At 71.3% G+C, this 56,116-nt stretch carries 52 protein-coding genes and 2 tRNA genes (1 of these 54 only partly in view); 25 read left to right on the top strand and 29 right to left on the bottom strand.

Annotated elements, in window-relative coordinates; all coding sequences use genetic code 11:
- Positions 1-18 precede the first annotated feature (18 nt).
- On the top strand, positions 19-426 hold the full coding sequence (locus tag ACNYS0_RS24330; RefSeq protein WP_422476602.1) for a DUF485 domain-containing protein: 408 nt from the start codon (positions 19-21) through the stop codon (positions 424-426).
- Positions 423-2,063, top strand: coding sequence for a sodium/solute symporter (locus ACNYS0_RS24325; protein WP_422476601.1), 1,641 nt, complete (start codon positions 423-425; stop codon positions 2,061-2,063). Before ACNYS0_RS24330 ends, ACNYS0_RS24325 begins: the two co-directional genes overlap by 4 nt.
- 7 nt (positions 2,064-2,070) lie before the next feature.
- On the opposite strand, the gene def is transcribed toward ACNYS0_RS24325, so the two are convergent.
- The 5 genes from def to ACNYS0_RS24300 all read right to left on the bottom strand — a co-directional run bounded on the left by def (position 2,071) and on the right by ACNYS0_RS24300 (position 8,657).
- On the bottom strand, positions 2,071-2,673 hold the full coding sequence (gene def / locus ACNYS0_RS24320) for a peptide deformylase (protein ID WP_422476600.1): 603 nt from the start codon (positions 2,671-2,673) through the stop codon (positions 2,071-2,073).
- Positions 2,674-2,893: 220 nt separating this feature from the next.
- Positions 2,894-3,796, bottom strand: a complete 903-nt coding sequence (locus ACNYS0_RS24315) for a coiled-coil domain-containing protein (RefSeq protein WP_422476599.1) — start codon at positions 3,794-3,796, stop codon at positions 2,894-2,896.
- A gap of 152 nt (positions 3,797-3,948) precedes the next feature.
- Complete coding sequence (locus ACNYS0_RS24310; RefSeq protein ID WP_422476598.1) at positions 3,949-4,947, bottom strand: LCP family protein; 999 nt, start codon at positions 4,945-4,947, stop codon at positions 3,949-3,951.
- Positions 4,948-5,014: 67 nt separating this feature from the next.
- Positions 5,015-7,657, bottom strand: a complete 2,643-nt coding sequence (locus tag ACNYS0_RS24305) for an SUKH-4 family immunity protein (protein ID WP_422476597.1) — start codon at positions 7,655-7,657, stop codon at positions 5,015-5,017.
- A 7-nt stretch (positions 7,658-7,664) separates the two neighbouring features.
- On the bottom strand, positions 7,665-8,657 hold the full coding sequence (locus tag ACNYS0_RS24300) for an SMI1/KNR4 family protein (protein ID WP_422476596.1): 993 nt from the start codon (positions 8,655-8,657) through the stop codon (positions 7,665-7,667).
- A gap of 299 nt (positions 8,658-8,956) precedes the next feature.
- On the opposite strand from ACNYS0_RS24300, the gene ACNYS0_RS24295 reads away from it, so the two are divergent.
- Both ACNYS0_RS24295 and ACNYS0_RS24290 read left to right on the top strand, forming a co-directional pair.
- The gene (locus ACNYS0_RS24295; RefSeq protein ID WP_422407855.1) at positions 8,957-9,517 is read left to right on the top strand and encodes a YwqJ-related putative deaminase; all 561 of its coding nucleotides are present in this window, start codon (positions 8,957-8,959) and stop codon (positions 9,515-9,517) included.
- Positions 9,517-10,014 (top strand): SUKH-3 domain-containing protein, encoded by a 498-nt coding sequence (locus ACNYS0_RS24290; protein WP_327662976.1) that lies wholly within the window; start codon positions 9,517-9,519, stop codon positions 10,012-10,014. The genes ACNYS0_RS24295 and ACNYS0_RS24290 overlap by 1 nt, the downstream gene beginning before the upstream one ends.
- 914 nt (positions 10,015-10,928) lie before the next feature.
- On the opposite strand, the gene ACNYS0_RS24285 is transcribed toward ACNYS0_RS24290, so the two are convergent.
- Positions 10,929-12,245 (bottom strand): sensor histidine kinase, encoded by a 1,317-nt coding sequence (locus tag ACNYS0_RS24285; protein WP_422476595.1) that lies wholly within the window; start codon positions 12,243-12,245, stop codon positions 10,929-10,931.
- A gap of 158 nt (positions 12,246-12,403) precedes the next feature.
- Here ACNYS0_RS24285 and ACNYS0_RS24280 point away from each other — a divergent pair, with 158 nt between their 5' ends.
- The 7 genes from ACNYS0_RS24280 (at position 12,404) to ACNYS0_RS24250 (ending at position 18,028) form a co-directional block, all read left to right on the top strand.
- Entirely contained in the window at positions 12,404-13,276 is an 873-nt protein-coding gene (locus ACNYS0_RS24280; RefSeq protein WP_422476594.1) for a hypothetical protein, read from the top strand.
- 11 nt (positions 13,277-13,287) lie between these two features.
- A tRNA-Gln gene (locus tag ACNYS0_RS24275) sits at positions 13,288-13,358 on the top strand.
- A 115-nt stretch (positions 13,359-13,473) separates the two neighbouring features.
- Entirely contained in the window at positions 13,474-14,931 is a 1,458-nt protein-coding gene (gene glmU / locus ACNYS0_RS24270; RefSeq protein ID WP_422476593.1) for a bifunctional UDP-N-acetylglucosamine diphosphorylase/glucosamine-1-phosphate N-acetyltransferase GlmU, read from the top strand.
- A 130-nt stretch (positions 14,932-15,061) separates the two neighbouring features.
- Positions 15,062-16,039, top strand: coding sequence for a ribose-phosphate diphosphokinase (locus ACNYS0_RS24265; protein ID WP_327662973.1), 978 nt, complete (start codon positions 15,062-15,064; stop codon positions 16,037-16,039).
- A 175-nt stretch (positions 16,040-16,214) separates the two neighbouring features.
- Complete coding sequence (locus tag ACNYS0_RS24260; protein ID WP_422476592.1) at positions 16,215-16,808, top strand: 50S ribosomal protein L25/general stress protein Ctc; 594 nt, start codon at positions 16,215-16,217, stop codon at positions 16,806-16,808.
- A gap of 95 nt (positions 16,809-16,903) precedes the next feature.
- Positions 16,904-17,497: an aminoacyl-tRNA hydrolase gene (gene pth, locus ACNYS0_RS24255; RefSeq protein WP_422476591.1), complete on the top strand. Its 594-nt coding sequence runs from the start codon at positions 16,904-16,906 to the stop codon at positions 17,495-17,497.
- A gap of 75 nt (positions 17,498-17,572) precedes the next feature.
- On the top strand, positions 17,573-18,028 hold the full coding sequence (locus ACNYS0_RS24250; RefSeq protein ID WP_422476590.1) for a hypothetical protein: 456 nt from the start codon (positions 17,573-17,575) through the stop codon (positions 18,026-18,028).
- Between the two features lies 1 nt (position 18,029).
- Here the strand turns inward: ACNYS0_RS24250 and ppc are convergent, their stop codons facing one another.
- Positions 18,030-20,762 carry a phosphoenolpyruvate carboxylase gene (gene ppc / locus ACNYS0_RS24245; RefSeq protein WP_422476589.1) on the bottom strand — a complete coding sequence of 911 codons (2,733 nt, stop codon included), beginning with the start codon at positions 20,760-20,762 and terminating at the stop codon, positions 18,030-18,032.
- 302 nt (positions 20,763-21,064) lie between these two features.
- Here ppc and ACNYS0_RS24240 point away from each other — a divergent pair, with 302 nt between their 5' ends.
- A complete protein-coding gene (locus ACNYS0_RS24240; protein ID WP_422476588.1) occupies positions 21,065-22,054 on the top strand; it encodes an acyl-CoA desaturase in 990 nt (329 codons plus the stop codon).
- A gap of 12 nt (positions 22,055-22,066) precedes the next feature.
- Complete coding sequence (locus ACNYS0_RS24235; RefSeq protein ID WP_422476587.1) at positions 22,067-22,768, top strand: TetR family transcriptional regulator; 702 nt, start codon at positions 22,067-22,069, stop codon at positions 22,766-22,768.
- A 20-nt stretch (positions 22,769-22,788) separates the two neighbouring features.
- Here ACNYS0_RS24235 and ACNYS0_RS24230 read toward each other — a convergent pair whose 3' ends face one another.
- Together ACNYS0_RS24230 and ACNYS0_RS24225 are read right to left on the bottom strand one after the other, a co-directional pair.
- Complete coding sequence (locus tag ACNYS0_RS24230; protein WP_422476586.1) at positions 22,789-23,178, bottom strand: VOC family protein; 390 nt, start codon at positions 23,176-23,178, stop codon at positions 22,789-22,791.
- A complete protein-coding gene (locus ACNYS0_RS24225) occupies positions 23,175-23,969 on the bottom strand; it encodes a trans-aconitate 2-methyltransferase (protein WP_422476585.1) in 795 nt (264 codons plus the stop codon). Before ACNYS0_RS24225 ends, ACNYS0_RS24230 begins: the two co-directional genes overlap by 4 nt.
- A gap of 88 nt (positions 23,970-24,057) precedes the next feature.
- Between ACNYS0_RS24225 and tamR the strand changes: the two genes are divergently transcribed.
- Positions 24,058-24,555 carry a MarR family transcriptional regulator TamR gene (gene tamR / locus ACNYS0_RS24220; RefSeq protein WP_399237694.1) on the top strand — a complete coding sequence of 166 codons (498 nt, stop codon included), beginning with the start codon at positions 24,058-24,060 and terminating at the stop codon, positions 24,553-24,555.
- Positions 24,556-24,634: 79 nt separating this feature from the next.
- Here the strand turns inward: tamR and ACNYS0_RS24215 are convergent, their stop codons facing one another.
- Entirely contained in the window at positions 24,635-25,384 is a 750-nt protein-coding gene (locus tag ACNYS0_RS24215; protein WP_422407866.1) for a LuxR C-terminal-related transcriptional regulator, read from the bottom strand.
- 289 nt (positions 25,385-25,673) lie between these two features.
- Here ACNYS0_RS24215 and ACNYS0_RS24210 point away from each other — a divergent pair, with 289 nt between their 5' ends.
- Positions 25,674-26,129 carry a GNAT family N-acetyltransferase gene (locus tag ACNYS0_RS24210; RefSeq protein WP_422476584.1) on the top strand — a complete coding sequence of 152 codons (456 nt, stop codon included), beginning with the start codon at positions 25,674-25,676 and terminating at the stop codon, positions 26,127-26,129.
- 3 nt (positions 26,130-26,132) lie between these two features.
- On the opposite strand, the gene galK is transcribed toward ACNYS0_RS24210, so the two are convergent.
- The 3 genes from galK to galT are packed head-to-tail and all read right to left on the bottom strand — an operon-like array spanning position 26,133 to position 29,350.
- Positions 26,133-27,296 (bottom strand): galactokinase, encoded by a 1,164-nt coding sequence (gene galK, locus ACNYS0_RS24205; protein ID WP_422476583.1) that lies wholly within the window; start codon positions 27,294-27,296, stop codon positions 26,133-26,135.
- 27 nt (positions 27,297-27,323) lie between these two features.
- A complete protein-coding gene (gene galE, locus ACNYS0_RS24200) occupies positions 27,324-28,286 on the bottom strand; it encodes a UDP-glucose 4-epimerase GalE (protein WP_422476582.1) in 963 nt (320 codons plus the stop codon).
- Complete coding sequence (gene galT, locus ACNYS0_RS24195) at positions 28,286-29,350, bottom strand: galactose-1-phosphate uridylyltransferase (RefSeq protein WP_422476581.1); 1,065 nt, start codon at positions 29,348-29,350, stop codon at positions 28,286-28,288. The genes galE and galT overlap by 1 nt, the downstream gene beginning before the upstream one ends.
- Before the next feature lie 236 nt (positions 29,351-29,586).
- Here galT and ACNYS0_RS24190 point away from each other — a divergent pair, with 236 nt between their 5' ends.
- The 3 genes from ACNYS0_RS24190 to ACNYS0_RS24180 all read left to right on the top strand — a co-directional run bounded on the left by ACNYS0_RS24190 (position 29,587) and on the right by ACNYS0_RS24180 (position 32,028).
- On the top strand, positions 29,587-31,269 hold the full coding sequence (locus ACNYS0_RS24190; protein ID WP_422476580.1) for a sodium:solute symporter family protein: 1,683 nt from the start codon (positions 29,587-29,589) through the stop codon (positions 31,267-31,269).
- An 18-nt stretch (positions 31,270-31,287) separates the two neighbouring features.
- Positions 31,288-31,590, top strand: a complete 303-nt coding sequence (locus tag ACNYS0_RS24185) for a hypothetical protein (protein ID WP_422430990.1) — start codon at positions 31,288-31,290, stop codon at positions 31,588-31,590.
- Positions 31,591-31,671: 81 nt separating this feature from the next.
- Positions 31,672-32,028 carry a hypothetical protein gene (locus tag ACNYS0_RS24180; RefSeq protein ID WP_422476579.1) on the top strand — a complete coding sequence of 119 codons (357 nt, stop codon included), beginning with the start codon at positions 31,672-31,674 and terminating at the stop codon, positions 32,026-32,028.
- A gap of 57 nt (positions 32,029-32,085) precedes the next feature.
- On the opposite strand, the gene ACNYS0_RS24175 is transcribed toward ACNYS0_RS24180, so the two are convergent.
- The 5 genes from ACNYS0_RS24175 to ACNYS0_RS24155 form a co-directional block, all read right to left on the bottom strand.
- Positions 32,086-32,158, bottom strand: a tRNA-Arg gene (locus ACNYS0_RS24175).
- A gap of 47 nt (positions 32,159-32,205) precedes the next feature.
- Positions 32,206-32,895 (bottom strand): helix-turn-helix transcriptional regulator, encoded by a 690-nt coding sequence (locus ACNYS0_RS24170; protein ID WP_422476578.1) that lies wholly within the window; start codon positions 32,893-32,895, stop codon positions 32,206-32,208.
- 249 nt (positions 32,896-33,144) lie between these two features.
- Positions 33,145-34,767, bottom strand: a complete 1,623-nt coding sequence (locus tag ACNYS0_RS24165) for an outer membrane protein assembly factor BamB family protein (protein WP_422476577.1) — start codon at positions 34,765-34,767, stop codon at positions 33,145-33,147.
- A gap of 174 nt (positions 34,768-34,941) precedes the next feature.
- Positions 34,942-36,750: an ABC-F family ATP-binding cassette domain-containing protein gene (locus ACNYS0_RS24160; protein ID WP_422476576.1), complete on the bottom strand. Its 1,809-nt coding sequence runs from the start codon at positions 36,748-36,750 to the stop codon at positions 34,942-34,944.
- A gap of 455 nt (positions 36,751-37,205) precedes the next feature.
- On the bottom strand, positions 37,206-37,796 hold the full coding sequence (locus ACNYS0_RS24155; protein WP_422476575.1) for a TetR/AcrR family transcriptional regulator: 591 nt from the start codon (positions 37,794-37,796) through the stop codon (positions 37,206-37,208).
- Positions 37,797-37,893: 97 nt separating this feature from the next.
- On the opposite strand from ACNYS0_RS24155, the gene ACNYS0_RS24150 reads away from it, so the two are divergent.
- Positions 37,894-39,033, top strand: coding sequence for an agmatine deiminase family protein (locus ACNYS0_RS24150; RefSeq protein WP_422476574.1), 1,140 nt, complete (start codon positions 37,894-37,896; stop codon positions 39,031-39,033).
- A gap of 12 nt (positions 39,034-39,045) precedes the next feature.
- Here the strand turns inward: ACNYS0_RS24150 and ACNYS0_RS24145 are convergent, their stop codons facing one another.
- The 6 genes from ACNYS0_RS24145 to rsmI form a co-directional block, all read right to left on the bottom strand.
- Positions 39,046-39,933, bottom strand: coding sequence for a 4-(cytidine 5'-diphospho)-2-C-methyl-D-erythritol kinase (locus ACNYS0_RS24145; protein WP_422476573.1), 888 nt, complete (start codon positions 39,931-39,933; stop codon positions 39,046-39,048).
- A complete protein-coding gene (gene rsmA, locus ACNYS0_RS24140) occupies positions 39,930-40,796 on the bottom strand; it encodes a 16S rRNA (adenine(1518)-N(6)/adenine(1519)-N(6))-dimethyltransferase RsmA (protein WP_422476572.1) in 867 nt (288 codons plus the stop codon). Before rsmA ends, ACNYS0_RS24145 begins: the two co-directional genes overlap by 4 nt.
- Before the next feature lie 205 nt (positions 40,797-41,001).
- Complete coding sequence (locus ACNYS0_RS24135) at positions 41,002-42,255, bottom strand: ubiquitin-like domain-containing protein (protein WP_461858912.1); 1,254 nt, start codon at positions 42,253-42,255, stop codon at positions 41,002-41,004.
- A gap of 140 nt (positions 42,256-42,395) precedes the next feature.
- Positions 42,396-43,274: a TatD family hydrolase gene (locus ACNYS0_RS24130; RefSeq protein ID WP_422476571.1), complete on the bottom strand. Its 879-nt coding sequence runs from the start codon at positions 43,272-43,274 to the stop codon at positions 42,396-42,398.
- Between the two features lie 23 nt (positions 43,275-43,297).
- A complete protein-coding gene (locus ACNYS0_RS24125; protein ID WP_422476570.1) occupies positions 43,298-43,732 on the bottom strand; it encodes a hypothetical protein in 435 nt (144 codons plus the stop codon).
- A gap of 198 nt (positions 43,733-43,930) precedes the next feature.
- Complete coding sequence (gene rsmI / locus ACNYS0_RS24120) at positions 43,931-44,815, bottom strand: 16S rRNA (cytidine(1402)-2'-O)-methyltransferase (RefSeq protein WP_422476569.1); 885 nt, start codon at positions 44,813-44,815, stop codon at positions 43,931-43,933.
- Between the two features lie 63 nt (positions 44,816-44,878).
- On the opposite strand from rsmI, the gene ACNYS0_RS24115 reads away from it, so the two are divergent.
- From ACNYS0_RS24115 to ACNYS0_RS24095, 5 genes are all read left to right on the top strand, one after another.
- Positions 44,879-46,642 carry a dolichyl-phosphate-mannose--protein mannosyltransferase gene (locus tag ACNYS0_RS24115; RefSeq protein ID WP_422476568.1) on the top strand — a complete coding sequence of 588 codons (1,764 nt, stop codon included), beginning with the start codon at positions 44,879-44,881 and terminating at the stop codon, positions 46,640-46,642.
- A gap of 126 nt (positions 46,643-46,768) precedes the next feature.
- Positions 46,769-48,400 (top strand): penicillin-binding transpeptidase domain-containing protein, encoded by a 1,632-nt coding sequence (locus ACNYS0_RS24110; protein WP_422476567.1) that lies wholly within the window; start codon positions 46,769-46,771, stop codon positions 48,398-48,400.
- A 167-nt stretch (positions 48,401-48,567) separates the two neighbouring features.
- On the top strand, positions 48,568-50,277 hold the full coding sequence (locus ACNYS0_RS24105) for a penicillin-binding transpeptidase domain-containing protein (RefSeq protein WP_422476566.1): 1,710 nt from the start codon (positions 48,568-48,570) through the stop codon (positions 50,275-50,277).
- A gap of 79 nt (positions 50,278-50,356) precedes the next feature.
- Positions 50,357-50,860, top strand: coding sequence for a YbaK/EbsC family protein (locus ACNYS0_RS24100; RefSeq protein ID WP_422476565.1), 504 nt, complete (start codon positions 50,357-50,359; stop codon positions 50,858-50,860).
- Positions 50,857-51,705 (top strand): EamA family transporter, encoded by an 849-nt coding sequence (locus tag ACNYS0_RS24095; protein ID WP_422476564.1) that lies wholly within the window; start codon positions 50,857-50,859, stop codon positions 51,703-51,705. Before ACNYS0_RS24100 ends, ACNYS0_RS24095 begins: the two co-directional genes overlap by 4 nt.
- Before the next feature lie 49 nt (positions 51,706-51,754).
- Here the strand turns inward: ACNYS0_RS24095 and ACNYS0_RS24090 are convergent, their stop codons facing one another.
- Entirely contained in the window at positions 51,755-52,528 is a 774-nt protein-coding gene (locus ACNYS0_RS24090; RefSeq protein WP_422476563.1) for an SDR family NAD(P)-dependent oxidoreductase, read from the bottom strand.
- A 112-nt stretch (positions 52,529-52,640) separates the two neighbouring features.
- Here ACNYS0_RS24090 and ACNYS0_RS24085 point away from each other — a divergent pair, with 112 nt between their 5' ends.
- Entirely contained in the window at positions 52,641-53,246 is a 606-nt protein-coding gene (locus ACNYS0_RS24085) for a hypothetical protein (protein ID WP_422476562.1), read from the top strand.
- Here ACNYS0_RS24085 and ACNYS0_RS24080 read toward each other — a convergent pair.
- The 4 genes in view from ACNYS0_RS24080 to ACNYS0_RS24065 are tightly spaced (at most 51 nt apart) and all read right to left on the bottom strand, a layout consistent with a single transcriptional unit that may run on beyond the window.
- Complete coding sequence (locus tag ACNYS0_RS24080; RefSeq protein ID WP_422482764.1) at positions 53,186-54,364, bottom strand: serine hydrolase domain-containing protein; 1,179 nt, start codon at positions 54,362-54,364, stop codon at positions 53,186-53,188. The genes ACNYS0_RS24085 and ACNYS0_RS24080 overlap by 61 nt on opposite strands.
- Before the next feature lie 51 nt (positions 54,365-54,415).
- Complete coding sequence (locus tag ACNYS0_RS24075; RefSeq protein WP_422476561.1) at positions 54,416-55,210, bottom strand: energy-coupling factor ABC transporter ATP-binding protein; 795 nt, start codon at positions 55,208-55,210, stop codon at positions 54,416-54,418.
- Positions 55,198-55,959: a cobalt ECF transporter T component CbiQ gene (cbiQ, locus tag ACNYS0_RS24070; protein WP_422476560.1), complete on the bottom strand. Its 762-nt coding sequence runs from the start codon at positions 55,957-55,959 to the stop codon at positions 55,198-55,200. The genes ACNYS0_RS24075 and cbiQ overlap by 13 nt, the downstream gene beginning before the upstream one ends.
- Before the next feature lies 1 nt (position 55,960).
- Positions 55,961-56,116 carry the final stretch of an energy-coupling factor ABC transporter permease gene (locus ACNYS0_RS24065; protein WP_422476559.1) on the bottom strand. The gene runs 906 nt beyond the window's last position, so the window shows 156 of its 1,062 coding nt (coding positions 907-1,062); its start codon lies beyond the right edge, outside the window; it ends in the stop codon at positions 55,961-55,963.

Raw genomic sequence — 56,116 nt, 5'->3', positions numbered from 1 at the left:
CATGCAAGGAGAACAGGGATGTCGTACCAGCCGCACCCATCGCAGCCCTATCCGTTCCAGCCGTACTCCCACCCCCGCACACCACCCCTCTCCCAGCCCCACTCGCACCGCCTCCCCCGCCATCCCGACGCCCCGAGCAGCGAACTGCGCCTGCTGCGCACCGCCTATCGCTGGCAGCGCCGCGTCGCCACCCTCACGGCGCTCGGCTACTTCACGCTCTTCCTGCTGCTCTCCGCGTTCGCGCCGGGCCTCATGAACCGCTCGGCCACCGGCGGCCTCTCCACAGGACTCCTCATCGGACTGTGCCAACTCCCGGTCACCTGCCTGGCGTTGCTCCTGTACGAGTACACGGCGCGGCGCCGCGTGGACCCGCTCGTCCACCGCATCCGCCGACAGCACCGCACGGGCGGGGGCTACGCGCGATGACCCCAGGTCAAACCGTTGCCGCCGCGTCCACCGACGCCATGTCCCTGGTCGCTTTCACGGCGGTGGCCACGATCACGCTCCTGCTGTGCATCATGACCGGCCCCGACCGCGACAGCCTGGAGGAGTTCTACACGGGCTTCGGCCACCTCGGCCCGATCCGCAACGGCCTGGCCATCGCGGGCGACTACATCTCCGCGGCCACCGTCCTCGGCACCGGCGGCGTCATCGCGCTGCTCGGCTACGACGGCGTGGCGCTCGCCCTGAGCACGGCACTCTCCCTGATGCTGCTGATGTTCCTGCTGGCCGAACCGCTGCGCAACGCGGGCCGGTTCACGATGGGCGACACCCTGGCACGCAGGATGCCGGGCCGCTCCGTACGGATGGCGGCCTGCGTCGCGACGATCGCCGCCCTGATGCCCATCATGCTGGTCCAACTGGCGGGCGCGGGCGACCTGTTGGCGTTCCTGCTCGGCTTCACCAACGAGACCTTCAAGACGGCCTGCGTAATCGCGCTCGGCGGACTCATGATCAGCTACGCGGCGATCGGCGGCATGAAGGGCACCGCCGTCATCCAGATCTTCAAGATCGTGATGCTGCTCGGCTCGGGCGCGGTGATCGCCGTCCTCGTCCTGCGCCGCTTCGACTGGGATCCCGGAACCCTGCTCACGGCCGCCGCGCACGGCAGCGGTGCGGGCAACGCCTACCTGTCCTCGGGCCTCCAGTTCGCGCACAGCCCCGCCCCCCGCCTCGACATGATCACTTCGGAGCTGACGGTGGTCGTCGGCGGGGCCGCGCTGCCGCACGTCACGATGCGCATGTACACGGCCCGGCACGCGCGCGAGGTGCGCCGCTCGATGACCTGGGCGGTGTCCGCGGTCGGCCTCTTCGTCCTGGTCATCTCCGTGGTCGCCTTCGGCGCGACGGCGATGCTGGGCGCCCCGGCGATCGCGGCGGCCGACCGGCAGGGCAACACGGCGTATCTGCTCGGGGCGCGGGCGGTCTTCGGCGCGACGACGAGCACGGGCGAGTCCCTGCTGTTCACCGCCGTCACCACGGCGCTGTTCCTGACACTGCTGGCTTCCGTCGCGGGCATGATCCTGGCCTGCGCGAACTCCCTCGCACACGATGTGCTGGCGTACCGAAAACGGGACCTGACGGGCCGTAAGGAACTGTCGATCGCCCGGATGTCGGCCCTCGGCGTCGGCGCCTTCGCGATCACCCTCGCCTGCGCGTTCCAGCACCGCAACCTGCAACCGCTGGTCATGCTCTCGATCGGCCTGGGCGCCTCCGCCATCGCCCCGGCCCTCGTCTACAGCCTCTTCTGGCGCCGCTACACGCGGACGGGCCTGCTGTGGACGCTGCTCGGCGGCACGGTCGCCTGCGCCGTCCTGATGACCGGGACCAACCTGGTGTCGGGCTCGCCCACTTCGGCGTTCCCCGGCATGGACTTCAACTGGTTCCCGTTCACGACGACGGGCATCGTGTCCATTCCGCTGGGCTTCCTGTTCGGCTGGCTCGGCACGGTCCTCACGGACCGGCGCAGGGCCGACGCGCAACGGCAGCAGTACGAGGCCGTGGAGGCGTGGATCCTGGCGGGCTCGCCGACGGCGCCGGCCGGCGACACCACGCGGAGCTGAGGGTGCGCTACTTGCCGAGCCGCTCCGCCAGTTCGGCGCGGCGCGCGAGGACGCCGTCCTTCAGCTCCTCCATCTCCCGCAGCGCGTCCCGGCGTTCGCGCTTGGCGAGGCGGTCGATGTAGAGGCGGCCGTACAGATGGTCCGTCTCGTGCTGGAGGCAGCGGGCGAAGTAGCCGCGGCCCTCGACGACGATCGGACTGCCGTCCTTGTCCTGGCCGCGCACGACGGCGTGGTCGGCGCGCGCCACGGACTTGTAGGGGCCCGGCACGGAGAGGCAGCCCTCCATCTCGTCGACGAGCCTGCGCTCCGCCGGGGGCTGCTCGTCGAGCACGGGGTTGCAGATGTGGCCGGTGTGGCGCACGCCCCAGTCGTCCTCCATGTCGTAGACGAAGAGCTGGAGGTCGACGTCGACCTGGTTGGCGGCGATGGCGGCGCCGTGCGCGACGTGGTTCGTGGCGAACATGTCGTCGATCAGGCGGTCGAGCTCCGGCGTGCCGAAGAGGGTGTCGGTGACCGGGGCGCAGCGGCGGCGCAGGATGTCCTCGCCCACGATGGTGATGCGGCGGACCGTTCCCCGCTCGACCTCCGGTGTCAGCTGGCCATCACCCATGCCGATTCAACCTCTCGCATCCGCCCACCACTTGACGACCGCCCACCTTAACGGTGCGCTCGTCCGCCCCCACGCCACGGGGCTCCGCCCCGGACCCCGCTGCTCAATCGCCGCAGGGGCTTGAAATACCAACTCCCGCGGGGCTTGATCCATCAAGCCCCGCCGGCGATTGAGGCGCGGGGTCCGGGGCGGAGCCCCGTGGGCGGAGGACGGGTGGCCGTCACTCCGTGTCGGCCGAGGCCTTGCCCGTGAGCGCGGACAGCGACTCCCGGACGTGCTCCATATGGGCGCGGAGCTCCTCCCGCTCCTCCTCGTGCCCCTCGAGGATCGACTCCGTCTCCCGCTCGATCCGCTCCGCACGCGCGCGTGCCTGCGCGAGCAGTTCCGCGGCGGCGGCCTCCGCGTCCTCCTGGCCGTGCCGCGCCTCCTCCTCGGTCTCGCCGAGCGCCCGCTTCGCAGCGGACAGCCGCTCCTCGGCCTCGGCGACGGCGCCCGCCTCCCACGCCTCGGACGCGGCCACCTGCTCGGCCGCCTCCCGGTCCGCCTCCTCGGTCCGCTCGGCGTGCTCCTTCGCCTGGGCGGCGAGGTCCGCGTCCGTGCGCTCACGCATCGCGCGCAGTTCCTCCAGGGCCTCGCCCCGGGTCTGCTTCGCGTCGCGCCGGGCGGCCACCCTGATGTCGTCGGCCTCCGCCTGGCCGGCGGCGATGCGCCGCTGCGCGTACTCCTCGGCCTTGGCGCGCACCTCGTCGGAGTGGGCCTGCGCGTCGTCCCGCGCCTCGTCGGCCGCCGCCCGCGCGGCGTCGGCCTCGGCCTGCGCGTCGTCCCGCGCGGCGCCGCGCACGGCGGCGTCCTCCTCCTCGGCCAGCTCCAGGAGGTACTGGGCCCGCTTGCCGAGCGACTCGTACGTCTGCGGAGCGAGGTTCGCGACAGCCTCGCGCAGCCGCTCCGCCTCCTCCTCCATCTCCTTGGCGAGGACGGTCAGGCGCGCGGCCCGCTCCCAGGCCTCGTCCCGTTCCCCGGAGAGCGTCGCGGCGGCGGCCTCCACCTGCTGGGGCCGGTAGCCCCGGCCCCGTACGACGACGAAGCCGTACTGCGACGACTCCGCTCCACCCGCACCGCTCATCTGGATCCCCTCTCCGGCAAGGCACCGACCGGCATCGGCAGGCCCGATCTACGACATTTTGCGCGATTGGCGCACATCTTGATGGAACAACCGGAGGCGGCCACAATCCGACACACGTGGCACCCAGGTCGACCCACTCGGTCCAGGATGCGTCAATTGCCGTCGAAAGTCGGAATCGCCTTGTCCTCGCGCAGTGCCGTGAAGAGCTGATCGGCCTCGCTCTCGTTCCACATCACCACGTCCCCGGCCCCCGAAACATTGGGCTCACTGCCCACGGGAACCGTCGTCGTCGCGGCCGGGTCCGACATTTTGACACCCATGTTCGCCAGCGCGGCGACCCCGGTGTCCCGGTCGACGGTCAGCGCGTCGAGCGAGGCGCTCATGAACGGGATCAGGTTCCACGGCGGCACCAGCACCCCCGGGCTGAGCGCCTTGGCGGCGATCGCGTCCACCAGCTGCTGCTGCCGCTTGACCCGGCCGAGGTCGCCGGTCGGATCGGAGTAGCGGGCCCGCGCGTACTGGAGGGCCTGCGTGCCGTTCATCGTCTGGCAGCCCCCGTCGAAGTCGGCGCCCGACTTCTCGTCGTGGAGGCCGCCGTCGGCCACACAGATCTCGACCCCGCCGAGCGAGTCCACGACATCGACGAGGCCCAGGAAGCTGACCTCCGCGTAGTGGTCCATGCGCAGCCCCGTCGACTGCTCCACGGTCTGCGTGAGCAGCTTCGCGCCGCCCACCGAGTACGCGTAGTTGATCTTGTTCTGGCCGTGTCCCGGGATCGAGACGTACGAGTCGCGCGGGATCGAGACGAGATACGGGCCGTTGTCCCCGTAGTGCAGCACCATGATCGTGTCGGTGCGATTGCCCTCGTCGTTGCCGACGTGCAGGTCCTTGCGCTGTTCGGGCGTCAGGTTCTCCCGCGAGTCCGAACCGACCAGCAGCCAGTTCGTGCCCGCACCCGCCGCCGGACGGCCCTCGTAGTCGCTGAACGCGTCCGTCGTCTGCAACCGCGACCCCGCCCAGAAATACAGGCCGACGCCGTACGCGGCGAGCACCACGAGGACGACGAGCAGGGTCAGCGCGAGCCGCCGGGGCCAGCGCCGCCGCGGCCGCGTCGTCCGCACCGTCGTCGGCTCACTCCACTCACCTGCCATGTGCGCATGATCGGGGCGCCCGACCGATCCCGCAGGTCGAGCGCCCCTCACATCCGTACGTACGCGCCTACAGCAGGCCGTCCCACATCTGCTCCAGCAGCACCGACCACCAGGTCTCGGGCGAACCGAGCGCCGCCGAGTCGATCGCGTTCAGCTCCGCCTGGAAGTCGACGGTCCAGCGGCCCGCCTGCTCCTGGTTGAGCCCGAAGCGCAGCCGCCACATCCGGCCGAGCAGCGCGAGCGAGCGGGCGAACTCCGGCAGCCCGCTGTTCACGAACTGCGGCGGGGCCGGGGCACCGTCGGGCCCCGCCTCCACCGGCACGGCCACGATGTTCGCCGTCCCGTACTGCACGCACAGCGCCTTGCCGAAGTCGCTGCCCATCACGAGGTACGAACCCGCGTCCGACGCCGCCTGGACGCCACGCTCCTGCGCCAGCTCGGCGAGCGTCGGCACGGGGCGGCCCGGCTGGGCCTGCGCCCAGAAGAACGGCCCGAAGTCGGACGGAAGACCCGCGACGACGAGCGTGTGCGCCACGGTGTCCGGAACGCCCTGCCGCGACACGGCCCGCTGGTCGAACCGGAACACACCGGGGCCGAACGCCGCCGCCAGCTCCTGCGCGATCGCCTCCGGCGCGGCCGGGGGCGCGGGCTGCGCGGGCTGGAGCGGGGCGCGCACCGGGGCCGGACGCGCCGGACCGTCGGCGACCTGGTGCAGCTCGCCCTGGTGCGCGAGAAGCTGCTGCATGCCCTGCTGACGGCTCGCGTGATCCGTGCCGTACGGCGCGATCGACGTGATCCGCGCCTGCGGCCACTGCTCCTTGATCATGCGCGAGCAGTACGCACCGGGCAGCGAGCAGGACTCCAGCTCCGTGTGGAGTTCGAGGACCTGGTCCGGCGGGATGCTCATGCCGCGCAGCTCGTGGAAGATCTGCCACTCCGGGTGCGGCGTCCCCGGCGCGGACCGCCGGATGAGCTGCTGCTCGGACCCGTCGGGCGCGCGGTAGCGCAGCACGGCCTGGTACCCGGGACCCACCGTCGGCTGCCCCACCGGCTGGGCGGGCTGCTGGGGCTGTTGCGGCTGCGGATACCCGTACGCCGCCGGGGGCGGGCCGGGGACCTGCTGACCGGGAGCGGGCGGGGGCATGGGCCCGGGCGGCGGGGGCTGGTGGCCACCCGGGGCGCCGGGCGGCGGGGGCGGGCCAGGGGGCATCGGACCGGGGCCCTGGGGGGCGGGGCCGGAGAGCATCGTCGCCGCATGGTGCACGCCCTCGCCAGGAGCACCGGGAGCGCCGGGAGGCGGCGGGCCCGGGACTCCCGGGGCGCCAGGAGGCGGCGGGGTCTGGCCCGCGGGGCCGCCGGGCGGCGGGCCCGACAGCATCGTCGCGGCGTGATGCACGCCCTCACCGGGAGCGCCGGGAGCACCAGGAGGCGGCGGCGGGCCGGGCGTACCGGGCGTCTCCGGCGGCCCGTCCGGACCGGGCGCGGACACCATCTGCGTCGGCACATAGCCGCCCGCCGGGGCGCCGGGCGGTCCCGGCGGCGGCGGAGTCTGCGCGCCACCGCCCCGCGGGGGCTCCGCCTTGCTGGTCGCGGCGTTCGCGATGTCACCGGCGCCGGGCGCGAGCGGCCGGCCCGCGGCGTCGCGCCCCTCGGGCCCTTCCTGCGGATAGCCGTACGAAGCACCCGGAGGCGGCGGCCCGGGAATCGCGGTCCCCGGAGCGGGCGGCGGGAACGAGGCCGGCGGCTGGGAACCCGCGTCGGGCGCGGCCTGCGGAAAACCGTACGAAGGAGCGGGCGGAGCCGCCGGCGGCCGGGCCGCCGCGTCGGGCGGGCCCTGCGGACGGGCGTACGAGACAGGGCCCTCCGACGGAGGCGGCGGCGGGGGCGGCGGGATCGCGCCCTGCGGGTAGCCGTACGAGGGCGGAGCCGCCGGCGGCCGGGCCGCCGCGTCGGGGGAACCCTGCGGGTAGCCGTACGGCGCCCCCTCCGGCTCCTTGTCCAGCGCAGGGGACACCGCCGTCGGCGGCAACTGGCTGCCGCCCACGAAGCGGGCCGTGTGCGTGTCCGGCACGGCACCGGGCGGCGGCGCGTCCTCGGCGAGCGGCGGCGAGAACACCGTGTCGGGCAGCGGGACCGAACGGTCCTCCTCGTCGCCCACCCCGTTCGTGTCCGTACCGGCCCACGGCGTCGCGTCGACCGGCAGCGGAGGCACCGCGTCCTGCGGCTCGGCATCCCGCGGCTCGGCACGCGCCGCGGCCGGAATCGCGTCCGCGGGCGTCCCGCCGGCCGAAGCGGGCGGGGCCGAAGCGGCCGGAGCCACCGGCCCCGGCGCGTCCGCCTTCTTGTCCGCCGCCTCCTGCAACCACTCCGGAGGAGTCAGCAGGAACGACGTCTGGTTCAGGTCCACCCGCTCCGGCGGCTGCGGCGCCGCCGGACCGGCCGGCGCGTCCGGCAGCCCGTACTCCTCCTCGTACCGCCGGATCACCTCGCCCACCGGCAGCGAGGGCCACAGCGAGGCGTCCCCGCTGTCCCGCGCGATCACCAGGCGCTGCCGCCCGCCGTCGGACACCGGACCGGCCTCCCGGTCCTCCGCCCACACGACGAAGCCCAGCTCGAACTCCCGCACCCGCACCTCACGGTGCTGGTACGCGGGCACGTCCCCGTTGATCCATTCCTCGGCGCGCTCCTGCGCCTGCGCGAACGTCACCATCGCAAGCTCACTCCCCACCGGCGACCGGGACGGCACGCGCGAAGCCGCCGTCCACCATCAGATTCGCCACCGTCTCCAACTCCGGCGGACTGCCCGCGAGCCGGGACAGAAAATCGTCGAAGTCCGCACCACAGGGCAGCAGCAGCCGCTCCACCCGCTCGGCCACCGGCAGCTCCGCCGTCTCTCCGCTGTCCCGCGCGTCGTCGTACGCGCAGAACCACACCGAACCGGCCGCCTCGCCCCGCACCTTCACGGCGAGCAGCCCGCCCTGCACGAACGCGACACCCAGATAGTCCTTCGTCAGGTGATCACGCAGACACTTGTTGACATACACGAGGTCGTTCACGGCCGCCTCGTCGCGCACCGTGAAGAACGGCTGATCGACCAGCAGACCCAACTCGGCGTCCAGGCCCGTGCCGACAGGCGCGCAACCACCACCCGCCTTCAGGAACGAGCGGTACGCCCCCGGCAGCCGGTAACCCAAGTCCTCCTCCGCGGACAGCACTTGGCTCTCCGTCACCGCGACCCCGGACTTCGGGAGACCGAAGTGCACGGGCCGCGTGTCCTGCAACGGCCGCGTACCGCGCTTGTGCTGGTCCACCGCCGCCGTCGCCAGACCGCCGTGGTGCCGCAGCAGCGCCTTCACCTCGACCGGGACCAGTTCGAGCCGCCGCGAGCCGCGCGCGTGGTGCCACGTCCAGCCGTGCGGAGTCGCCACCTGCGGGACCGTGTCCCACAGTTCGTGCCCGGACGCGGCGAGCGCCGCGTTCGCCGACACGTAGTCCGTCAGCCGCAACTCGTCGACACCGAAGCCCTGCGGCGGATCTGCGATCTCCGCGACGGCACGGGCATACGGGGCGAAATCCGGGAAACCGTCACCGTCCACACGCACCCCGCGCGGATGACGGGCGGCGCGGACCGGGTCCGGGAAGTGCACGACCTGCCCGGCATAAGCCGCGTTCGGCGGCGCGGCCTGCTGCCCGAGCCGACCTGTCGTCATGGCTGTTGCCCCCTGCGGCGCTGGTGACGGATGCGGATCTGTCCCGGGGCTGTTCCGGGTCTGTTCCGGACCTGCTCCTGATCCGTACGAATCAAACGACAGCCTATGCGGTTGTGCGACACCGGTCACCGGGCCTCCGGTTCCATGACCAGCAGTCACCCGAGCATCACCACGACGTGACGATCGGGCGTGACAGCGCCGAGATCGGGGTCCGGCTTCCAAACCTCCGGGCCCGTTTGGCAGTCTGTGCAGGCAACCAGGGGGATTGCAGTGGGGAACTGCAGGAGGGGAAACAACAGATGCGCAGCGGTACCGCAGAGGAAACTGCACCCGCGGACGAGCAGCCCGGCGACGACCCGCGCGTCGGCTGGAGCGCCACCGACGACGGCGCCGTCCCCACCCTTCGCGTGCGCCGGGACGGCATACTCCCCACCGTCGCCGCCGCCCTCTCCGTCCGCGGCACCACCCTCACCGCGACCGCGGCCCGCGGCGAAAAGGCCCCGGACCTGCACCCGTTGGTCCAGGACTTCCTGGACACGCTGACCAGCGCGCAGCGCGACCGCTTCACCGGGCGCTGCGCCGAGGCCATCCTCGTCTCCCGGCATCTCACGGCGAGCGACACCGAGCGCACGGAGAAGTCGAAGCGGGCCCGCCGCAGACCCATGACCATCGGAGAGGCCCGCAAGGCCCTCAAGCAGTCCAAGCTCACCACCCGGCGCATCCGCGAGGACGGGGACCCGCTGCACGGCGGATTCGCCCGCCCCTGCCGCGCCTGCACCGCGCTGACGGCCCACTTCGGCGTCCACGTCGTGGCCCCCGACACCGACACCCCGCACGACGACAACGAGGCCGCGCACTGATGCCCCACCCCACCTCCCAGGACGCCCGCTTCTCCGACCTGGTCGACGCCACGTTGCGCGTCGCCGGGTGGCAGCCGGGCCGCTGGGACATCAAGCAGGCGGAGTTCTGGGCGGACGCGCTGCGCACCCACGTCTCCCCCGCCGGGCACCGCCACTCGGTGTTCCCGGCGGCGGTCGAGGCCTGGGCGGAGTTCGGCGGCCTCCACCTGACGCCCACGGGGCCCGGCCGGCACATCGCACCCGCCCAGCCGCACCTGGACCCGCTGCACGGCCTCCACGCGGCCCGCACCCTCGGCGACCTCGGCCGCGCCCTCGACACGGAACTCGCTCCGCTGGGGGCCGAGTCGGGCACGGAGGCGCTCCTGGCGATCGACACGGAGGGCCGCATCTACGCCCTCGACCACAGCGGCGACTGGTACCTGGGCCCCGACATAGACGAGGCCCTCTCCACCCTGATCACCGGCCTCCAGCCGCCCCGCCTGTCCCCTCCGGGATAGCGGGGGCGGTCCCTACGGGGGCCGGACCGTCCGCGTACGGTGCGACGCCCTTGGGCGACACCACCGCCCATGGCCGACGACGTGCCCGCGGCACCGCACCCCCGGACCGCGACGTGCCCGCGGCACCGCATCCCCGGACGTGCCCGCGGACGCCAACGGTCCCTCGGACAACGCGCCGCCTCACGCCCACGGACGTGCCTCTTTTCCCCCCCGCTCATCTCCCACCCACCCGCCCCCTCCGGGGGCTTCGGCCTCACGGGGGGCCGGTGCGGGTGCCGGGTGCCGGTGCCGGGTGCCTGTGCCGGGTGCCGGTGCCGGGTGCCTGTGCCGGGTGCCGGTGCCGGGTGCCTGTGCCGGTGCCGGGTGCCTGTGCCGGTGCCGGGTGTCGGTGCCGGGTGCCCGTGCCGGTGTGCCGGGTGTCGGTGTGCCGGGTGCCGGCGTCGGGTGCCGTCACCGGCCTGGGTCGTCCGCCGCCCACCACGGCTCCCCACCCGTGACGGCCGGCCGCCACCGCCTTGGGCAATCTGCCGCCTTGGGCGGCAGGGTGGGCAAGGCGGCCCCCGGTGCCGCGCACCCGATACGACGGCCCCAGCCACGGGCAGGTGCCGCGAAGCACGAGCGCGGGCCGAGCCCCGGACAAGCACAGCCACGGGCACCGCACCGATCACGGCAGACGCCGGGCTCGATACGCCGAATCCCGGGCGCGGCACGGCGAGACGCCGACCTCCGCGGGCCGGAGCCCCCGGAGGGGGCGGGGGGTGGGAGGTGAGCGGGCATCGGACACAGCCACCCGGGCACCGCCGCCGCGCAACCATCACGCCAGGCACCAACCCGACACCGGCCACAAACCCTGGCGCCGCGCCACCATCACGCCGCCCGGCAGCACCACCCCGCCCCCACCCGGAGGGCCCCGCCTACGACGCCGCCGGAAGCACCGCCGACACCCGGAAGCCACCCGCGTCCGTCGGGCCCGAGACGAAGACGCCGCCGAGGCCGGCCACGCGTTCCTTCATGCCCACCAAACCGTTTCCCCCGGACGGCAGCCCGGCCGACGCGGCAGCACCCGGCTCCGGCGGCGGCTCGTTCTCCACCTGCATCGCCACCTCCGCGCCCCGATGCGCGAGCCGGACGTACGTCTTCGCACCCGCCGCATGCTTGTGCACGTTCGTCAGCGCCTCCTGAACCACCCGGTAGGCCGTCTGCTCCACCGCGGCCGCATACGCCCGGACCTCACCCTCCACGGACACCTGGACCACCATCCCGGCCGCCCGCGACTGCTCCACCAACTCCTCCACCTCGGACAGCAGCGGCCCACCGTCCACCTCTGCCTCGGCCCGCGAGGCCGCCGCCGCCGCGGCCACCCCGACCGCCTCCAACGGCATCCTGTCCGCACGCCGCGGCACCGGATCCCCGGCCCGCAGCACCCCCAACATCTCCCGCAGCTCGGTCAGCGCCTGCCGCCCCATGTCCCCCACCAGCGCCGCGTTCTTCACGGCCTTCTCCGGGTCCTTGCGCGCCACCGCCTGCAACGCCGCCGCGTGCACCACCATCAACGACACCCGGTGCGCCACCACGTCGTGCATCTCCCGCGCGATCCGCGTCCGCTCCTCGCCCCGCGCCCACTCGGCCCGCTCCTCGGCCCGCTCCGCGAGCAGCCCCAGCTCCCGCTCCAGCGACTCGTTCCGCTCCTGCAACGAATCCATAAGCCGGCGCCGCGCCCCCACGTACAGGCCCAGCAGCAACGGCGGAGCCGTCACCCCGAGCGCCGTGGTGATCGCCAGGAACGGCACGACCCAGTTCGCCACCTGGAACGTGTCCGCGTGCGCCGCCGAGTCCTGCTGCACCCGCACCACCGACACGATCAACGTGCCCAGGAACGACATCCCCGCGAGCGCCCCGATGATCCGCCTCGGCACCTCGGACGCCGCCAGCGAATACAGCCCGACGACCGTGAGCAGCACGCCCATCTGCGCCGGCGTCACCGCCACCGAGATCAGCACCACCGCGATCGGCCACTGCCGCCGCAGCACGAGCGTCGAACCGGTCAGCGCCCCGAAAAGGACCCCCACCCAGACCGGAAGACCGGCCTTGTGCGCGAACGGCACCCCCTCCACGGCACACTCCACCGCGGACGCCACCGCAAGCACCACATCCAGCGCGACGGCCCTGCGCCGCGCCCACCACCACGGCCCCCCGGCCGCGACTCGGTGAACTTCCCCCGCTGTGGTCATGCCTTCCAGACTACGGGCGTCCGGTGCCCGTTTTCCGGTGAGTTTCGACGCCCTGGACCTGTGGACAACCCCCACGTTGTGGATAACTCGACCACACATCCCAGCGAACCCCCACGGAACACCCGCGCGGCGCCCCGGCTCCCCCGGAATCTGTGCCCATGACGCACGCCACAGGCAAGTACGCCGATTTCGAGTCTCTCCGCGAGCAGGCGGTACAGCTCCGCCGCGAGGGCCTGAGCCGCCGCCAGATCCGCGACCGGATCCACGTCGACAACAACGACCTCCTCAACCGCCTCCTGGAGGGCGAGCCCGCCCCGGACTGGACCCGCCGCCCCAACGCCAAGGACGACCTGCGCGACCGCGCCCGCGAGCTGCGCCTCCAGGGGTGGACCTACGACCGGATCCAGGTCGAGCTCGGCTGCTCGAAGAGCTCGATCTCGCTGTGGGTGCGAGATCTGCCGAAGCCGGAGCGGACCGCCGCGTCGGAGCAGGCCGGACTGGCGGCGCGGAAGAGGTGGGAGCACGAGCACGCGGTGCGAGAGACGGAGCGGTCACGCACCAAGGAGGCCGCCCGCCTGGAGGTCGGGCAGCTGTCGGAACGCGAGTTGTTCCTCGTCGGCACGGCTCTGTACTGGGCCGAGGGAACGAAGGACAAACCGCACGCGCGACGCGAGACCGTCACATTCGTCAACAGCGACCCGGGCATGATCCGGGTCTTCCTCGCTTGGCTCGACCTGCTCGAGGTCGATCGCCGCCGCTTGCGCTTCTGCGTGATGATCCACGAATCCGCGGACGTGCCGGCGGCCGAGCAGTATTGGGCGGATCTCGTCGACTCCGACCGCGACGCCTTCTACAAGACGACGCTCAAGAAGCACAACCCGAAGACCGTGCGCAAGAACGTCGGAGAGGCCTACCGAGGCTGCCTCGCGATCAAGGTTCTCCAGAGCGCCGAGCTGTACCGTCGCATCGAAGGCGCTTGGTACGGCATAGTAGGGGCTGCCTCCGCGAGTGATCCAAGAAATCGGACATAGCGGACGAACCATCCCGGGTCGTCTAATGGCAGGACAAATGGTTTTGGTCCATTGAATGAGGGTTCGATTCCTTCCCCGGGAGCACCGTGCGGGGCCCGATCGAAACGGTCGGGCCCCGCCCCCCTGCCCGCCCCAAAACGCCCCGGTATCCTGCGGATGTCCACCCCACAACGCATCCGACGCCGAAGGGCCCACCCGTGAGCAGCGCCAACACCCCGGCAGCCGTCGTCGTACTCGCAGCGGGTGAGGGCACCCGTATGAAGTCGGCCACTCCGAAAGTCCTGCACGAACTCTGTGGCCGTTCGCTCGTCGGTCATGTACTCGCCGCCTCCCGCGAGTTGGAGCCCCAGGAGCTCGTCGTGGTCGTCGGCCACGAGCGGGAGAAGGTCGCCGCGCATGTGAACACCATCGACGCCGGGGCCCGCACCGCCGTGCAGGCGGAGCAGAACGGCACGGGGCACGCCGTGCGGATGGGGCTCGAGGACCTCAACCCCGACAACGGCCTGGACGGCACCGTCGTCGTGGTCTGCGGCGACACCCCGCTGCTCACCGGCGGGACCCTCAAGGCGCTGTCCGCGACGCACGCCGCCGACGGCAACGCGGTGACCGTGCTGACCGCCGAGGTCCCGGACGCGACGGGCTACGGGCGGATCGTCCGGGACAACGTCTCGGGGGCCGTCACCGCGATCGTGGAGCACAAGGACGCGACCGAGGCGCAGCGCGCGATCAATGAGATCAATTCGGGTGTGTTCGCGTTCGACGGGCGGCTGCTGACCGAGGCGCTGAAGCAGGTGCGGACGGACAACTCGCAGGGTGAGGAGTACCTCACGGACGTGCTCGGGATTCTGCGTGAGGCGGGGCACCGGGTCGGTGCGTCCGTGGCGGGCGACCATCGTGAGATCGCCGGTATCAACAACCGTGTGCAGCTCGCGGAGGCCCGCCGCACGCTCAACGACCGTCTCCTCGAGCAGGCGATGCTCGCCGGTGTCACGGTCATCGACCCCGCCAGTACGTTTGTCGACGCCACGGTGACCTTCGAGCGGGACGCCACCGTCCTGCCCGGCACGCAGTTGCACGGTGCCACGCACCTCTCCGAGGGTTCCGTGGTGGGCCCCAACTCCCGGCTCACGGACACCCGGGTGGGCGCTGGGGCGCACGTGGACAACACGGTCGCGTACAGCTCGGAGATCGGTCCGGAGGCGTCCGTCGGGCCCTTCGCCTACCTTCGCCCCGGTACTCGGCTGGGTCTGAAGTCGAAGATCGGGACGTTCGTGGAGGCGAAGAACTCGTCGATCGGTGAGGGCACGAAGGTGCCGCACCTGTCGTACGTGGGTGACGCGACGATCGGTGACTTCACCAACATCGGTGCCGCGAGTGTCTTCGTGAACTACGACGGGGAGAGCAAGCACCACTCGGTCGTCGGGTCCCACTGCAAGACCGGTTCGGACAACATGTTTGTGGCTCCTGTCACTATCGGGGACGGTGCGTACACCGCCGCCGGGTCCGTGATCACGAAGGATGTGCCGGCGGGTTCGTTGGCCGTGGCGCGGGGCCAGCAAAGGAATATCGAGGGTTGGGTGGCCCGAAAGCGTCCGGGGAGCGCGGCCGCCAGGGCGGCGGAGGCGGCGTCCCGGAACCCGGAAACCGCTGACTGAGGCGGTCTGACCGGAAACAGGTGCGCCCGACACGGCGTACCGTGATAGGTGCTCACGATTCGCCTGGCTCGCTGCTAAAGGGACGCGCGGGCAGCTGCGGCGGACGAACTCGTCTGAGGAGACTAGTGCTGTGACCGGGATCAAGACGCAGGGCGAGAAGAAGTTGATGCTCTTCTCTGGCCGCGCCCACCCCGAGCTTGCCGAGGAGGTCGCGCACCAGCTCGGTGTCGGGATCGTCCCGACCAAGGCGTTCGACTTCGCCAATGGCGAGATCTACGTCCGCTACCAGGAGTCCGCTCGCGGCGCCGACTGCTTCCTGATCCAGAGCCACACGGCTCCGATCAATAAGTGGATCATGGAGCAGTTGATCATGATCGACGCGCTGAAGCGCGCGTCGGCCCGCTCCATCACCGTCATCGTGCCGTTCTACGGTTACGCGCGGCAGGACAAGAAGCACCGTGGGCGTGAACCCATCTCGGCGCGTCTGGTCGCGGACCTGATGAAGACCGCGGGTGCGGACCGCATCCTGACGGTGGACCTGCACACGGACCAGATCCAGGGCTTCTTCGACGGCCCGGTGGATCATCTGTTCGCGCTGCCGATCCTGGCGGACTACGTGGGCGCGAAGGTCGACCGGAACAAGCTGACGGTGGTCTCCCCCGACGCCGGGCGTGTGCGCGTGGCCGACCGCTGGTGCGACCGGCTCGGCGCCCCGCTGGCGATCGTGCACAAGCGCCGTGACAAGGACGTCGCCAACCAGGTGACCGTCCACGAGGTCGTCGGTGACGTGAAGGGCCGCGTCTGCGTCCTGGTCGACGACATGATCGACACCGGTGGCACGATCTGCGCCGCCGCCGACGCCCTGTTCGCGCACGGCGCGGAGGACGTCATCGTGACGGCGACGCACGGTGTGCTCTCGGGTCCGGCCGCGGACCGTCTGAAGAACTCCAAGGTGAGCGAGTTCGTGTTCACGGACACGCTGCCGACGCCGGGCGAGCTGGAGCTGGACAAGATCACGGTCCTGTCGATCGCTCCGACGATCGCCTCCGCGGTGCGCGAGGTCTTCGAGGACGGCTCGGTGACCAGCCTCTTCGAGGGCGAGGCGTAAAGATCGATTTGGGTACGGCTTTCCTCGCCGAGTAGACTGACGAAGTTGCTCGGCGAGGGAGGCCGTACTTTTTTGTACGGCGATCCGTTATCGACGCGCTCTTCGTAGCAGGCCGTTCGTGGCCGGGTGACCGCCTTTTCTCAAGGCCCCCTATTTCTACGAGGAGTTGAAGAGCATGTCCGAGGTCAAGCTTTCCGTCGAGACCCGCACCGAGTTCGGCAAGGGTGCCTCCCGCCGTCTGCGCATGGTCGAGAAGGTCCCCGGTGTCGTCTACGGCCACGGCAACGACCCGCAGCACATCGTGCTCGACTCGCACGCCCTGATGCTGGCCCTGCGTACGCCGAACGTCCTGATCAACCTGGACATCGACGGCAAGAGCAACGAGCTGGTCATCCCGAAGTCCGTGCAGCGTGACCCGATCACGAGCTTCCTGGTCCACGTCGACCTGCTCCAGGTCAAGCGCGGCGAGAAGGTCACCGTCGAGCTCCCGATCCACACCGAGGGCGAGCTGGCCCCGGGTGGCAACCTGCTCGAGCACGTGCTGAACACGCTGTCGGTCGAGACCGAGGCCACGCACATCCCCGAGTCGGTCACCGTCTCCGTCGAGGGCCTCGAGGCCGGTGCCTCGATCCACGCCAAGGACATCGCGCTGCCCAAGGGCACCACGCTGGCCACCGACGAGGACGCGGTCGTCCTCCAGGTCCTGGCCGCGCAGGCCGAGGAGGCCCCGGCCGAGGCCGAGGGCGACGAGGCCGCCGCGGAGGCCTGAGCCTTCAGGGTCTGACCTGTACGGGGTGGTGGGCGCGGCCCACCACCCCGTATCTCTGTTTCGACGCACCGACGACGTAGCCGTAAGGAATGTGCATGTCCGACGAGAACGCTCCCTGGCTGATCGCCGGGCTCGGCAACCCTGGTCCGGAGTACGCGATGAACCGGCACAACGTCGGTTTCATGGTGGCCGATCTGCTGGCGCGGCGGATGGGCGCCAAGTTCAAGCGGGCGACGAAGGGGCAGGCGCAGGTCGTCGAGGGGCGGATCGGTCCTCCCGGGCCGCTGAACCGCCGGGTGATCCTCGCGAAGCCGATGTCGTACATGAATGTCTCGGGTGGTCCGGTGACGGCGCTGTGCGACTTCTACAAGGTGCCGACGGAGCACATCGTGGCGGTCCATGACGAGCTGGACATCGACTACGGGGTGCTGCGGCTGAAGCTGGGCGGCGGCGACAACGGGCACAACGGTCTGAAGTCGATCACGAAGTCGCTGGGCAGCGACTACCACCGGGTGCGGTTCGGGATCGGTCGGCCGCCGGGGCGGATGCAGGTCGCGGACTTCGTGCTGAAGGATTTCTCGTCGACGGAGCGCAAGGAGCTCGACTACTTCGTGGACCGCGCGGCGGATGCCGCGGAGGCGCTGGTGATCGAGGGCCTTGAGCGGGCGCAGTCGACGTACAACTCCTGACCTGTACGGACTTGTCGGGGGCGGGATCCGGCCGGGAGTTGACCGTGCGCGGGGTGATGGCCAAGGATCCCGGCCATGTTGCCTGTTGCCCGCCAAGTCGCGGCGGCCGTGGTCGCCGCGTTGCTGCTGATCGCCGGCGTGTGGGCGTCGTGGGGTGCGGCGCAGCACGTGATGTTCCCGACGGGCCGTGAGCGCGGCACGATGACGGTGAGCCGGTGCGTGGAAGAGAGCTGCGCCGGTTCGTTCTCTCCGGCCTCCCCCACCGCCGTGCGGCATGCGAGCGTGACGATCGACCGCTCGATCGGGGAGAAGAAGGGCGCGCGCTTCCCCGTGGTCCTCAAGCCGAGTTCGACCGATGCGGTGCGCGCGGGCACGGCCGGATTTCTGCATGCCTGGGTGCCGCTCGGCGGTGCGCTGCTGCTGGCGTCGGTGGTGCTCGCGGGCGGGATACGCGACCGGCGCCTCACGTGGATCACGGGAGGCGCCGGTTTCGCGCTGCTTACGGCGGCCTTCGCCGCCCTGAGCTTCTAGGTCAGCCGGTGTTGCGCAGGCCCGCGGCCACACCGTTCACGGTGAGCAGCAGGGCGCGGCCGAGCGTCGGGTCCGGGGTCTCGTCGGCGGCCGCCGCGTCGCGCTGCCGCTTGAGCAGGGCGACCTGGAGGTACGAGATCGGGTCGAGGTAGGCGTCGCGGATCGCGAACGTCTGCTTCAACACGGGCTGTGCGTCGAGGAGTTCGGTGCCGCCGGTGATGCGGAGGACCTCGGCGACGGTCAGCTCGTGCTCGGCCACGATGGCGTCGAAGACGTGCTTGAGGTTGTCGGGCACGAGCGTGTCGACGTAGTGCTTGGCGATCCGCAGGTCCGTCTTGGCGAGCGTCATCTCGACGTTGGAGATGAAGTTGCGGAAGAAGTGCCACTGCTCGTGCATCTCGTCGAGCACGGTGTCGAGGCCGGCCTCGCGCAGCGCCTTGAGGCCGCTTCCGACGCCGTACCAGCCGGGGACGATCTGCCGGGACTGGGTCCAGCCGAACACCCACGGGATGGCGCGCAGGCCGTCGAGGGAGACGCCGGAGCCGGGACGCCGTGAGGGCCGCGAGCCGAGGTGCAGGTCGGCGAGCTGGTCGACCGGCGTCGAGGCGAGGAAGTAGTGCGGCAGGTCGGGGTCCTCGACGAGCTCGCGGTACGCGGCGTGGGCCGCGTCGCTCACCACGTCCATGGCGGCGTCCCAGCGGGCGAGGGCCTCGTCGGACTGGCGCGGCGCCGTGTGCAGGGCGGAGGCCTGCAATGTCGCCGCGACGGTCAGTTCCAGGTTCTCGCGGGCCAGGGACGGCACCAGGTACTTGTCGGAGATGACCTCGCCCTGCTCGGTCACCTTGATCTCGCCCTCCAGGGTTCCCCAGGGCTGGGCGAGGATCGCGTCGTGCGAGGGGCCGCCGCCGCGGCCGACGGTGCCGCCGCGGCCGTGGAAGAGGCGAAGGCGCACGCCGTAGCGGTGCGCGACGTCGCGCAGGCGGCGCTGGGCGCGGTGGATCTCCCACTGCGAGGTGGTGATGCCGCCGAACTTGGAGGAGTCGGAGTAGCCGAGCATGACCTCCTGGACGTCCCCGTTGAGCGCGACGAGGCGCCGGTACGAGGGGTCGGAGAGCATGTCCTCGAGGATCGTGTCGGCGGCCTTCAGCTCGTCCGTCGTCTCCAGGAGCGGCACGATGCCGATCTTCGCCCAGCCGGCGTGCAGGTCGATGAGGCCCGCCTCGCGCGCGAGGACGGTCGCGGCGAACACGTCGTCGGCGCCCTGGCACATCGAGATGATGTACGACTCGATGACCTCGGGCCCGAAGACTTCGAGGGCCTTGCGGATGGTGTGGAAGACGCCGAGCGTCTTCTCGCCGTCGGCGTCGAGCGGCGCGGGGGTCGGGCCCAGCGGGCGCCGCGAGCGCAGTTCCTTGGCGAGCAGCTTGCCGCGGTAGTCGCGCGGCATGTCGGCGTAGCGCCAGGACTCCTCGCCGAGCCGGTCGAAGAGCTGGCCGAGCGCGTGGTGGTGGGCGTCGGCGTGCTCGCGGACGTCCATCGTGGCGAGCTGGAGGCCGAAGGCGGAGAGCGTACGGATCGTACGGTTCATGCGGCCTTCGGCGAACAGGCCGCCGCGGTGCTCGCGCAGCGAGGTCTGGATGATCGTCAGGTCGTGCAGGAGTTCGGCGGTGCCGAGGTAGTCGCGGCCGTCCTGGTGCGGGGTGTTGTTGGCGAGCCGCGTCTTGGTGTTCTCGAGCTTCTGTCGGATCGCGGTGGCCTTGAGCCGGTAGGGCTCCTCGGCGTTGAGCCGCTTGTAGCGGGGGCTGATCTCGGGGAGGCGCTCCAGGTCGCACTGGAGCGAGGTGAGGAGCTCCTCGGTGGCGCCGGTGTAGCGGATCGAGTTCGACAGGAAGCCGCGCAGCTCGTCGATCATGTCGAGCGCGTCGTTGATGCCGTGCTCGTGCTGGAGGATCAGGACGTCCCAGGTGACGGCGGGCGTCACGTTCGGGTTGCCGTCGCGGTCGCCGCCGATCCAGGTGCCGAAGGTGAGCGGCCGGCTGTCCTCGGGGAGCTTGAAGCCGACGCGCTCCAGCTCGGCGGTGAGGTCCTCCAGGACGTCGCCGACGGCGCCGGCGTGCAGCTCGTCCAGGTAGTAGATCGCGTTGCGGGACTCGTCGGTGACCTCGGGGCGCACGACGCGCAGCTCGTCGGTCTGCCACACGAGGTCGATGTTCTCGGCCAGCCGGGTGTCGTAGCGGCGGCGGTCGGTCTCCAGGACCGGGGTCTCCAGGAGCTCGGCGACGCGGCGCAGCTTGTTGAGGACGCTTCGCCGGGCGGCCTCGGTGGGGTGCGCGGTGAAGACGGGCCGCACGTTGAGGTGCTTGACCGTGTTGCGCAGGTGGTCCGGGTCGGCGTCCTTGAGCCGGTCCGCGGTGCGGGCGAGGAGTCCGCCCTCGGCGGCCCGCATGGCGCGCAGCTCGCGGCCACGGTGCACCTGCTCCGTGACGTTGGCCAGGTGGAAGTAGGTGGAGAAGGCGCGGACCAGCTTGGCCGCGGTGTCCAGCTCGGTGCCGCGCAACAGCTCGGCGGCGGCCTCGCCGTCCTCGCGGGTCAGGCGGCGGACCTTTTCGACCAGCTCGAGCAGCTCCGGGCCCTCCTGGCGGACCAGGGTCTCGCCCAGCAGGTCACCGAGCCGACGGATGTCGGCGCGCAGCTCGGCGCTCGTCGCAGCGGTCTGTTCGTCGGCACTGCTCACAGGTGCGGCTCCTTGCAATGGTGAAGCACGTCGGGCACGTGGTGAAGCACGTCGGGAGGGAGGATCCCCGGATCCGGGTACGTAACCCAGGGTGGAGATTCAGAGCGGACCGCGCTGTCCGACCGATTCCAAGGATATGTGCCACAGCAGAGGACGAGGTCGGGACCTCGTGTCGCCCGGCTGCACGCTTACTTACTTACGGTGCCGTAGGTTACGGAACCGTAGGCAAGCTGTCCGCGGATCCCCGTGGATCTCCTGACCCGTCTCAGCCCGTCTCAACCCTCGACTTACAGGGGACTCCCATGGCCACCAGTACCGATGTGATCGAAGAAGCCGCCGATCCGGCGTCAGGACCGCCCGCCACCTCGCATTCTGCGACACTCGGCGGCGAACAGAAACGCTCCGTGGAGCAGATCACACTGCTCCTGTTCATCACGGTCCCCTTCCTCGCCGTGCTCGCGGCGGTGCCGCTGGCCTGGGGCTGGGGTGTGAGCTGGCTCGACCTCGGACTGCTCGTCGTCTTCTACTTCGTCGGCTGCCACGGCATCACGATCGGCTTCCACCGGTACTTCACGCACGGCTCCTTCAAGGCGAAGCGGCCGCTGCGGATCGCGCTGGCGGTCATGGGCTCGCTCGCGGTGGAGGGGCCGGTCGTGCGCTGGGTCGCCGACCACCGCAAGCACCACAAGTTCTCCGACGCCGAGGGCGACCCGCACTCTCCGTGGCGGTACGGGGAGACGGTTCCCGCCCTGCTGAAGGGCCTGTGGTGGGCGCACATGGCCTGGATGTTCGACGAGGAGCAGACCTCTCAGGAGAAGTACGCGCCCGACCTGGTCAAGGACCCGGCGATCCGCGCGATCTCCCGCCAGTTCGTCCTGTGGACGGCGCTGTCGCTCTTCCTGCCCGCCCTGATCGGCGGTCTGGTCACGATGTCGTGGTGGGGCGCGTTCACGGCGTTCTTCTGGGGCTCGCTCGTGCGGGTGGCGCTGCTGCACCACGTGACGTGGTCGATCAACTCGATCTGCCACGCCGTCGGCAAGCGCCCCTTCAAGTCCCGCGACCGTTCGGGCAACGTGTGGTGGCTCGCCGTCCTGTCCTGCGGCGAGTCCTGGCACAACCTGCACCACGCGGACCCGACGTCGGCGCGGCACGGGGTGGAGCGCGGCCAGATCGACTCCTCGGCCCGTCTCATCCGCTGGTTCGAGCAGCTGGGCTGGGCGCACGACGTGCGCTGGCCGTCGCGGGACCGCATCGCCTCGAAGCGCAAGGAGCAGGTCGCCGACGCGGCCTGACCACCACACGGCATGATGGAAGACGTGGCGACCGACTCAAGCACCCCGGGCAATTCGAGCAGCGACAGGCCGGACCGGCCCGAGAAGACCCGGCGCACGCGCAGAACGCGGATGACGGGGGCGGAGCGGCGGCAGCAGCTCCTGGAGATCGGTCGCGTGCTCTTCGCCGCGAAGGGCTTCGAGGGCACGTCGGTGGAGGAGATCGCGGCGAAGGCCGGGGTCTCCAAGCCGGTGGTGTACGAGCACTTCGGCGGCAAGGAGGGGCTGTACGCGGTGGTCGTGGACCGCGAGATGCGTCAGCTCCTCGACATGGTGACCAGTTCGCTGACGGCCGGGCATCCGCGTGAGCTGTGCGAGCAGGCCGCGTTCGCGCTCCTCGACTACATCGAGGAGTACACGGACGGTTTCCGCATCCTGGTCCGCGACTCCCCCATCCCGCAGTCCACGGGTTCGTTCGCGTCGCTGATCTCCGACATCGCCACGCAGGTCGAGGACATCCTGGGCCGCGAGTTCAAGAACCGGGGCTTCGACCCGAAGCTGGCGCCGCTGTACGCGCAGGCGCTGGTGGGGATGGTCGCGCTGACGGGGCAGTGGTGGCTGGACGCGCGCAAGCCGGGGAAGGCGGAGGTGGCGGCGCATCTGGTGAACCTGGCGTGGCATGGGCTGGACGGTCTTGAGCCGAAGCCGAGGCTGATAGGTCACCGGAAGAGTTGAGCGAATCAAGCCCCCGCGCCTCAATCGCCGGCGGGGCTTGAATGTGGAGACTTCGGCTCCAGGAACTCCAGCCGGTTTCCGACGGGGTCGGAGCAGTAGAAGCGGCGGTGGCCCGGCAGGGCCGCGTCCCACGACACCTCGACACCCCGCCCGGCCAGCCGCCTCGCGTACGCCTCGATGTCGCGCACCAGAAGCGCCGGATGGGCCTTCTTCGCGGGCCGGAAATCCCGCTCGATCCCCAGGTGGAGCCGGACCGTCCCGGCCTCGAACCAGCAGCCGCCGCGCGTCGCGAGCGCCGGGGGCTTCGGGACCTCGGTCATGCCGAGGTCGTCGGCGTAGAAGGAGCGCAGGATCTCCTCGCTCCCGGGTGGCGCCGCGAGTTGCACATGGTCGATGCCGGTCGGTGTCATGAGCGGGTCGCCACCACGAAGATGCGGCGGAAGGGCAGCACCGTGCCGTGCCGCGTCGCCGGGTAGGCCTCGCGGAGCAGGTCGCGGTATTCGGTGAGGAACGCGTCCCGGGCCGTCGGGTCGTCGTCCAGCGCCGTCAGGACCGGGCGCAGACCCGTGCCCTTGACCCAGTCGAGGACCGGGTCGGGGCCCTGAAGAAGGTGCAGGTAGGTCGTCTCCCAGGCGTCGACCGCGCAGCCGAGGCCGGCCAGGCGTTCCAGGTACGCGGCGGGCGCGAGCACCGCGTCGCCGTGCCGCAGCACGCCGGACAGGCGGTCCTTCCAGCGGGCCGATTCGGCCAGTTCCCGCATCAGGACGTGGCTGGGTGCCTCGAAGTTGCCGGGCACCTGGAAGGCGAACGTGCCGCCGGGGGCCACCGCGTCGATCCACCGGGAGAAGGCGTCGGCGTGGCCCGGTACCCATTGCAGCGTCGCGTTCGACAGCAGCAGGTCGTACGTCTCCGTGGGCGCCCAGTCGGCGGCGTCCGCGTACGCGAAGTCGAGGCGGTCGGTGGCGTGGGCGGCGGCCCTGGCCAGCATCTCCGGCGAGTTGTCGTAGCCGGTGACGTGGGCCGTGGGCCAGCGGTCGGCGAGCAGCGTCGTGACGTTTCCGGGGCCGCAGCCGAGGTCGGCGATACGGGCCGGTTCCCCGGGCAGATCGGGGACGCGGGCGAGCAGATCGACGAAGGGGCGGCCCCGGTGGCCCGCGTGCCGGAGATACTGCTGGGGGTCCCAGGTGGGTGCAGGCGTCATGTCGTCAAGCCTCGGCCCGAAGTATCTCGATGTCAAGATAGTCGACCTCAAGAGACTTCACGTCGACACACCCCCTACACTGATCGTCATGGAGGACGAGGTCGACCGTCTGGTCTCAGCGTGGCGCCGAGAGCGCCCCGACCTCGACGTGGAGCCCCTTGAGGTGCTCAGTCGGGTCAGCAGGCTCGCGCGCCATCTCGACCGGGCCCGCCGCCTGGCCTTCTCCGAGCACAACCTGGAGCCGTGGGAGTTCGACGTCCTGACGGCACTGCGCCGCGCGGGCACCCCGTACCAGCTCTCCCCCGGCCAGTTGCTCACGCAGACCCTGGTGACGTCCGGCACGATGACGAACCGTATCGACCGGCTCGCCAAGAAGGGCCTCGTCGAGCGGCTGCCCGACCCCAGCGACCGGCGTGGCGTGCTCGTGCGGCTCACGGACGAGGGGCGGGACCGCGCCGACCAGGCCCTGGCCGGGCTGCTCGACCAGGAGCGGGCGATCCTGGCGGAGCTCTCGCGAGCGGAGCGGGGTGAATTGGCCTCGCTGCTACGTCAGTTGACCGCTCCGTTCGACAACATTCCTGGTTGACGCTGGTCGACGTCTCGGGGCTCCGCCCCGGGCCCCGCGCCTCAATCGCCGGCGGGGCTTGAACTGCTTGAATCGCAGCTCAGCTGGCCGCCTCCAGGTCGACCGGCCCGACGCCCGCCCTGCGCGCGAGCGCTACCGCCGCAAGCGTCGAGTGGACGCCGAGTTTGCCCAGCACGTTCTGCATGTGCGTACGCACCGTGTGCGGGGACAGGAAGAGGCGCTCCGCCACCGCCTTGCGGCCGAGGCCCGCCACCATGCAGCGCAGCACCTCGCGCTCGCGCGGCGTCAGGGACTCGACGAGCCGCTCGGACTCGGTGCGGTGCTTGCGGGCCGCGGTCAACTCCCGCAGGACGCCCGTGAGAAGCGCCGGCGGAAGGTGCGTCTCTTCGCGCAGCACGCCCCGTATGACGGTCAACAGGCGTGACAGGGAACAGTCCTTGGCCACCCAGCCGGACGCCCCCGCCTGGAGCGCGAGCGCCGCGCGGCGTGGATCGTCCCGCTCCGCGAGCACCACCGTGCGCACGGCGGGCTGGGCCGAACGGACGCCCGCCACCAGGGAGATGCCGTCGACGAGGCCGTCCTGAGCGGCGCTGTCGGGCACCGGTGTCGGCGCGCGCATGCCCTGGAGCGATACGGCGCCCAGGTCCGCGTCGATCAGCAGCACATCGAACCTGCGCCCCTCCGCGACCGCCCGGTCCAGGCAGCGCAGAGCGGCGGGGCCGCTCCCCGCGGCCGACACGTCGACATCGGGCTCCGCGGCGAGCGCCGCCGCGAGCGACTCCGCGAAAATGCGGTGGTCGTCGACTACGAGGACCCGGATACGAACCACGTGATTTACCCCCTTCCCCGAGCTCCGGTACGGAGCAGGGGATACCCCAACGTCGGGGGACGGACCAACACGGGTACGGCGCCCGGAGTGCGGGTCGCCGCAGCCGCACGGCCGCCGCCGTGAGCCGAACTGCCACCCCCGCTCCGGGCGTCGTACCCGGCTGTCTCGCCCCCTGATCGGCACCGGCCCCCACCGGTGCTGTCCTCAGACTAGAGGCGAAGGCCCAGAGGGGAAGTCAATTCGCAGAACTGGTTGGCGGTTGGCGGAGCAGCGACTGTCCTGCGCGTTTATGGTGATGCGCATGTTTCGCATCGAGACAGAAGTCGACAAGGAGCGCGCCCTTCTGCTCCGGTCGCTGCTGAGGGAGACCAACGCGGCGGCGTCACCGGAGCTCCGGGAGCTGCGCGGTACCCCTGCCGACCAGCATGTCCCGCTCCAGGTGTGGGTGTTGGACGAGGAGGGCGCGCTCGCGGCGGGGCTCGACGCGTACACGTGGGCGTTCTGGCTGCATGTGGACCTGCTCTGGGTCGCCGAGCGGCACCGCGGGGCGGGGCTCGGCTCCCGGCTCCTCGCGGAGGCGGAGCGCCTGGCGCGGGAGGAGCGCGAGTGCCGGGGCTCCCGCGTCGAGACCTGGGACTTCCAGGCGCCGGGTTTCTACCGGCTGCACGGGTACGAGGTGGTGTCCGTGATCCCGGACTACCCGCCCGGGATCAAGGAGTTCACGCTGACGAAGCGGCTCGGGTAGCCGCTACGCGGTGCGCCGCGCTCCCGCCGAGGGGACTGCCGGGAACACGCGCGGCGCGGTGTAACCGGCCTCCGCGAAGGCGTCGGCGATCGACTTCGTGACGGTGTCGGCGTCGCCCGACTCCACCAGGACGATCGCGGAGCCGCCGAAGCCGCCGCCCGTCATCCGCGCACCGTGCGCGCCGGAGGCCATCGCGGTGGCGACGACGAGGTCCAGCTCGGGGCAGGAGATGCGCAGGTCGTCGCGGAGCGAGACGTGGCCCTGGACGAGGATCGGGCCGATGGCGCGGACGTCGCCGGAGTCGAGCAACTCGATGACCTGCTCGACGCGGTGGTCGTCGGTGACGATGTGGCGGACGTAGCGGACGACCTTCTCGTCGACGCCGGCCAGTTCCAACTCGGCGACGGACCTGCCCAGTTCGGCGTACGGCACGTCGCGCAGGTGCGAGACGCCGAGGATCCGCGCGCCCTCCTCGCAGCCAGCGCGGCGCTCCGCGTACGCGCCGTCGCCCAGCTCGTGCTTGACGCGGGTGTCCACGACGAGGAGCTGGAGGCGCTGCGCCGACAGGTCGAAGGGGACCTGGCGGATCGACAGGTCGCGGCAGTCGAGGTGCAGGGCGTAGCCCTCGGTGGCGCACGCCGAGGCCATCTGGTCCATGACGCCGCAGGGCACGCCGACGAAGGCGTTCTCGGCGCGCTGCGCGAGGACCGCCAACTCGGCGCCGGTGAGACCGAGTTCGTACAGGTCGTTCATCGCGTACGCGGTCACGACCTCAAGGGCGGCCGACGACGAGAGGCCCGCGCCGGTCGGGACCGTGGAGGCGAGGTGGATGTCGGCGCCGGTGACCGGGTGGCCCGCGTCGCGCAGCGCCCAGACGACGCCCGCGGGGTACGCGGCCCAGCCGCCCTGGCCGTATGTGGACAGGGGCGCCAGCTCGTCGACGCGCAGTTCCACGACCGGGGCGTCGATGTCGGCCGAGTGCAGGCGAAGGACGCCGTCCTCGCGCCGGGCCACCGCGGCGACCGCGGTGTGCGGCAGCGCGAGCGGCATGACGAAGCCCTCGTTGAAGTCGGTGTACTCGCCGATGAGGTTGACGCGGCCGGGGGCCGCCCAGACTCCGGTGGGCTCGTACCCGTACAGGTCGTTGAACTGCGTGGCGACGGACATCAGTTGGCTACCTGACCCTCGTAGTGACTACTGCTGCGCACGGGCCTGGGCGAACGCCCAGGCGTCGGCGACGATTCCCGCGAGGTCCGCGCGGGACGGGTTCCAGCCGAGGCGCTCGCGCGCGGTGTCGGCGGAGGCGACCAGGACGGCCGGGTCGCCGCCGCGGCGCGGGGCGACGACCTCGGGGATCGGGTGCCCGGTGACCTGGCGGACGGTCTCGACGACCTCGCGGACGGAGAAGCCGTTGCCGTTGCCGAGGTTGCAGATGAGGTGCTCGCCGGGCTGTGCGGCGTCGACGGCGAGGAGGTGGGCCTCGGCGAGGTCGGCGACGTGGATGTAGTCGCGGATGCAGGTCCCGTCGGGCGTCGGGTAGTCGTCGCCGAAGACGTTGATCGCCTCGCGCCTGCCCTGGGCGACCTGGAGGACGAGCGGGATCAGGTGCGACTCGGGGTCGTGGCGCTCGCCGCAGCTGCCGTACGCGCCCGCGACGTTGAAGTACCGGAGGGACACGGCAGCCAGTCCGTGCGCGGTCGCCTCACCGGTGATCATGTGGTCGACCGCGAGCTTCGAGGCGCCGTACGGGGACGTGGGCGCGGTCGGGTCGGTCTCGGTGATCGGGGTGTTGACCGGCTCGCCGTAGGTGGCCGCGGTCGAGGAGAAGACGAGCTTGCGGACGTCCGCTGCGCGCATCGCGGCGAGCAGCTCCATGGTGCCGCCGACGTTGTTGGCCCAGTACTTCTCGGGCTTCACCACGGACTCGCCGACCTGCGAGAACGCGGCGAAGTGCAGCACGGCGTCGTAGGAGGGGTCGAGCCACTTGGCCGCGTCGCGGATGTCGCCCTCGACGAAGGCGGCGCCCGCGGGCACGCCCTCGCGGAAGCCGGTGGAGAGGTTGTCGAGGACGACGACTTCGTGGTCCGCCTCAAGAAGGTGCTGGGCGACGACGGATCCGACGTATCCCGCACCACCTGTGACCAGGTACTTTCCCATTACTCGCTCGCTACCTCTCGCAGTCGCTCGGCCGCGGCCTCCGGCGGCACATCGTTGATGAACACACTCATGCCGGACTCGGAACCCGCGAGAAACTTCAGCTTGCCGGAAGTGCGGCGGACGGTGAAAAGCTCGAGGTGCAGCGCGAAGTCGTCGCGGTTGACACCCTCGAACTCGTCCAGCGGGCCGAACGGGGCCTGGTGCCAGGCCGCGATGTACGGGGTCACCGGCTGGTCCGCGCCGAAGATCCGGTCGAAGCGCCTCAAGAGTTCCAGATAAATCTTGGGGAACTCTGTGCGCGCGCCGTCGTCGAGCGCGAGCAGGTCCGGGACCTGCCGCTTGGGGTAGAGGTGCACCTCGTAGGGCCAGTGCGCGGCGTAGGGCACGAAGGCCACCCAGTGCTCGCCGTCGAGGACGATCCGCGAGCCGTCCGCCACCTCCTTCTCCAGCACGTCGGCGAAGAGGTTGCGGCCGCCGGTCTGCTCCTTGTGCTCGGCGGCGTTGCGCAGCATCAGGGCCGTGCGCGGGGTGGTGAAGGGGTAGGCGTAGATCTGGCCGTGCGGGTGGCCGAGGGTGACGCCGATCTCGGCGCCGCGGTTCTCGAAGCAGAAGACCTGCTCGACGGAGTCGAGGTGGGAGAGCTCCGCGGTGCGGTCCGTCCACGCGTCGAGGACGAGCCCCGCCTGCTCCTCGGTGAGGTCCGCGAAGGACTTGTCGTGGTCGGACGTGAAGCACACGACCTCGCAGCGGCCCGAGTCCCCGGCGAGCGAGGGGAAGCGGTTCTCGAAGACCACCACGTCGTACGAGGAGTCCGGGATCTCGCTCAGCCGCTCGCCCTCGGAGGGGCACAGCGGGCACTCGTCGGCCGGCGGGTGGTAGGTGCGGCCCTGGCGGTGCGAGGCGATGGCCACGGAGTCGCCGAGCAGCGGGTCGCGGCGCACCTCGGAGGTGGTGACCGTGGGGTCGAGGGGGCGGCGGTCCGCCACGTCCCGGACGACGTCGTCGCGCGAGTCGTAATAGATGAGCTCACGACCGTCGGCGAGCCGGGTCGACGTCTTCTTCACGTCCGATGCTCCTCATCACACCAACCAAACAGAACCAAACAGAACAAAGCATAAGCCAACAGCGACGTCAAGGGTGCGGCGGGGCGAGGGTCTGTGCGCTTTCTGTGCCCTCGCGAGCACTCCGGGCGAGTCCTCGATCACAATCCAACAAAGAACATCATGCGAACTGTTCACTTATTGAAGCCGGAGGCGTAGGTTCCGGACTGTTTCAGTTCGCGCAACGAAGCGAGATCTACATGCTGTCCCCCACAACAACCCTGGCCGAGGGGCTCCGGCTGCCCACCAATGGCCTCGACTACGCGATCATGGCGATCTACTTCGTCGTGGTGCTGGGCATCGGCTTCGCCGCCCGCCGCTCCGTGAAGACCAGCCTGGACTTCTTCCTGTCCGGGCGCTCCCTGCCCGCCTGGGTCACCGGTCTCGCGTTCGTCGCCGCGAACCTGGGTGCCACCGAGCTCCTCGGCATGGCGGCCAACGGGGCGCAGTACGGCCTCTACACGGTGCACTGGTACTGGATCGGCGCCATCCCCGCCATGGTCTTCCTCGGCCTGGTGATGATGCCCTTCTACTACTCGTCGAAGGTGCGCTCGGTCCCGGAGTTCCTGCTGCACCGCTTCGGTCCCTCGTCCCACCTGCTCTCCTCGATCATCTTCGCCGTCTCCTCGGTGCTGATCGCGGGCGTCAACCTGTACGCGATGGCCCTGGTGCTCCAGGCGCTGCTCGGCTGGCCGCAGTGGGTGGCGATCGTCATCGCCGGCCTCTTCGTCCTCGCGTACATCACGATCGGCGGGCTCTCCTCGGCGATCTACAACGAGGTCCTCCAGTTCTTCGTCATCCTCGCCGCGCTCATCCCGCTGACCATCGTCGGTCTCAAGCGCGTCGGTGGCTGGGACGGCATCTCCGACTCGCTGTCCAGCTCGCACGGCGACTCGTTCATGACGGCCTGGCAGGGCACGGGCATCGGCGACGCCAACCCGCTCGGCGCCAACTGGCTGACCATCGTGCTCGGCCTCGGCTTCGTGATGTCCTTCGGCTACTGGACGACGAACTTCGCCGAGGTGCAGCGCGCGCTGTCCGCGAAGAACCTCTCCGCCGCCAAGCGCACCCCGCTGATCGCCGCGTTCCCGAAGATCCTCATCCCGATGGTCGTCGTGATCCCCGGTCTGATCGCCCTGGTCATGGAGCCGTCCATCGGCAAGTCCGCCGACGGCCTCCAGTACAACGACGCCATCCCGGTCCTCATGCGCGACCTGCTGCCCAACGGTGTCCTCGGCATCGCGGTGACGGGCCTGCTCGCCGCCTTCATGGCGGGCATGGCGGCCAACGTCTCGTCCTTCAACACGGTGTTCACCAACGACATCTGGGCCGCGTACATCAAGAAGGGCCAGAGCGACCGGCACTACCTTCAGACGGGCCGTGTCGTCACCGCCGTCGGCGTCGTGATCGGCATGGGCACCGCGTTCATCGCGGGCAGCTTCAGCAACATCATGAACTACCTTCAGACGCTGTTCTCGTTCTTCAACGTCCCGCTGTTCGTGGTCTTCATCATCGGCATGTTCTGGAAGCGCACGACGCCCGCCGCCGGTTTCTGGGGCCTGCTTTCCGGCACGGTGGCCGCGATGGTGAACTACTTCTGGTTCTACAAGCAGGGCGTCATCTCGATCCCCTCGGACCAGGGCGCCAACTTCGTCTCGTCGATCGTCGCCTTCGTGGTCGGCGCCGTGGTGATGTTCGTGGTCACGCTCTGCACCAAGTCCAAGCCCGCCGAGGAGCTGGCCGGTCTCGTGTACGGCACGAAGTCGCCGGGCATGGAGGAGCCGCCGGCCGAGGGTGACGACGCCTGGTACCGCAAGCCGGCCCTGCTGGGCTGGGGAGCGATCGTCCTCGCCGTCATCTGCTACATCCCGTTCTCCTTCTGAGGTCCGAGGTAACACGACATGAGCGACGAAATGAACCAGCACGTCGAGGAAGTGAAGGAGCTGGAGGCCAAGTCGGCGACGGCGGCCCGCCTCTTCGACGTGCGACGCATCATCGGCGGCCTCTTCGTGGTGTACGGCGTGATCGTCACGATCGCCGGCTTCACAGCGTCCGACGCCGACCTCAAGAAGGCCCAGGACATCAACATCAACCTGTGGACCGGCATCGGCATGCTGCTCCTCGGCCTCTTCTTCCTGATCTGGATGAAGCTGCGCCCCACGGAGCCGCCGACCGCGGAGGAGCTGGCGGAGGCGTCCGAGTAACGCCACCCACCCGGTAGGACCGGGCCCGGAGCCCACCACTTGGGAGAGCGGTGGGCTCCGGTCCTTCGTTAACGTGCTCGGATGGGTACGGGACGAGCGGGCAGGACACCGGCCGAGCGGGCGCTGGGGCGCTCGTACACCACGGGCGACGGGGCGCAGCGCTTCGACGTCGACGACCTGGCGGTGGACCATCGGCCGGACAGAACGGCCTTGTTGACGTACCGCCTCACGGTCACCTGCGGCTCCCGGCCCCCGGAGCGCTGGGTCTTCACCCTGCACTGGGACGACAAGTCCTTCACCGACGTGCTCACGTCGGCCGCTCCCGAACCCGAGCGCCTCGGGCAACTCGTCCATCTGGTCAGGTCCCTGATGGAGGAGTGGTGGGACACCAAGAGCGGCAACCGCGGTTCGGCGAGGATGGGGCGCCGCCTGCCGTAGGCGGGTCCGCGCAACGCACAAGGCCCGTTCCGCCGGAGCGGAACGGGCCTTGTGCACTGGAGCGCCGGGCAGGCCTTGCACCTGCATCTCCCCGCAGGAAGCGGGACGTCTTTCCTTGGACCACCAACGCGCGGTCGTTCACCGCGAGTTGCGGCGACCAACAAGATCAACTGTAGCTCAGGACTCCTGTTCTGGCGAACCCACCGGGCCCGCCCGGTCCAACAGCCCCGTGCGCGCCGCGAGCGCCGCCGCCTCCAGGCGCGAGCCGACGCCCAGCTTCATCAGGACCCGCTGCACATGCGTGCGCGCCGTGGACGGGGCGATGCCCATGCCCGCCGCGATCAGCCGGGTGTCCTCGCCGTCCGCGACCCGCACCAGGACCTCGACCTCGCGCGGCGTGAGCATCTGGAGCAGCCGCTGCCCCTCGTCGTCCGGCTGGGCCACCGGATTGAGCAGCTCCCCGAACGCGCCCTGGAGCAGCGCGGGGGCCACCGCCGCCTCCCCCGCCCGCGCCTTCATCAGCGCGCGCTCGACACCCTCTATGCGCTCGTCGTGCCGTACGTAGCCGGAGGCGCCGGCCGCGAAGGCCGACGCGATGCCTCTGGGCGACGGGACGGGGCCGAGGACCACCACGGCCACCTGCGGGCGCTCGCGTTTGATGCGGACGACCGGGTCGAAGGTGCCGGGCTCCGCCGGGGTCGCCGTGCCCAGGAGACAGACCTCGGGCGCCCGCGAGATGACCAGGTCCGCCGCTCCGGCCGCCGGTGCGGCCGCCGCGAGCACCCGGTGCCCGCGCAGCTTCAGGGCCGAGGCCAACGCCTCGGCCAGCAGTCGGTGGTCATCGACCACCATCAGCCGCACACCCATCGGGCCAACCCCCCAATCGACCCCGGGAGTCTCCTCCAACCCCCGGGCCCCCCAAGGACAGGCGAGCCCCCCGACTCCCCGTCCTCCTTCATCCCCCGGAAGCTACACGCTTGTTCGAGGTTGCGCGCCCCCTACCGGCCAGAAGCGGCCCTGAATGCTGAAATCCAGTGCATTGAGGGATGTTTGGGGGTACAGGAACGCAAAGCCATCGCCAAGAAAGGCCCGTTCGGGACGGTTTCCCGACCGGTTTCATCCGGTGCCGAAACCGATCGCCGTGTACCGCCTGCCGCCGTCCGCATAGGGCTCGCCGATCAGGGGCTGGCCGAGGAACAGTCTGCCCTTGGAATAGCGGAATTCGGAATTCGAGCGGCCCGGCGCGATGCCATTGATCATGTCCCGGACGGCCGGGGTCGCCGGAGTCTCCAGGAGCGTCGACCGCTTCATGGTGCGGGGGTCGATCGTGACGATCCGGCTGCCCTTGTCGGCGGACCCCGTCGTGAACGCCAGGATGTTCCCGCCGTCCATGCGCACCGGGAAGATCTCGCGGCGGCCGCCTCCGGTGACGCGGTCGCCGGTGCGCCTGCCCGACTCCAGTGAGTAGGACACGATCTCGTTGGCCGGACCCGCGGCGCCGCCGCTCTCGCGCGGCCGGGTCGCGAGATAGATCCGCCCATTGCCGACGGTGATCTTCGCGCAGCCCTCGGTCTTTCCGACCTCGCAGGCGAAGTCGTACTTCCGGGGGTCGACGGAGATCCTGCTCGCGACCCCGCCGCGGCTGTTCAGGGCGAATACGTCGGTGATGGTGCCCGCCTGGTCGGCGCCCCTTCCCACGCCGAAGACGACCGGCTTGGTGGAAAGGACCTTGACGTCGGCGAGGCCCGAGGCGAGCTTGTGGGACCACTTGGGCTGGCCCGTCACCGGGTCGATGAGCTGGACGTCGTACGTCGCGTTCCTGCCGTAGGTGCCGCATTTGCGGACCGTCACGAGCTGGGCGCCGCCGTGGTAGCCGAGGTCCTGGCATTCCCCCGTATCGGGCTGCCACAGGATGCGGCCCGTCTTGACGTCGAAGGCGGCGCCGCCGTCGAGGCCGCCGCCCGCCGCGAGCGTGTTGCCCGTCAGGGAGAGTTCCTCGAAGATCCGCCGGTTCGAGCCCTGGCCGAGGCTCTGCGTCCAGAGCTTGTGCCCCGTGTTGACGTCGAAGACCGTGATCTGGCTGCACGGCCTGTGGTCGCCGTTCGCGGGCCGCTTGCCCGCCTCGCTGACCACGGCCGCGAGCGCGCCGTCGGTGACGCTGTCCGTCCCCGCGCACGTCTGCCCCGACAGCGGGAGGGTCCAGGTCTTCTCGCCGCTCGCGGCGTCGTACCCGACGAGCTGGTTCACGCCCGCCTTGGCGTACGTCTTGTCGGTCAGCCAGGAGCCCTGGACGCTGTCCACCTGCCGCTTCGCCACCTTCGGCGCGGGCAGCCGCAGCGTCACCCCCGCCGACGGGTCGGCCGGGGCCCGCTCCGCCTCGGAACCGCCGAAGCCGTCGCCGCCCTTGTCGCCGCCGTCGGCGCCCACGCCGGGGTCGTCGCCGGACCTCGACGCGTAGAGGAAGCCGCCGCCGACGATCAGCACGAGGGCCACCACCGCGGCGCCGATGACCAGCGCGAGCGGCGGCACCTTGCTGCGGGCGGGCGGCCGCGGGGGGCCGTACTGGGGCTGCTCGTACGGCTGTTGCCGCGCCAGGCGGGCCCGGACCTCGGGCGGGAGCGGTGTGCGCAGCGTGCCGTAACCGGGAGCGGTGTACGGCGGCATGGGCGGTGGGGCGCCGAACTCGCCCTGGGGGGACGGGGGTTCGTTCGGCCGACGGGGCGGGGGTGGCTGGGTCATGACCTGGGTACCTCGGGGACGTTGAGTTTCGGCAAGGCCAGTCGCCGTGGGCCGGACCGCACGTTCTCGTCCCGGCGGCCCTTTTCTATCACTCGCGTCTGTCACTCGCCGCCGACAGGCAACGGGCCGGCCCGTCCCCGTACCCAGGGGAGGACCGGCCCGCGGTGCGCCGCGCTACGCGTCCTCGGCCAGCTCCAGCCAGCGCATCTCCAACTCCTCGCGCTGCGCGACCAGATCACGCAGTTCCGCGTCGAGCTTCGCGACCTTCCCGAAGTCGGTGGCGTTGTCCGCGATCTGCGTGTGCAGCTTGGCCTCCTTCTCGGAGATCTTGTCCATCTGCCGCTCGACCTTCTGGAGTTCCTTCTTCGCGGCCCGCGCATCGGCGGCGGAGGGCCCCGCCTTCTCGGCCGCGGCGGGGGCGGCCGCGGGGGCGGGGGACGCGGCCTCGATCATCCGCTGCCTGCGCTCCAGGTACTCGTCGACGCCGCGCGGCAGCATCCGCAGCGTGGCGTCGCCGAGCAGGGCGTACGTGTTGTCGGTGGTGCGCTCCAGGAAGAACCGGTCGTGGGAGATGACGACCATCGAGCCGGGCCAGCCGTCGAGCAGGTCCTCCAGCTGCGTCAGCGTCTCGATGTCCAGGTCGTTCGTCGGCTCGTCGAGGAAGAGCACGTTCGGCTCGTCCATGAGCAGGCGCAGGATCTGGAGCCGGCGCCGCTCGCCGCCGGACAGGTCGCCGACCGGCGTCCACTGCTTGTCCTTCGCGAAGCCGAACTGCTCGCACAGCTGGCCCGCGGTCATCTCGCGGCCCTTGCCGAGGTCGACGCGGTCACGGACCTGCTGGACGGCCTCCAATACGCGCAGGGAGGCGGGCAGTTCGGTCACGTCCTGGGAGAGGTACGCGAGCCGTACCGTCTTGCCCACGATGATCTTCCCCGCCTCGGGCTGGACGTCGCCCTGGCTGCGGGCGGCCTCGTCGAGGGCGCGCAGCAGGGACGTCTTGCCCGCGCCGTTCACGCCGACCAGGCCGACGCGGTCGCCGGGGCCGAGCTGCCAGGTCAGGTGCTTGAGCAGCACCTTCGGTCCCGCGGTGACGGTCACGTCCTCGAGGTCGAAGACGGTCTTGCCGAGCCGGGCGTTCGCGAACTTCATCAGCTCGCTCTTGTCACGCGGCTCCGGGACGTCAGCGATCAGCTCGTTGGCGGCCTCGATGCGGTAGCGCGGCTTGGAGGTACGGGCCGGGGCGCCGCGGCGCAGCCAGGCCAGCTCCTTGCGCATCAGGTTCTGCCGCTTGGCCTCCTCGGTCGCGGCGATCCGCTCCCGCTCGGCGCGCGCGAACACGTAGTCCGAGTAGCCGCCCTCGTACTCGTAGACGTCGCCCTTCTGCACGTCCCACATGCGGGTGCAGACCTGGTCGAGGAACCAGCGGTCGTGCGTGACGCAGACGAGGGCGGAGCGGCGGGCCCGCAGGTGCTGGGCGAGCCAGGCGATGCCCTCGACGTCGAGGTGGTTCGTCGGCTCGTCGAGGACGATCAGGTCCTGTTCGGCGATGAGCAGCTTGGCGAGCGCGATACGGCGCCGCTCGCCGCCGGAGAGCGGGCCGATCACGGTGTCCAGGCCCTGCGGGAAACCGGGCAGGTCGAGGCCGCCGAAGAGGCCCATGAGCACGTCGCGGATCTTCGCGCTGCCCGCCCACTCGTGGTCGGCCATGTCGCCGATGACCTCGTGGCGGACGGTGGCCTTCGGGTCGAGCGAGTCGTGCTGGGTGAGCACGCCGAGGTGCAGGCCGCCGCTGTGGGTGACGCGTCCGGTGTCCGCCTCCTCCAGCTTGGCGAGCATCCGGATCAGGGTCGTCTTGCCGTCGCCGTTGCGCCCCACGACGCCGATCCGGTCGCCTTCCTGTACGCCGAGGGAGACGCCGTCGAGGAGGGCACGGGTGCCGTAGACCTTCGAGACGTTCTCGACGTTGACCAGATTGACTGCCATTTCGCTCCGCTCCGGGGGGTGGGCCACGGGTGTGGGCCAGTCTTCCAGCGTAGTCGGCTCACCGATGGTGTCGGCCACCCGTTCCCCCGGCCACGGGGCTCCGCCCCGGACCCCGCGCCTCAATCGCCGGCGGGGCTGATCTTGCCGAACCGGCGTTACGGTCTCGGGGCTCCGCCCCGGACCCCGCTGCTCAATCGCCGCAGGGGCTGATCTTGCCGAACCGGCGTTGCGCTCTCGGGGCTCCGCCCCGGACCCCGCTGCTCAATCGCCGCAGGGGCTTGATGTGCCCACCCGCCGCGGGCAATCGCCCGGGCGCCCGTCCCCTCCGGGAGCGTCGGCCTCACGGGGTGCCGCAGCCGACTTGGGCAATCTGCCGCCTTGGGCGGCAGGGTGGGCAAGGCGGCGGCCGGTGCCGCGGGACGATGGGACGGGCCCGAGCCACGGGGGGGGAAAGCTCAGCGGGGTGCGGCGCCCGGCGGCGGAACCTCCAGGTCGACCGCGTCCCGCAGCAGTGCGCGGGCGCGGTCGAGCGCGGTGGTGCCGCTGAGCCAGCGTTCACTGAGGCCCTCGACGAGGGCGGTGAGGCGCTCCGCCGCGGCCTCGGGGTCCGTTTCCGGGGCCGCGAGCCCCGACCCCTGGGCCTCGCGGATCAGGTTCGCGACGTCGTCCGCCCAGCGTGCACTCGCCGCGGCCAGCTGCTCCCGCAGGTCGGGGTCGAAGACGGCGGTGGCCCGCAGTTCGCCCCAGGCCGCACTGTTCTCCCGCACCTCCGGGTCGTCCCGCAGTTCCAGCAGGAGCAGGTCCGTGAGCCGCGTACGGGGGTCGGCGGCGGTCTTCAGGGCGGCGTCGGTGTAGTCGACGGCCCGCTGGTTGATGAACTCCAGGGTCGCGCGGAGAAGTCCGGCGCGGCCCTTGAAGTGGTAGTAGATCAGCGCCGTCGAGACACCGGCCTCGGCGGAGACCTCCTCGACGCGCAGTCCGCGCACGCCGCGGCGGGCGATCAGGCGGGCGGCGGCCCGGAGTATCTGGGTCGGTCGGTCGGGCACTGCTCGCTCCTGGAACTCCTGGGCTTCGGCCGGTGGCCGGGCTCCATGATGCCTTACGCTCGAAACTGACCAAATTTTCAGTCAGGGAGAACTACCCATGGGGATGTCCCGTCGGCGGACACTGCGAGCGGCGCTGACGGCCGGTATCGGCGGGGCGCTCGCCGCGTGCGGCACGGGGAGCGGCGGCGGAGCGCCGACGGGCGGGCGGTCCAGCGCCCCGGCCGCGGCGGCGACGGGTCCAGGCCTGCGGATGCCCGACGAGGCGCATCCGCACGAGCTGACGTACATGTCGTGGCCCACCCGTCGGATCTGGGGCTCCGACATCGCCGGGGTGCGGGCCGACATCGCCGGGATCGCGCGGGCGGTCGCGGAGTTCGAGCCGGTGGCGCTGCTCGCCAACGAGCGGGACGTGACGGCGGCCCGGAAGGCGTGCGGCTCCGGGGTGGAGGTGGTGCCGATCCCGGTGGACGACCTGTGGATGCGCGACACCGGCCCGAACTTCGTGCTGGGGGACGACGGGATCGCCGGGGTCGATCTCAACTTCAACGGCTGGGGCGGCAAGCAGACCCACGGCCGCGACGGCGACGTGGCCCGCGAGATCCTCTCCGACGAGGACATCCGCCGGATCAAAGCGCCGATCACCGGCGAGGGCGGCTCCATCGAGGTGGACGGGCGGGGCACGCTCATGGCCACCGAGAGCTCACTGGTCAACGCCAACCGCAACCCCGGCAGGTCCCGCGCCGACATCGAGCAGGCGCTCAAGGCGCTGTTCGGCGTGACCACGGTGATCTGGGTGGACGGCGTCCGCGGCGAGGACATCACCGACTTCCACATCGACGCCCTCGCCCGGTTCTCCGAGCCCGGGGTGGTGGTCATGAGCACCCCGGACGAAGAGGCTCCGCGGGACGTCTGGACCGACGCCTACGACCAGGCCCGCGGCGTCCTCGACAAGGCGGTGGACGCCCGGGGCGAGGGCTTGGAGATCGTGGAGCTGCCCGAACCGGTCGACATCGGCCGCCGCGGCGAGGGCTTCCTCGCCAGTTACGTGAACTACTACGTGGTCAACGGCGGGGTGGTGATGCCCCGCTTCGGCGACCGGCGGGCGGACCGGGAGGCTGCGGCCGTGGTGCGCGAGCTGTATCCGGGCCGGGAGGTCGTCCAGGTCTCCGTCGACACGCTCGGCGAGGGCGGGGGCGGCATCCACTGCTCGACGCAGCAGATGCCCAAGGCCCGCTGAGGCGGCGTCCGCTCAGAGGAGGGTGGCGCCCGGCGCGGGCGACGGCGCCACCCGCACGGACCGGCAGGTTCCGGACGCCGCGAGGGTGTCGGCCACCTGGCGCGCAGCGGACTCGTCGGCCGTGAGGAACGCCGTGGTCGGGCCCGAGCCGGAGACCAGTGCGGCGAGCGCGCCCGCCGACCTGCCCGCCTCAAGGGTGTCCTTCAGGGACGGGAAGAGGGAGAGGGCCGCGGGCTGGAGGTCGTTGGTGACCGTGGCCGCGAGGGCCTCGACGTCGCCGGTGCGCAGCGCCGCCAGGAGGGCGGGCGCGGCGACGGGGTCGGGGGCGTCGGGGCTGAGGCGGTCGAACTCGCCGTACACCGCCGGCGTGGACAGGCCGCCGTCCGCCGCCGCGAACACCCACCAGAACTCGCCGCCCACGTCGAGGAGTTCGAGCTTCTCGCCGCGCCCGGTACCGAGCGCCGCCCCGCCGACCAGGCTGAACGGCACGTCGCTGCCCAGCTCGGCGCAGATGTCGAGGAGTTCCTCGCGGGAGGCGTTCGTGCCCCAGAGCGCGTCGCAGGCGAGCAGCGCGCCCGCCGCGTCCGCGGAGCCGCCCGCCATGCCGCCGGCGACGGGGATGTCCTTGGCGATGTGGATACGTACGTCGGGGGCGATGCCGTACCTGCGCCCCAGCTCGGCGGCCGCGCGCGCGGCCAGGTTCGTGCGGTCAAGGGGAACCTGGTCGGAGCCGGGGCCCGTGCAGGTGAGGGCGAAGGAGTCCGCCTCCGACACCGTCACCTCGTCGTAGAGGCCGACGGCGAGGAAGACGTTCGCCAGGTCGTGGAAGCCGTCCGCGCGGGCGCCACCGACGGCGAGCTGGACGTTGACCTTGGCGGGGACGCGAACGGTCACACTCACTTGTTCCCGGCCTCCGCGATACGGGCGAACTCGTGGACGGTGAGCGCCTCGCCGCGCGCCTGCGGGGAGACGCCCGCCGCGACGAGCGCCTCCTCGGCGGCCTGCGCCGAACCCGCCCACCCGGCGAGCGCCGCGCGCAGCGTCTTGCGGCGCTGGGCGAAGGCGGCGTCGACGACCGCGAAGACCTCTTGCCTGGACGCGGTGGTGGGGATCGGCTCGGTGCGGCGCACGAGGGAGACGAGGCCGGAGTCGACGTTCGGGGCGGGCCAGAAGACGTTGCGGCCGATCCGGCCGGCGAGCTTGACCTCCGCGTACCAGTTGGCCTTCACGGACGGGACGCCGTAGACGCGCGAGCCGGGTCCTGCGGCGAGCCGGTCGGCGACCTCGGCCTGCACCATCACGAGGGTCCGCTCGATGGTCGGGAAGCTCTCGAGCATGTGGAGCAGGACGGGGACCGCGACGTTGTACGGAAGGTTCGCGACGAGGGCCGTGGGCTCGGGGCCCGGCAGGTCCGTGACCTGCATCGCGTCCATGTTGACGAGGTCGAAGGAGTCCTTCTTGGCCGGGATGCGGGCCGCGATGGTCGCGGGCAGGGCCGAGGCCAGTACGTCGTCGATCTCCACGGCCGTGACGTGGCGCGCCGCTTCGAGGAGGGCGAGGGTGAGCGAGCCGAGGCCGGGTCCCACCTCTACGACGGCGTCGTCCTCGGTCACTTCCGCGGTGCGGACGATGCGGCGGACGGTGTTGGCGTCGATCACGAAGTTCTGGCCGCGCTGCTTGGTCGGCCGGACGTTCAGCGCCGCGGCGAGTTCGCGGATGTCCGCGGCGCCGAGGAGGGGGCCCTGGGGGTCACTGGTGCTCACCGTTCAAGGGTAGCGGGGCCCTGCCGGGGGGCTGCCCGTGACGTGGTCGCGGCCGCGGGGCTCCGCCCCGGACCCCGCTGCTCAATCGCCGCAGGGGCTTAATAGATCAAGCCCCGCCGACGATTGATCTATCAAGCCCCGCCGGCGTTTGAGGCGCGGGGTCCGGGGCGGAGCCCCGAGGCCGTGACACCGGTGCCGCGCCCCCCTACAGTCGCGCCCCGCAATGCGGCCACGGCGTCGCCCCCCGGCTGACGTACAACTTCTTCGCCCGGTAGGTCTGCTCCGCCGCCGGCGCGTCCTGGGGGCGGCCCGAGCCGCCGAGCCTCTGCCACGTCTGGGTGTCGAACTGGTAGAGGCCGCCGTAGGTGCCGGTGGCGTCCGTGGCCCCCGGCCGGCCGCCCGATTCGCAGGCCGCGAGCCCCGACCAGTTGAGGGAGTCCGCCCCGGCCACGGACGTCGGCATCGGCTTCGTACCGACCCTGACCTGCTGCGTACGCGGCTCCCGTACGACCTCCTGCCGCACGCGGCGCGGCTTCCCCTTGACCCCGTTGACGGTGCGCACCGAGTACGTGACCCGCTTCATGCCCGGCTCACCGACCCGCGTGACGACCTCCGTGCCCTGGAACTGCGAGGCGTCCTCCGTGCGCTCGGTCGCGTACGGGATCGGCTCCTCGCGGACCTCCTTCTCCCCCGTCACCCGCATCACGGTGATGACCTGCCCGTCGCGCGGAAAGCTGCTCTGCGGCACCGATGTGGTGTCCTGCCCGCGCAGCGTGACGCCCGCGTCCTCGACGGCCTCGCGCACCGTCGCCGCGTTGGTGCGGATGGTGCGGCGGTTGCCGTCGGCCATGATCGTGACGCTGCGTTCGGTGCGTACGTCGAGGTCGAGCCCGTGCCGGGCGATGCGCTGCGAGCGCGAGGCCGAGACGTACGCCCCCTCCGCCCGCACCCCGAGCTGTCTGAGCGCCCCGTGCACGGTCCGCGCCGTCGTCCACACCTCTCGGCGCTGCCCGTCGAGGGTGAGCCGGACGGGGCGCCCGTAGTGGACCGCGACCTCGTCCCCGCTGGCCAGCGCGGTCCCCTCGCCGGGCGCCACGACGTCGTGGTCGCCGACGTCCACGCCCTCGTCGGCGAGGAGTTCGGTGACGTCGTCGGCGAAGGTGTGCAGGGTGCGCTCCTTGCCGTCGACGCTGAGGTGGATCGCCTTGTCGTCGGCGACGAACGCGGAGGTGCCGCCCGCGAGGAACGCGACGACCAGCGCCTGCGGCAGCAGCCTGCGCAGCGACTCGGGGCGCCGCGCCACCTTCTTGCGGCGCGCGGCGCGCCGCGCGGCGGCCCGCCCGCCGGACGGCGCCGGGGCGTCGACCTGGGTCTCCGCCTCGTACGTCCGGTACGGCGGCTCATACCGCTCGTACGTCTCCTGCGGCGTAATGCTCACGACGACGCTCCAGGCACTCACGGGTTCCGGCCCCCGGGGAGGGGCGGATCGGGCGAGCAGAACCTAGCGGAGCGTTCGTCACCCTCCAAAGCACCACGGTTACTCTGCGTGGCGACTTTGCCCGGAGCTGGGCGGCCGCGAGCGCCCGCGACCGTTATCGCTCAGTAATCGAAGGCCCGCGCGGTGTTGGCGGAGACCGACGTCGCGAGGGCTTCCTCCGTGACGCCCAGGACCCCGGCCATGGCCCGCAGCGTGACCGGAATGAGATACGGGGCATTAGGCCGACCGCGGTACGGGGCGGGCGTCAGGAACGGCGCGTCCGTCTCGACGAGGACCAGTTCGAGCGGGGCCACCGCGAGCGCGTCGCGCAGCGGCTGCGCGTTCTTGAACGTCACGTTCCCCGCGAACGACATGAAGTAGCCGTTCTCCGCGCAGATTTGGGCCATGTCCGCGTCACCGGAGTAGCAGTGGAAGACGGTGCGCTCGGGCGCGCCCTCCTCCTTCAGGACGCGTAGCACATCGTCGTGCGCCTCACGGTCGTGGATGACGAGCGCCTTGCCGTGCCGCTTGGCGATCTCGATGTGCGCGCGGAAGGACCTCTCCTGGGCGGCCTTGCCCTCGGGTCCTGTACGGAAGTAGTCGAGGCCGGTCTCGCCGACGCCCTTCACCTGCGGGAGGGCTGCGAGCCGGTCGATCTCGGCGAGCGCCTCGTCGAGCCCGGCGTCGCCCAGCGGCTCCCGCGCGCCCTGCCGGGACCAGCCGTCGGGGTCGCCGTGCACGATGCGCGGCGCTTCATTGGGGTGCAGGGCGACGGTCGCGTGCACGCGCGCGTGCTCCTCGGCCACGGAGGCCGCCCACCGTGAGCCCGCGAGGTCGCAGCCCACCTGGACGACCGTGGTCACCCCCACCGACGCCGCCTTGGCGAGGGCCTCCTCCACAGTGCCCTCCTGCATGTCCAGGTGGGTGTGGGAGTCGGCGACCTCGACCTCGAGGGGCGCGGGCAGCGGCGGCGGGGTGACGTCCTTGGTGCTGGGGCTCATGCCCCGATCCTACGAACCCGGTGTCACTCGTCCCGCTTGTGGTGGCTGAAGGGGTGCAGCAGGTCCGACAGGTGCCAGTGGTGCCCCTCGCGCTCCGCCGACTCCGGCTCCGGCACCTCCACCGGGCCCACCTGCGGCGTGCGGTGCTGCTGCAACGCGTCGCGGGCCGAGGAGACCCGCCCCGAGCGCATGATGCGCACGACGTGCCCCCCGCAGTTCACACAGGTGGGCCGGGTCAGCGGCGACGGCACCCGCTCCCCCTTGACCACGTACATCACGAACTCCGCACCCTCCCCGTCGACGTGGTGCTCGATCTCGTAGGACTGCTCCCAGCCGTGCCCGCACCGCATGCAGGCGAAGGCGTACGCCTCGTGAACGATGGCTGTCGCGGCGCTGCGATTGGGGACCGGGGGCGTCTGTGCACCAATGGCTGTCTTGGAGACTGCGAACTCGCTCATGCCAGCTCCTCTTGCCCGCTGGACAAACGCTGCTCTTCAGCAGCGTGGGGACGGGTGCGTCCCCTTCAACCAGTGGACGCCTCCGCTGGGCCGAGCGCAAAAGCCCTGTCGACTATTGGATCCGATTTGGTCTTTCCCTGCCGAAACGGGCCGGGCGCGCGGTCTTCGCTTTGCTTTTCAGGTTAGTCCTTTACGTCCCTATGGGGCGGTCCGCGCCGCATTCTTTGCCGCCACCACGGCATCGAACACCTCGCGCTTGGGCAGCCCGGCGTCGGCGGCCACCGCGGCGATGGCCTCCTTGCGACGCTCCCCGGCCTCCTCCCGCACGTGCACCCTGCGCACCAGCTCAGCGGGGGTGAGGTCGTCCGCGGACTTCTCCGGCGCGCCCTCGACGACGACCGTGATCTCGCCCCGTACGCCCTCGGCGGCCCACTCGGCGAGCTCCTTCAGGGGGCCGCGCCTGACCTCCTCGTAGGTCTTGGTGAGCTCGCGGCACACGGCGGCGCGGCGGTCCTCGCCGAAGGCCTCCGCCATCGCGGCGAGGGTGTCGTCGAGGCGGTGCGGGGCCTCGAAGTAGACGAGGGTGCGGCGCTCCTCCGCGACCTCCTTGAGGCGGGAGAGCCGCTCGCCCGCCTTGCGCGGCAGGAAACCCTCGAAGCAGAAGCGGTCGACAGGCAGGCCGGACAGCGCGAGGGCGGTCAGCACGGCGGAGGGGCCCGGCACGGCCGTGACCCGGATGTCCCGCTCGACGGCAGCCGCGACGAGCCGGTAGCCGGGGTCGGACACGGACGGCATCCCCGCGTCCGTCACGAGCAGCACCCGCGCCCCGCCGGCCAGCGCCTCGACGAGCTCCGGCGTGCGCGCCGACTCGTTGCCCTCGAAGTACGACACGACACGCCCGCCGACCTGCACCCCGAGCGCCTGCGTGAGCCGCTTCATGCGCCGGGTGTCCTCGGCGGCGACGACATCGGCGGTGGCCAGCTCCCGGGCAAGGCGCGGCGGCGCGTCCGACACGTCACCGATCGGGGTGCCCGCGAGCACGAGGGTTCCGGTGGACTCGGGGGATTCTGCGGTTCCTGTCACGTTTCCAGTCTCGCAGGAGCGGGCGACAGGACTCGCACAGTCGTGTTCCCTACGATGGCGCGCGTGACCAGTACCGCGTCGTCGTCCGGGGCGACTCCGACCAGCGCACCGACCGAGCAGGCCGCCAGCACGGAGCCGCAGCAGTCGTCGTGGCTGCGCGGGCTGCGCAGGTACGGATACCGGGCGCAGGCCAGAGACGGTGCCGTGGGCGCGCGCCTGGTGCCGCCGTTCCCGCCGCTCGGGGGCCGCCTGTGGGCGTCCTTCGGGCTCAGCCGCTTCTCCGCCGCCCAGGCGGAGCGGATCGTTGGCTGGGTCGGGCCGCTGCTCGTCACGCTCGTCGCGGGCCTCTCCAGGTTCTGGAATCTGGGCAGCCCGAAGGCCGTGATATTCGACGAGACGTACTACGCGAAGGACGCGTGGGCGCTCATCCACCGCGGCTTCGAGGTGAACTGGCCCAAGGACGCCAACGACAAGATCCTGGCCACGGGCGGAAACGTACCGATCCCGCACGACGCCTCGTACGTCGTGCATCCGCCGGTGGGCAAGTACGTCATCGGCATCGGCGAGTGGATGTTCGGGTTCGACCCGTTCGGCTGGCGGTTCATGACGGCGGTCCTCGGCACGCTGTGCGTGCTGATGGTCTGCCGGATCGGCCGCCGCATCTTCCGCTCCACGTTCCTCGGCTGCCTGGCGGGCGCGCTGCTCGCGGTCGACGGGCTCGCGTTCGTGATGAGCCGCACCGCGCTGCTCGACTCGATCCTGGTCTTCTTCGTGGTGGCGGCGTTCTGCTGTCTGATCCTCGACCGGGAGCGCACGCGCGGGCAGTTGGCCGCCGCACTGCCCGTGGACGAGCACGGCCTTCCGCACCCCGACACCGAGGTCGCCGAGTCCCTGCGGCTCGGATGGCGCCCCTGGCGGCTGCTCGCCGGGCTCTGCCTCGGGCTCGGCGCCGCCACGAAGTGGAACGGCTTCATCTTCCTGGCCGCCTTCGCGCTCATGTCGGTGCTGTGGGACGTGGGTTCGCGGCGGGTGGCGGGCGCCGAGCGCCCCTACCGCGCGGTCCTGAAGCGGGACGTCGTCCCGGCGTTCCTCTCGACGGTCCCCGTGGCCGTCGCCACGTACGTGCTGTCCTGGCTCGGCTGGATCCTCTCCCCCACCGACGGCTCCGGCGGCTACTTCCGCGACTGGGCGGCGACCGACGGCAAGGGCGGCAGCTTCACCTGGCTGCCGGACTGGGTGCGCAGCCTGTGGCACTACGAGCACGAGGTGTGGAACTTCAACACCACGCTCAGCTCGCCGCACACCTACCAGTCCAACCCGTGGAGCTGGATGGTCGACGGCCGCCCCGTCTCGTACTTCTACGAGTCGCCGAAGCCGGGCGCGCAGGGCTGCCCCACCGACGCCGCCGAGAAGTGCGCCCGCGAGGTCCTCGCCCTCGGCACGCCGCTGCTGTGGTGGGCGGCCTGCTTCGCCCTCCTGTACGTGCTGTGGCGCTGGTTCTTCCGCCGCGACTGGCGGGCGGGCGCGATCCTGTGCGGCATCGCGGCCGGCTACCTCCCCTGGTTCAACTACCAGGAACGGACGATCTTCTACTTCTACGCGGTCGTCTTCGCCCCGTTCCTCTGCCTGGCCCTCGCGATGATGCTCGGCGCGATCATCGGCAAACCGGGCTCACCGGAGCGGCGGCGGGTGATCGGCGCGGCGGGCGCGGGCGCGCTGGTGCTGCTCATCGCGTGGAACTTCATCTACTTCTGGCCGATCTACACGGGCGACGCGATCCCGGTCGACTCGTGGCGTTCACGGATGTGGTTGGACACCTGGGTCTGAGTCGGTTTCGGTCAGCTTTGTGATCTCAATCCGGACACCTTCGGACATCATCTATAGAACTCGCGGCACTTGGGGCACCCCCCGTGCTTACAGTCCCTTCCGTAAACCTGGGGAGGGGAGCGCGTCATGCGCAAGGGGGTCAAGATCGCCATCGTCGGCGGGGTGTTCACCGTCATGGTCGGGGGCGCGGGGTACGCGGGGTACAACCTCGTCACGGCGGTCACGGGCGGGAACACCGTGGCGTCGCAGGGATCCGAGTACAAGTCCGGGCCGCCGAGCGGCGACGAGGTGAAGGAGACCTCGGAGCAGTTCCTCGCGGCGTGGGCGAAGAACGACGCGGCGGCCGCGGCACGGCTGACGGACTACGCCGACAACGCCATGCGCGTGCTCGAGGACTGGCACGACAAGGCGCACGTCACGCACACCGAGCTGACGCCGACGAAGGCGGAAGGACCGAAGGTCGCCTTCCACGTCAAGGCGACCGTCACGTACGGCAAGAAGACGAAGACGCTGTCGTACGACTCCTCGCTCACGGTCGTCCGCGGGCACACCACCGGGCGGGCCCTCGTGGACTGGTCGCCGGCCGTGGTGCACCCGGCGATGAAGAAGGGCGACACGCTCGTCACCGGTGAGGCGACGGTGCCGGCGATCGAGGCCGTCGACCGCGACGGCACGGTGCTGACCAAGGGCACGTACCCGTCCCTCGGCCCGGTCCTCGACCAGCTGCGCGCCAAGTACGGGGACTCCGCCGGTGGTTCGTCCGGGATCGAGACGTACGTGGAGCACACCGACGCGAACGGGGAGCCGACCACCGCGAAGACGCTGCTCACGCTCGCCAAGGGCAAGCCGGGCAAGCTGCGCACGACGATCAGCGCGACCGCGCAGGCGGCCGCCGAGCAGGCGGTGAAGAAGTACCCGGAGTCGTCCGTGGTGGCGGTCGAGCCCTCCACCGGTGAGGTGCTCGCGGTCGCCAACGAGGCGAAGGGCGAGTTCAACGCGGCGTTCCAGGGCGGCAACGCGCCCGGCTCGGTCATGAAGATCGTCACCGCGGCCGCACTGATCGACAACGGTGTCACCTCGGCGAACGGCCCGGCCCCCTGCCCCGATTCGGCGGTCGCGCTGAGCCAGACCTTCCACAACCTCAAGGGCCTGCGGCCCAACGAGAACGCGACGCTGGCCGACAGCTTCGCCCGGTCCTGCAACACCGCCTTCATCAAGCTCTCCGACGACCTGGGCGCCGCGAAGTTCGCCGCCGAGGCGGAGGACCGGTTCGGGCTCGGCAAGGACTGGAAGACGGGGATCGTCTCCCGTGACGGTTCGGTGGACATGCCGGGCGACTCCGACGACGCCGCCGCGCTGATCGGTCACGGGCAGGTCAAGGTGAACCCGTTGAACATGGCCTCGGTCACGGCGACCGCCGTCACCGGCACCTTCCGTCAGCCGGTCCTCGTCTCCCGGAAGGTCGACGACCACCCCCTCGCCACGGCGAAGGGCCTCAAGCCGGGCACCTCCGCCCAGTTGCGGCAGATGATGCGGCTGACCGCGACCAGCGGCACCGCCGCCGCGGCCATGGCGGGCGTTCCGGGCGACAAGGGCGCGAAGACCGGCTCCGCCGACGTCGACGGCCAGGGCAACGCCAACTCCTGGTTCGCGGGCTACAGCGGCGATGTGGCGGCCGCGGCGACGGTGCCCCGCGGCGGGCACGGCGGGGACGCGGCGGGGCCCATCGTGGCGGCCGTGCTGCGGGCCGGCTCGTAGCTCCCGTACGCGGCGACTACGGGCCGGAGCGTAGTTCCCCTACGAATCCGGGCGCCTGGCGGTGAATCCACGCATCGCCAGTCGTTACCACGTCGTTCTGTCCTACGGAAAGTGCGTTCAGGGCCACCCCGTACCCTGGGCCACCCGTAGATCTCCGGAGGACTCAGGTGGGCAGCAGAGGCAAGCGTCGCGATGAGCCGCGACGCAACACGAACGCCCTGGTGATCGGTGGCGTCGCCGCCGTCGCCGTCATCGGGGCCGGCGTCGGCGCGTACGCGCTGATCGGGAGCGGTGGACAGGCGGGCAGCACCTCGGCCTCCGCCGCCGACGACAAGCCCGAGATCCCGAAGGGGCCGCCGACCGCCAAGGAGGTGCGGGCCGTCGCCGACGGTTTCCTCACCGCCTGGCAGCAGGGCGAGACCGCGAAGGCCGCCGCGTACACGAACGACGCGGCGACCGCGAAGAAGGCGCTCGCAGGCCTCACCAAGGACGCCCACCTCACCGATCTGAAGCTCGCTCCCGGCACCCGCAAGGGCGCCGAGGTCCCCTTCCACGTCACGTCCACGGTCGACTACAAGAAGGGCGGCGGCTCGGACTCCGGGCTGACCAAGCCCTTCGCGTACGACTCCTCGCTGACCGCCGAGCGCCGCAAGAGCGACGGCAAGGTCCTCGTCGACTGGAAGCCCTCCGTCGTCCACCCGGACCTCAAGGAGGGCGACCACCTGGAGACCGGCGAGGCCGGCGATCCGCCGGTCAAGGCCGTGGACCGGGCAGGGAACGAGCTGGACGCGAAGAAGTACCCCTCGATCGGCACCATCGTCGACGGACTGCGCGAGAAGTACGGGAAGAAGGCGGGCGGCACGGCCGGCGTCGAACTGCGCGTCGTGCGGGGCAAGTCCGCGAAGAAGTCCGAGGACAAGAACGCGCTGCCCGACAAGACGCTGCTCACGCTCTCCAAGGGCACCCCGGGCACCGTGAAGACGACGCTCGACCCGGCGCTCCAGGCCACCGCCGAGGAGCAGGTGAAGAACAGCAAGAAGGCCTCGGTCGTGCTCGTGAAGCCGTCGACCGGCGAGATCCTCGCCGTCGCCAACTCCGACCGCGGCTTCAACACGGCGTTCCAGGGCTCGCTCGCGCCCGGCTCCACGATGAAGGTCATCACGGCGTCGATGCTGCTGGACAAGAAGATCACGGACGTCGACAAGAAGCACCCGTGCCCGAAGTACTTCACGTACGGGCACTGGAAGTTCCAGAACGACGACAAGTTCCAGATCAAGAACGGCACGTTCAAGTCGAGCTTCGCCGCGTCCTGCAACACGGCCTTCATCAGCCAGGCCCCCAAGCTCGACAACGACTCGCTGACCAAGCAGGCGCAGCAGGTCTTCGGCCTCGGCATGAACAACTGGTCGATCGGGGTGCCGAGCTTCGACGGCGCGGTGCCGGTGATGTCGGACGCGCAGATGGCCGCCTCGCTGATCGGGCAGGGCGGCGTCCGGATGAACCCGCTGAACATGGCCTCGGTGGCGGCGACCGTGAAGGCGGGCGCCTTCCACCAGCCGTACCTGGTCTCGCCCGACTTCGACGACCGGACGCTGGCGAAGGCCGCGAAGCCGATCTCCGCCTCGACGGCCTCGAAGCTGCGGGAGCTGATGCACTACACGGCGATCGCCGGCACGGCCGTGAAGCCGATGTCCGGGCTCGGCTCCGACATGGGCGCGAAGACCGGTTCGGCGGAGGTCGACGGGCAGAAGGACCCCAACGGCTGGTTCACGGCCTGGCGCGGGGACCTCGCGGCGGCGGCCGTGGTGCAGCAGGGCGGGCACGGCGGCGACTCGGCGGGCCCCGTCGTCCGCAAGATGCTGCTCGCGGGCAGCTGACCGGGCGGCCGTCCGCGTGGCGGACCGCACCCCGAAACGGGGTCGCGTGTCCCGTACACGTAGGGCTAGCGTGCGGCGCATGACGACAGCGGAGAGCAGCAACAGCAGCACGGCGGCGCACCCCCGGTTCGCCGAGGCCGTCACGGCGATGGGCCTGGCCGACCTCCTTCCGCGGGCGCGGCGCTTCCCCGAGGCGACCCGCACCGCGCAGGAGGCGGCCGACGCGATCGGCTGCGAACTGAGCCAGATCTGCAAGTCGTTGATCTTCGCGGCGGACGGCGTGCCGGTGCTGGTCCTGATGGACGGCGCCTCGCGCGTCGACCTGGATCTCGTACGCGACGAGCTGGGCGCCGAGAAGGTGACCCGCGCGAAGGCGGATGTCGTCCGGGAGTTCACCGGCTACGCGATCGGCGGCGTGCCGCCCTTCGGCCACGCGAACAAGACCCGCGTCCTCGCCGACCGGTCCCTCCTCGCGCACGACACGGTGTGGGCGGCGGCCGGCAGTCCCTACGCCGTCTTCCCCATGGGACCCAAGGAGTTGATCTCGCACGCGGGCGCCGCGCTCGTGGACGTGCGCGCATGACTCCCCTGGTCGCCGCGGCGGTGCTGCTCGCCGCGGTGACCCACGCCTCGTGGAACGCGCTGGCCCACCACATCACGGACAAACTGGTCGGCTTCACGCTGATATCGGGTGGCGGCACGCTGATCGGGCTGGCACTGGCGGTGTTCGCGCCGATCCCGGCGGCGGGCGCGTGGCCGTACCTGATCGCCTCGGCACTTCTCCACATCGCCTACTACGCCCTCCTCATGACCTCGTTCAAACTGGGCGACTTCGGGCAGGCCTATCCGATCGCGCGGGGCACGGCGCCGCTCGTGGTGACGGTCCTCGCGGCGGTCTTCGCGGGCGAGGTGCCGGGCGGCTGGCAGGCGGCGGGCGTCGCGGTGTCCAGCGCGGGGCTCACCGGTCTCGCGCTGTGGGGGCTGCGGGGGTCGGGGCGGCGGCCGGACTGGCGAGCGCTTGGCGCGGCGCTGGCGACGGGCGTGGCGATCGCGTCGTACACGGTGGTGGACGGGTTGGGCGTCCGCGCCTCGGGGTCGTCCCTCGGGTACATCGCGTGGCTGATGATCCTGGAGGGGATCGCGGTGCCGGTGTACGCGGCGTACCGCTGGCGCGGTGAACTGGTGCGGCGGTTGCGGCCGTTCGCGTGGCGGGGCCTCCTTGGCGCGGCGCTCTCCGTCGCCGCGTACGGACTGGTCCTGTGGGCCCAGACCCGGGCGGACCTGGCCCCGATCTCGGCCCTCCGCGAGTCCTCGATCATCGTCGGGGCGGCGATCGGCGCGATCTTCTTCAAGGAACGCTTCGGCGCACCAAGGCTTTTTGCGGCGGGTGTGGTGGTCACCGGGATCGGGTTGATGCTGGCTCATTGAAGCCCCTGCGGCGATTGAGCAGCGGGGTCCGGGGCGGAGCCCCGAGGCGTCAACCACGTAGGGCCATGAACCCACTGCTGACCGCGGTCGTCCCACCGTCGACCGGAAGCACCACACCTGTCACCCACGCCGCATCGCGAGACGCGAGGAACGCCACCGCCGCCGCGATGTCGGCCGGCTCCCCGACCCGGCCCAGCGGATACAACCGCCGCATCGCGTCGAGCTGCTCGTCCCGCCCCTCCCACGCCGCGGTCCGCACGGTGCCCGGTGCCACGAGATTGACCCGGACGCCGCGCGGCCCGGCATGGCCCGCGAGCGTACGGGTCAGGGAGCCGAGCCCGGCCTTCGCCGCGCTGTACGCGTGGTTGCCGAAGTCCTGGATCCCGTTGACGGAACCGATGTTGACGATGGCGCCGCGGCCGGAGGCGACCAGGTGCGGCAGCGCGGCGCGGGCGCAGCGGTAGGCACCGGTGAGGGTGATGTCGAGGTCGCGGGCCCACACCTCGTCGTCCTCGTCCTCGAAGAGCGGCGCGTCGGGTTGGCAGGAGTACGCGTTGTTGACGAGGACGTCGAGCCGCCCGAACACCTCGACGGCGTACGCGACCGCAGCCTCGACGGACGTCCTGTCCCCCACGTCGCACGTGAACTCCCGCGCGTCGCCGCCCAGTTCACGAATGACGGCGGCTGCCTTCTCGGCGGCATCCCGGTCGACATCCGTGACCAGCACCTGCGCCCCCTCCTCCGCGAGCCGCCGCGCGGTCGCGGCGCCGATGCCGCGCCCGGCGGCGGTGACCAGAACCCCGTACCCCTTGAAGCGCTCCATGCCCCGACGCTACCCGCCCACCCTCTCGGGGTGATCCCCCAGTGGCCTCTCAGGGGTCAACCAGGGGGATTCCCGATCGAGTTGAGGACCCGGGCGGGCGGAGGATCGGGGCATGAAGACAACACAGCGCACGCCCCTCCACCCGCTTCTCGTCGGTCCCGTGCTGTTCGCCGCCTACGGCGGGATCCGGATTCTCGACGGGCTCGACGGGGAGCGCGGGCCCGGGGTCGCCTGGACGGTCGGGCATCTGTGCTTCGTCGCCGCGCTCGGCTTCTTCGTACGCGGGTGGGCGGCGGCCCGTCGGCGGTTCACCGGGCGGCGCGACCAGTGGGCCGTCGTCGGCCTCGGGGCCGTCGTGGCCGGGGCGATCGCCCTGACGGTGCAGTTCGGGGTGGACCTCGTGACCGGGCTGATGGCCGCCAACCACGCCGAGATGGCCGAACTCAGCGACACGTTCGGCCAGTTGCCGGGCGCGGAGGCGCTGTTCTACTCCTTCGGGCCGATGCTGTTCTTCGTCGGCCAGGTGATCCTGATTCTGCGCCTGTTCGCGCTGCGCGCGGTACCGCTGTGGGCGCCGTGCCTGGTGTTCGCCGCGACGCTCGCCCCGTTCGGCAGCAAGGACCTGATGCCGGTGGCGGCGCTGCTCCTGCTGGCCGGTTACGCGCCGCTGTGGCTCGGCGCCGCGAGCGCCTCCCGCACCGCCCTCACCAGCGCCTGAGCCCGTGGGTCCGCCGTGACGCCCTTCTGCATTCCGTTCGTCACGTAGCCGAACGCGATGCCGGTCTCCGGGTCGGCGAAGCCGAGGGCGCCGCCACGGCCCGGGTGGCCGAAGGAGTTCGGGGAGAGGAGCGGGGAGGCGATGCCGTGGAGCATGTAGCCGAGGCCGAAGCGGGACGGGGCGATGAGGGTGCGGTCGGGGCCCGAGGAGGCTTCGGCGCGGGCGAGTTGGGTGGTCTCCGGGGTGAAGAGGCGGGTCCCGTCCGCCACTTCGCCGATGAGTGAGGCGTAGAAGCGGGCCAGGCCCTCGGCCGTGCCGATGCCGTTGGAGCCGGGGAGCTGGGCCGCCCGGTACGCCGGGTCGTTCTCGTCCGCCGCGGGGGCGATCGTGCCGAAGGCGCGGCTGGTGAGCGAGTCCGGGTTCGCGTACGCCTCCGCGATGGCGCGCTTGGGGCGCGAGCGCGGGCCGCCGGTGGGCGGGGGTTCGACGGGGCCGACGCGGCCGACCCGGTGGGCCTGCGCGTCAGGGAGGCCGATCCACAGGTCGGCGCCGGCCGGACCCGCGATCTCCTCGGCGACGTACTCGCCGATCGACCGGCCCGAGACGCGCCGCACCAGCTCGGCCGTCAGCCAGCTGTACGTCTGCGCGTGGTAGCCGTGGGCGGTGCCGGGGGCCCAGAAGGGTTCCTGCGCGGCGACCGCGGCTGCCGCGAGGTCCTGGTCGGCGGCCTCGGCGACGGTCAGCGGTCGGTCGAGTGCGGGCACGCCCACCCGGTGCGCGAGCACGTCCCGTACGCGGGCGTCCTCCTTGCCGTGCGCCTTGAACTCGGGCCAGTACGAGCCGACGGGCGCGTCGAGGTCGAGTTCGCCGCGCTGGTGGAGCAGGAGCAGTGCCGCCGCCGCGATCCCCTTGGTGCCGGAGCGGAGGATCTGGGCGGTGTCCGGCTGCCAGGCCGCGTCCCCGTCGACGTCCCGGGTGCCCGCGTACAGGTCGATGATCCGGCGGCCGTCCCGGTAGACGACGAGCGCGGCGCCACGTTCACCGCGGGCCGTGAAGTTCTCGCCGAAGGCGGTGCGTACGCCTTCGAATCCGGGGGCCGTCGTGCCGTTCACTGCGATGTCCACGCAGGGTGCAACAGGGGGCGCCGTCCCCGCATTCCGGATGATCGATCAAACCGCCTTGCGCGCCACCGACCTCGGATCGAACCCGAACGGCAGCTCCAGCCGGTGCGCCGCCATCAGGTCCTCGTCCACCAGCAGGTCGCCCGTCGCCCCGTCCGCCGCGATCGTGCCGTCGCTGAGGATCACCGCGCGCGGGCACAGCTCCATCGCGTACGGCAGGTCGTGCGTGACCATGAGGACCGTGACGTCCAACGAGCGCAGGATGTCGGCGAGTTCGCGGCGCGAGGCCGGGTCGAGGTTGGAGGACGGCTCGTCCAGGACGAGGATCTCCGGCTCCATGGCGAGGACGGTCGCGACCGCGACGCGGCGGCGCTGGCCGAAGGAGAGGTGGTGCGGGGGCCGGTCCGCGAACTCCTCCATGCCGACCAGGGCGAGGGCCTTGCGGACCCGTGCCTCCAGCTCCGGGCCCTTCATGCCCGCCGCCGCGGGGCCGAACGCGACGTCCTCGCGGACCGTCGGCATGAACAGCTGGTCGTCCGGGTCCTGGAAGACGATGCCGACCTTGCGGCGGATCTCCGCCATGTTCTTCGCGGAGACGGGCAGCCCGGCCACCGTCACCGTGCCCGCGCCGCCCGTCAGGATGCCGTTGAGGTGCAGGACGAGGGTCGTCTTGCCCGCGCCGTTCGGCCCGAGGAGCGCGACCCGCTCGCCCTTGCCGATGCGCAGGTCCACGCCGAAGAGGGCCTGGTGCCCGTCGGGGTAGGCGAAGGCGAGCCCGCGTACGTCCAAAGAAGCAGCGGGAGCAGCCGCGGAAGAAGATGCAGAAGAAGTCACAGCGCCCATCCCATCAAGCACACCACGAGCGCCGCACCCGGCAGGGTCAGCGCGTACGACCACTGGGTCCTGGTCGCCGCCAGATCGTCGATCACCGGCATCGACCCCGCGTAGCCACGGCTGACCATCGCGAGGTGCACCCGCTCCCCGCGCTCGTAGGAGCGGATGAACAGGGCGCCCGCCGACTTGGCGAGCACGCCCCAGTGCCGTACGCCCTTCGCCTCGAAGCCGCGCGACTCCCGGGCGATCTTCATGCGGCGCATCTCGTCGGTGATCACATCGCCGTAGCGGATCATGAACGAGGCGATCTGGACGAGGAGCGGGGGCAGCTTCAGGCGTTGCAGGCCGAGGATCAGTTCGCGCAGTTCGGTGGTCGAGGCGAGCAGGACCGCCGCGGCGACGCCGAGGGTGCCCTTGGCGAGCACGTTCCAGGCGCCCCACAGTCCGCTCTCGCTCAGCGACATCCCGAGCACCCGCACCCGCTCGCCCTCGGCCACGAACGGCATGAGGACGGCGAAGGCCACGAACGGGACCTCGATCAGGAGGCGCTTCAGCAGGAAGCCCGCCGGGACGTGCGCCGCGTACGCGACGGCCGCGAGCAGCACCGCGTACAGGCCGAAGGCCCACATCGCCTCGCGCGGCGTGGAGACGACGACGAGGACGAAGCAGAAGACGGCGGCCAGCTTGGTGTGCGGCGGCAGCGCGTGCACGGGCGAGGTCCCGGCACGGTAGAGCTGGTGGGCGTGGCCCGCGCCCATGTCAGGACACCTTTTCCTGCGCCGCCGGCACCTCGGTCGAGGCCGCGTCGCTCGTGCGCCGCCTGCGCAGCGCCCAGAAGATCCCGGTGCCCGCGACGACGGTGACGCCGACGCCGATGATCCCGGCGAGGCCGCCGGAGAGGCGGCCGTTGGAGAT

The sequence above is a fragment of the Streptomyces anthophorae genome (genome assembly GCF_049310305.1).
Classification (GTDB): domain Bacteria; phylum Actinomycetota; class Actinomycetes; order Streptomycetales; family Streptomycetaceae; genus Streptomyces.
This window is presented reverse-complemented; position numbering and strand designations above follow the sequence as displayed.

Coding starts and splice junctions, on each gene's coding strand:
- ACNYS0_RS24330 (WP_422476602.1), top strand. CDS start 19: ATGTCGTACCAGCCGCACCCATCGCAGCCCTATCCGTTCCAGCCGTAC.
- ACNYS0_RS24325 (WP_422476601.1), top strand. CDS start 423: ATGACCCCAGGTCAAACCGTTGCCGCCGCGTCCACCGACGCCATGTCC.
- def (WP_422476600.1), bottom strand. CDS start 2,673: ATGGGTGATGGCCAGCTGACACCGGAGGTCGAGCGGGGAACGGTCCGC.
- ACNYS0_RS24315 (WP_422476599.1), bottom strand. CDS start 3,796: ATGAGCGGTGCGGGTGGAGCGGAGTCGTCGCAGTACGGCTTCGTCGTC.
- ACNYS0_RS24310 (WP_422476598.1), bottom strand. CDS start 4,947: ATGGCAGGTGAGTGGAGTGAGCCGACGACGGTGCGGACGACGCGGCCG.
- ACNYS0_RS24305 (WP_422476597.1), bottom strand. CDS start 7,657: ATGGTGACGTTCGCGCAGGCGCAGGAGCGCGCCGAGGAATGGATCAAC.
- ACNYS0_RS24300 (WP_422476596.1), bottom strand. CDS start 8,657: ATGACGACAGGTCGGCTCGGGCAGCAGGCCGCGCCGCCGAACGCGGCT.
- ACNYS0_RS24295 (WP_422407855.1), top strand. CDS start 8,957: ATGCGCAGCGGTACCGCAGAGGAAACTGCACCCGCGGACGAGCAGCCC.
- ACNYS0_RS24290 (WP_327662976.1), top strand. CDS start 9,517: ATGCCCCACCCCACCTCCCAGGACGCCCGCTTCTCCGACCTGGTCGAC.
- ACNYS0_RS24285 (WP_422476595.1), bottom strand. CDS start 12,245: ATGACCACAGCGGGGGAAGTTCACCGAGTCGCGGCCGGGGGGCCGTGG.
- ACNYS0_RS24280 (WP_422476594.1), top strand. CDS start 12,404: ATGACGCACGCCACAGGCAAGTACGCCGATTTCGAGTCTCTCCGCGAG.
- ACNYS0_RS24260 (WP_422476592.1), top strand. CDS start 16,215: ATGTCCGAGGTCAAGCTTTCCGTCGAGACCCGCACCGAGTTCGGCAAG.
- pth (WP_422476591.1), top strand. CDS start 16,904: ATGTCCGACGAGAACGCTCCCTGGCTGATCGCCGGGCTCGGCAACCCT.
- ACNYS0_RS24250 (WP_422476590.1), top strand. CDS start 17,573: ATGTTGCCTGTTGCCCGCCAAGTCGCGGCGGCCGTGGTCGCCGCGTTG.
- ACNYS0_RS24240 (WP_422476588.1), top strand. CDS start 21,065: ATGGCCACCAGTACCGATGTGATCGAAGAAGCCGCCGATCCGGCGTCA.
- ACNYS0_RS24235 (WP_422476587.1), top strand. CDS start 22,067: ATGATGGAAGACGTGGCGACCGACTCAAGCACCCCGGGCAATTCGAGC.
- ACNYS0_RS24230 (WP_422476586.1), bottom strand. CDS start 23,178: ATGACACCGACCGGCATCGACCATGTGCAACTCGCGGCGCCACCCGGG.
- ACNYS0_RS24225 (WP_422476585.1), bottom strand. CDS start 23,969: ATGACGCCTGCACCCACCTGGGACCCCCAGCAGTATCTCCGGCACGCG.
- tamR (WP_399237694.1), top strand. CDS start 24,058: ATGGAGGACGAGGTCGACCGTCTGGTCTCAGCGTGGCGCCGAGAGCGC.
- ACNYS0_RS24210 (WP_422476584.1), top strand. CDS start 25,674: ATGGTGATGCGCATGTTTCGCATCGAGACAGAAGTCGACAAGGAGCGC.
- galK (WP_422476583.1), bottom strand. CDS start 27,296: ATGTCCGTCGCCACGCAGTTCAACGACCTGTACGGGTACGAGCCCACC.
- galE (WP_422476582.1), bottom strand. CDS start 28,286: ATGGGAAAGTACCTGGTCACAGGTGGTGCGGGATACGTCGGATCCGTC.
- ACNYS0_RS24190 (WP_422476580.1), top strand. CDS start 29,587: ATGCTGTCCCCCACAACAACCCTGGCCGAGGGGCTCCGGCTGCCCACC.
- ACNYS0_RS24185 (WP_422430990.1), top strand. CDS start 31,288: ATGAGCGACGAAATGAACCAGCACGTCGAGGAAGTGAAGGAGCTGGAG.
- ACNYS0_RS24180 (WP_422476579.1), top strand. CDS start 31,672: ATGGGTACGGGACGAGCGGGCAGGACACCGGCCGAGCGGGCGCTGGGG.
- ACNYS0_RS24170 (WP_422476578.1), bottom strand. CDS start 32,895: ATGGGTGTGCGGCTGATGGTGGTCGATGACCACCGACTGCTGGCCGAG.
- ACNYS0_RS24165 (WP_422476577.1), bottom strand. CDS start 34,767: ATGACCCAGCCACCCCCGCCCCGTCGGCCGAACGAACCCCCGTCCCCC.
- ACNYS0_RS24160 (WP_422476576.1), bottom strand. CDS start 36,750: ATGGCAGTCAATCTGGTCAACGTCGAGAACGTCTCGAAGGTCTACGGC.
- ACNYS0_RS24150 (WP_422476574.1), top strand. CDS start 37,894: ATGGGGATGTCCCGTCGGCGGACACTGCGAGCGGCGCTGACGGCCGGT.
- ACNYS0_RS24130 (WP_422476571.1), bottom strand. CDS start 43,274: ATGAGCCCCAGCACCAAGGACGTCACCCCGCCGCCGCTGCCCGCGCCC.
- ACNYS0_RS24125 (WP_422476570.1), bottom strand. CDS start 43,732: ATGAGCGAGTTCGCAGTCTCCAAGACAGCCATTGGTGCACAGACGCCC.
- ACNYS0_RS24110 (WP_422476567.1), top strand. CDS start 46,769: ATGCGCAAGGGGGTCAAGATCGCCATCGTCGGCGGGGTGTTCACCGTC.
- ACNYS0_RS24100 (WP_422476565.1), top strand. CDS start 50,357: ATGACGACAGCGGAGAGCAGCAACAGCAGCACGGCGGCGCACCCCCGG.
- ACNYS0_RS24095 (WP_422476564.1), top strand. CDS start 50,857: ATGACTCCCCTGGTCGCCGCGGCGGTGCTGCTCGCCGCGGTGACCCAC.
- ACNYS0_RS24090 (WP_422476563.1), bottom strand. CDS start 52,528: ATGGAGCGCTTCAAGGGGTACGGGGTTCTGGTCACCGCCGCCGGGCGC.
- ACNYS0_RS24085 (WP_422476562.1), top strand. CDS start 52,641: ATGAAGACAACACAGCGCACGCCCCTCCACCCGCTTCTCGTCGGTCCC.
- ACNYS0_RS24075 (WP_422476561.1), bottom strand. CDS start 55,210: ATGGGCGCTGTGACTTCTTCTGCATCTTCTTCCGCGGCTGCTCCCGCT.
- cbiQ (WP_422476560.1), bottom strand. CDS start 55,959: ATGGGCGCGGGCCACGCCCACCAGCTCTACCGTGCCGGGACCTCGCCC.